At 60.8% G+C, this 57,069-nt stretch carries 50 protein-coding genes and 8 pseudogenes (1 of these 58 only partly in view); 30 read left to right on the forward strand and 28 right to left on the reverse strand.

Annotated features, from left to right (window positions below; genetic code table 11):
- The 4 genes from V6765_RS02070 to V6765_RS02085 form a co-directional block, all read left to right on the forward strand.
- A partial coding sequence (locus V6765_RS02070) for a beta strand repeat-containing protein (RefSeq protein WP_448426035.1) occupies positions 1-3,938 on the forward strand: 3,938 nt, incomplete at its 5' end.
- A gap of 68 nt (positions 3,939-4,006) precedes the next feature.
- Positions 4,007-5,740 (forward strand): ShlB/FhaC/HecB family hemolysin secretion/activation protein, encoded by a 1,734-nt coding sequence (locus tag V6765_RS02075; protein WP_448426036.1) that lies wholly within the window; start codon positions 4,007-4,009, stop codon positions 5,738-5,740.
- Between the two features lie 369 nt (positions 5,741-6,109).
- Complete coding sequence (locus tag V6765_RS02080; protein WP_448426038.1) at positions 6,110-7,906, forward strand: PAS domain S-box protein; 1,797 nt, start codon at positions 6,110-6,112, stop codon at positions 7,904-7,906.
- A gap of 370 nt (positions 7,907-8,276) precedes the next feature.
- Complete coding sequence (locus tag V6765_RS02085) at positions 8,277-11,492, forward strand: EAL domain-containing protein (RefSeq protein WP_448426039.1); 3,216 nt, start codon at positions 8,277-8,279, stop codon at positions 11,490-11,492.
- 132 nt (positions 11,493-11,624) lie between these two features.
- Here the strand turns inward: V6765_RS02085 and V6765_RS02090 are convergent, their stop codons facing one another.
- Genes V6765_RS02090 through V6765_RS02100 form a run of 3 tightly spaced genes read right to left on the reverse strand, consistent with a single transcriptional unit; the run spans position 11,625 to position 14,414 of the window.
- Entirely contained in the window at positions 11,625-13,034 is a 1,410-nt protein-coding gene (locus V6765_RS02090; RefSeq protein WP_448426041.1) for an amidase, read from the reverse strand.
- Entirely contained in the window at positions 13,021-13,212 is a 192-nt protein-coding gene (locus V6765_RS02095) for a hypothetical protein (RefSeq protein WP_448426043.1), read from the reverse strand. Before V6765_RS02095 ends, V6765_RS02090 begins: the two co-directional genes overlap by 14 nt.
- Positions 13,209-14,414, reverse strand: coding sequence for an MFS transporter (locus V6765_RS02100; protein ID WP_448426045.1), 1,206 nt, complete (start codon positions 14,412-14,414; stop codon positions 13,209-13,211). The genes V6765_RS02095 and V6765_RS02100 overlap by 4 nt, the downstream gene beginning before the upstream one ends.
- Before the next feature lie 214 nt (positions 14,415-14,628).
- On the opposite strand from V6765_RS02100, the gene V6765_RS02105 reads away from it, so the two are divergent.
- The gene (locus V6765_RS02105; RefSeq protein WP_448426616.1) at positions 14,629-15,120 is read left to right on the forward strand and encodes a TetR/AcrR family transcriptional regulator; all 492 of its coding nucleotides are present in this window, start codon (positions 14,629-14,631) and stop codon (positions 15,118-15,120) included.
- A 278-nt stretch (positions 15,121-15,398) separates the two neighbouring features.
- Here the strand turns inward: V6765_RS02105 and V6765_RS02110 are convergent, their stop codons facing one another.
- The 5 genes from V6765_RS02110 to V6765_RS02130 all read right to left on the reverse strand — a co-directional run bounded on the left by V6765_RS02110 (position 15,399) and on the right by V6765_RS02130 (position 20,227).
- Positions 15,399-16,595, reverse strand: coding sequence for an MFS transporter (locus V6765_RS02110; RefSeq protein WP_448426046.1), 1,197 nt, complete (start codon positions 16,593-16,595; stop codon positions 15,399-15,401).
- 165 nt (positions 16,596-16,760) lie between these two features.
- Complete coding sequence (locus V6765_RS02115) at positions 16,761-17,519, reverse strand: SDR family oxidoreductase (protein WP_448426048.1); 759 nt, start codon at positions 17,517-17,519, stop codon at positions 16,761-16,763.
- A gap of 152 nt (positions 17,520-17,671) precedes the next feature.
- The gene (locus tag V6765_RS02120; RefSeq protein ID WP_448426049.1) at positions 17,672-18,214 is read right to left on the reverse strand and encodes a carboxymuconolactone decarboxylase family protein; all 543 of its coding nucleotides are present in this window, start codon (positions 18,212-18,214) and stop codon (positions 17,672-17,674) included.
- Between the two features lie 90 nt (positions 18,215-18,304).
- The gene (locus tag V6765_RS02125; RefSeq protein WP_448426051.1) at positions 18,305-19,123 is read right to left on the reverse strand and encodes an alpha/beta fold hydrolase; all 819 of its coding nucleotides are present in this window, start codon (positions 19,121-19,123) and stop codon (positions 18,305-18,307) included.
- Positions 19,124-19,264: 141 nt separating this feature from the next.
- Entirely contained in the window at positions 19,265-20,227 is a 963-nt protein-coding gene (locus V6765_RS02130) for a GlxA family transcriptional regulator (protein ID WP_448426053.1), read from the reverse strand.
- A 99-nt stretch (positions 20,228-20,326) separates the two neighbouring features.
- Here V6765_RS02130 and V6765_RS02135 point away from each other — a divergent pair, with 99 nt between their 5' ends.
- Complete coding sequence (locus V6765_RS02135; RefSeq protein WP_448426055.1) at positions 20,327-21,118, forward strand: SDR family NAD(P)-dependent oxidoreductase; 792 nt, start codon at positions 20,327-20,329, stop codon at positions 21,116-21,118.
- Positions 21,119-21,142: 24 nt separating this feature from the next.
- Here V6765_RS02135 and V6765_RS02140 read toward each other — a convergent pair whose 3' ends face one another.
- Entirely contained in the window at positions 21,143-21,541 is a 399-nt protein-coding gene (locus V6765_RS02140; RefSeq protein ID WP_448426057.1) for a winged helix-turn-helix transcriptional regulator, read from the reverse strand.
- A gap of 124 nt (positions 21,542-21,665) precedes the next feature.
- Here V6765_RS02140 and V6765_RS02145 point away from each other — a divergent pair, with 124 nt between their 5' ends.
- The 6 genes from V6765_RS02145 to V6765_RS02170 all read left to right on the forward strand — a co-directional run bounded on the left by V6765_RS02145 (position 21,666) and on the right by V6765_RS02170 (position 26,035).
- Positions 21,666-22,679: a zinc-binding alcohol dehydrogenase family protein gene (locus V6765_RS02145; protein WP_448426059.1), complete on the forward strand. Its 1,014-nt coding sequence runs from the start codon at positions 21,666-21,668 to the stop codon at positions 22,677-22,679.
- A 14-nt stretch (positions 22,680-22,693) separates the two neighbouring features.
- Positions 22,694-23,002 carry a putative quinol monooxygenase gene (locus tag V6765_RS02150; RefSeq protein WP_448426061.1) on the forward strand — a complete coding sequence of 103 codons (309 nt, stop codon included), beginning with the start codon at positions 22,694-22,696 and terminating at the stop codon, positions 23,000-23,002.
- A 60-nt stretch (positions 23,003-23,062) separates the two neighbouring features.
- Positions 23,063-23,776, forward strand: a complete 714-nt coding sequence (locus tag V6765_RS02155) for an SDR family oxidoreductase (protein ID WP_448426063.1) — start codon at positions 23,063-23,065, stop codon at positions 23,774-23,776.
- A gap of 243 nt (positions 23,777-24,019) precedes the next feature.
- Positions 24,020-24,493, forward strand: a complete 474-nt coding sequence (locus V6765_RS02160; RefSeq protein WP_448426065.1) for a carboxymuconolactone decarboxylase family protein — start codon at positions 24,020-24,022, stop codon at positions 24,491-24,493.
- Positions 24,483-25,334 (forward strand): sigma-70 family RNA polymerase sigma factor, encoded by an 852-nt coding sequence (locus V6765_RS02165; RefSeq protein ID WP_448426066.1) that lies wholly within the window; start codon positions 24,483-24,485, stop codon positions 25,332-25,334. The genes V6765_RS02160 and V6765_RS02165 overlap by 11 nt, the downstream gene beginning before the upstream one ends.
- A 71-nt stretch (positions 25,335-25,405) precedes the next feature.
- Entirely contained in the window at positions 25,406-26,035 is a 630-nt protein-coding gene (locus V6765_RS02170; protein WP_448426068.1) for an FMN-dependent NADH-azoreductase, read from the forward strand.
- Positions 26,036-26,083: 48 nt separating this feature from the next.
- Here the strand turns inward: V6765_RS02170 and V6765_RS02175 are convergent.
- Positions 26,084-26,947, reverse strand: a pseudogene (locus V6765_RS02175) (AraC family transcriptional regulator); the annotation flags it as partial.
- Between the two features lie 85 nt (positions 26,948-27,032).
- Between V6765_RS02175 and V6765_RS02180 the strand changes: the two are divergent.
- On the forward strand, positions 27,033-27,968 hold the full coding sequence (locus tag V6765_RS02180; protein ID WP_448426070.1) for an SDR family NAD(P)-dependent oxidoreductase: 936 nt from the start codon (positions 27,033-27,035) through the stop codon (positions 27,966-27,968).
- Between the two features lie 28 nt (positions 27,969-27,996).
- On the opposite strand, the gene V6765_RS02185 is transcribed toward V6765_RS02180, so the two are convergent.
- Entirely contained in the window at positions 27,997-28,827 is an 831-nt protein-coding gene (locus V6765_RS02185) for an alpha/beta fold hydrolase (RefSeq protein ID WP_448426072.1), read from the reverse strand.
- Between the two features lie 201 nt (positions 28,828-29,028).
- Here V6765_RS02185 and V6765_RS02190 point away from each other — a divergent pair, with 201 nt between their 5' ends.
- On the forward strand, positions 29,029-30,015 hold the full coding sequence (locus V6765_RS02190; protein ID WP_448426074.1) for a GlxA family transcriptional regulator: 987 nt from the start codon (positions 29,029-29,031) through the stop codon (positions 30,013-30,015).
- Between the two features lie 39 nt (positions 30,016-30,054).
- Here the strand turns inward: V6765_RS02190 and V6765_RS02195 are convergent, their stop codons facing one another.
- Complete coding sequence (locus tag V6765_RS02195; RefSeq protein WP_448426075.1) at positions 30,055-30,981, reverse strand: SDR family NAD(P)-dependent oxidoreductase; 927 nt, start codon at positions 30,979-30,981, stop codon at positions 30,055-30,057.
- Between the two features lie 67 nt (positions 30,982-31,048).
- On the opposite strand from V6765_RS02195, the gene V6765_RS02200 reads away from it, so the two are divergent.
- A complete protein-coding gene (locus V6765_RS02200) occupies positions 31,049-31,993 on the forward strand; it encodes a LysR family transcriptional regulator (RefSeq protein WP_448426076.1) in 945 nt (314 codons plus the stop codon).
- Between the two features lie 15 nt (positions 31,994-32,008).
- Here V6765_RS02200 and V6765_RS02205 read toward each other — a convergent pair whose 3' ends face one another.
- Positions 32,009-32,605: a MerR family transcriptional regulator gene (locus V6765_RS02205; protein WP_448426078.1), complete on the reverse strand. Its 597-nt coding sequence runs from the start codon at positions 32,603-32,605 to the stop codon at positions 32,009-32,011.
- A complete protein-coding gene (locus tag V6765_RS02210) occupies positions 32,587-33,345 on the reverse strand; it encodes an SDR family NAD(P)-dependent oxidoreductase (RefSeq protein WP_448426080.1) in 759 nt (252 codons plus the stop codon). The genes V6765_RS02205 and V6765_RS02210 overlap by 19 nt, the downstream gene beginning before the upstream one ends.
- Positions 33,346-33,592: 247 nt before the next feature.
- Between V6765_RS02210 and V6765_RS02215 the strand changes: the two genes are divergently transcribed.
- The gene (locus tag V6765_RS02215; protein WP_448426082.1) at positions 33,593-34,093 is read left to right on the forward strand and encodes a ferritin-like domain-containing protein; all 501 of its coding nucleotides are present in this window, start codon (positions 33,593-33,595) and stop codon (positions 34,091-34,093) included.
- A 539-nt stretch (positions 34,094-34,632) separates the two neighbouring features.
- Here the strand turns inward: V6765_RS02215 and V6765_RS02220 are convergent.
- Positions 34,633-35,847 carry an MFS transporter gene (locus V6765_RS02220; RefSeq protein WP_448426083.1) on the reverse strand — a complete coding sequence of 405 codons (1,215 nt, stop codon included), beginning with the start codon at positions 35,845-35,847 and terminating at the stop codon, positions 34,633-34,635.
- Positions 35,848-35,935: 88 nt separating this feature from the next.
- Between V6765_RS02220 and V6765_RS02225 the strand changes: the two genes are divergently transcribed.
- Positions 35,936-36,685 (forward strand): AraC family transcriptional regulator, encoded by a 750-nt coding sequence (locus tag V6765_RS02225; RefSeq protein ID WP_448426085.1) that lies wholly within the window; start codon positions 35,936-35,938, stop codon positions 36,683-36,685.
- A 138-nt stretch (positions 36,686-36,823) separates the two neighbouring features.
- Here V6765_RS02225 and V6765_RS02230 read toward each other — a convergent pair whose 3' ends face one another.
- The 3 genes from V6765_RS02230 to V6765_RS02240 all read right to left on the reverse strand — a co-directional run bounded on the left by V6765_RS02230 (position 36,824) and on the right by V6765_RS02240 (position 38,374).
- Positions 36,824-37,129, reverse strand: coding sequence for a DUF1344 domain-containing protein (locus tag V6765_RS02230; RefSeq protein ID WP_448426088.1), 306 nt, complete (start codon positions 37,127-37,129; stop codon positions 36,824-36,826).
- A gap of 258 nt (positions 37,130-37,387) precedes the next feature.
- Complete coding sequence (locus tag V6765_RS02235) at positions 37,388-37,804, reverse strand: DUF6220 domain-containing protein (protein ID WP_448426090.1); 417 nt, start codon at positions 37,802-37,804, stop codon at positions 37,388-37,390.
- 3 nt (positions 37,805-37,807) lie between these two features.
- The gene (locus V6765_RS02240) at positions 37,808-38,374 is read right to left on the reverse strand and encodes an NAD(P)H-dependent oxidoreductase (RefSeq protein ID WP_448426092.1); all 567 of its coding nucleotides are present in this window, start codon (positions 38,372-38,374) and stop codon (positions 37,808-37,810) included.
- 88 nt (positions 38,375-38,462) lie between these two features.
- Here V6765_RS02240 and V6765_RS02245 point away from each other — a divergent pair, with 88 nt between their 5' ends.
- From V6765_RS02245 to V6765_RS02260, 4 genes are all read left to right on the forward strand, one after another.
- On the forward strand, positions 38,463-39,353 hold the full coding sequence (locus V6765_RS02245) for a LysR family transcriptional regulator (RefSeq protein ID WP_448426094.1): 891 nt from the start codon (positions 38,463-38,465) through the stop codon (positions 39,351-39,353).
- Positions 39,354-39,451: 98 nt separating this feature from the next.
- Positions 39,452-40,624, forward strand: a complete 1,173-nt coding sequence (locus V6765_RS02250; protein ID WP_448426096.1) for an HlyD family secretion protein — start codon at positions 39,452-39,454, stop codon at positions 40,622-40,624.
- Complete coding sequence (locus tag V6765_RS02255) at positions 40,611-42,149, forward strand: MFS transporter (protein ID WP_448426098.1); 1,539 nt, start codon at positions 40,611-40,613, stop codon at positions 42,147-42,149. The genes V6765_RS02250 and V6765_RS02255 overlap by 14 nt, the downstream gene beginning before the upstream one ends.
- 124 nt (positions 42,150-42,273) lie before the next feature.
- A complete protein-coding gene (locus tag V6765_RS02260) occupies positions 42,274-43,179 on the forward strand; it encodes a helix-turn-helix domain-containing protein (protein WP_448426100.1) in 906 nt (301 codons plus the stop codon).
- A gap of 50 nt (positions 43,180-43,229) precedes the next feature.
- Here V6765_RS02260 and V6765_RS02265 read toward each other — a convergent pair whose 3' ends face one another.
- Both V6765_RS02265 and V6765_RS02270 read right to left on the reverse strand, forming a co-directional pair.
- Positions 43,230-43,292 carry a hypothetical protein gene (locus V6765_RS02265; protein ID WP_448426618.1) on the reverse strand — a complete coding sequence of 21 codons (63 nt, stop codon included), beginning with the start codon at positions 43,290-43,292 and terminating at the stop codon, positions 43,230-43,232.
- 154 nt (positions 43,293-43,446) lie between these two features.
- On the reverse strand, positions 43,447-43,710 hold the full coding sequence (locus tag V6765_RS02270; protein WP_448426102.1) for a hypothetical protein: 264 nt from the start codon (positions 43,708-43,710) through the stop codon (positions 43,447-43,449).
- Between the two features lie 61 nt (positions 43,711-43,771).
- Here V6765_RS02270 and V6765_RS02275 point away from each other — a divergent pair, with 61 nt between their 5' ends.
- Positions 43,772-44,176 carry a hypothetical protein gene (locus V6765_RS02275; RefSeq protein WP_448426104.1) on the forward strand — a complete coding sequence of 135 codons (405 nt, stop codon included), beginning with the start codon at positions 43,772-43,774 and terminating at the stop codon, positions 44,174-44,176.
- A 70-nt stretch (positions 44,177-44,246) separates the two neighbouring features.
- Here the strand turns inward: V6765_RS02275 and V6765_RS02280 are convergent.
- Positions 44,247-44,480 (reverse strand): annotated as a pseudogene (locus tag V6765_RS02280) (integrase core domain-containing protein); the annotation flags it as partial.
- Positions 44,481-44,507: 27 nt separating this feature from the next.
- Between V6765_RS02280 and V6765_RS02285 the strand changes: the two are divergent.
- Positions 44,508-45,520, forward strand: a pseudogene (locus tag V6765_RS02285) (IS110 family transposase).
- Positions 45,521-45,782: 262 nt separating this feature from the next.
- Here V6765_RS02285 and V6765_RS02290 read toward each other — a convergent pair.
- Both V6765_RS02290 and V6765_RS02295 read right to left on the reverse strand, forming a co-directional pair.
- Positions 45,783-46,361: pseudogene (locus tag V6765_RS02290) on the reverse strand (DDE-type integrase/transposase/recombinase); the annotation flags it as partial.
- A pseudogene (locus tag V6765_RS02295) lies at positions 46,362-46,511 on the reverse strand (DUF4158 domain-containing protein); the annotation flags it as partial. It lies immediately after the preceding pseudogene.
- A 189-nt stretch (positions 46,512-46,700) separates the two neighbouring features.
- Here V6765_RS02295 and V6765_RS02300 point away from each other — a divergent pair.
- Positions 46,701-47,534 (forward strand): IS5 family transposase, encoded by an 834-nt coding sequence (locus V6765_RS02300; RefSeq protein ID WP_448426106.1) that lies wholly within the window; start codon positions 46,701-46,703, stop codon positions 47,532-47,534.
- Between the two features lie 117 nt (positions 47,535-47,651).
- Here V6765_RS02300 and V6765_RS02305 read toward each other — a convergent pair whose 3' ends face one another.
- On the reverse strand, positions 47,652-48,698 hold the full coding sequence (locus tag V6765_RS02305; RefSeq protein ID WP_448426108.1) for a LysR family transcriptional regulator: 1,047 nt from the start codon (positions 48,696-48,698) through the stop codon (positions 47,652-47,654).
- 44 nt (positions 48,699-48,742) lie between these two features.
- On the opposite strand from V6765_RS02305, the gene V6765_RS02310 reads away from it, so the two are divergent.
- From V6765_RS02310 to V6765_RS02330, 5 genes are all read left to right on the forward strand, one after another.
- Positions 48,743-49,789 (forward strand): glutamate cyclase domain-containing protein, encoded by a 1,047-nt coding sequence (locus V6765_RS02310; protein WP_448426110.1) that lies wholly within the window; start codon positions 48,743-48,745, stop codon positions 49,787-49,789.
- Positions 49,790-49,850: 61 nt separating this feature from the next.
- On the forward strand, positions 49,851-50,933 hold the full coding sequence (locus V6765_RS02315; protein ID WP_448426112.1) for a TRAP transporter substrate-binding protein: 1,083 nt from the start codon (positions 49,851-49,853) through the stop codon (positions 50,931-50,933).
- A 4-nt stretch (positions 50,934-50,937) separates the two neighbouring features.
- On the forward strand, positions 50,938-51,489 hold the full coding sequence (locus V6765_RS02320) for a TRAP transporter small permease subunit (protein WP_448426114.1): 552 nt from the start codon (positions 50,938-50,940) through the stop codon (positions 51,487-51,489).
- A 1-nt stretch (position 51,490) separates the two neighbouring features.
- Positions 51,491-52,771, forward strand: coding sequence for a TRAP transporter large permease (locus tag V6765_RS02325; protein WP_448426116.1), 1,281 nt, complete (start codon positions 51,491-51,493; stop codon positions 52,769-52,771).
- A gap of 230 nt (positions 52,772-53,001) precedes the next feature.
- Positions 53,002-53,235 carry a hypothetical protein gene (locus tag V6765_RS02330; protein WP_448426118.1) on the forward strand — a complete coding sequence of 78 codons (234 nt, stop codon included), beginning with the start codon at positions 53,002-53,004 and terminating at the stop codon, positions 53,233-53,235.
- 51 nt (positions 53,236-53,286) lie between these two features.
- Here the strand turns inward: V6765_RS02330 and V6765_RS02335 are convergent, their stop codons facing one another.
- On the reverse strand, positions 53,287-54,006 hold the full coding sequence (locus tag V6765_RS02335) for a LuxR C-terminal-related transcriptional regulator (protein WP_448426120.1): 720 nt from the start codon (positions 54,004-54,006) through the stop codon (positions 53,287-53,289).
- Positions 54,007-54,574: 568 nt separating this feature from the next.
- On the opposite strand from V6765_RS02335, the pseudogene V6765_RS02340 reads away from it, so the two are divergent.
- Positions 54,575-55,117, forward strand: a pseudogene (locus V6765_RS02340) (diguanylate cyclase domain-containing protein); the annotation flags it as partial.
- Between the two features lie 26 nt (positions 55,118-55,143).
- On the opposite strand, the pseudogene V6765_RS02345 reads toward V6765_RS02340, so the two are convergent.
- From V6765_RS02345 to V6765_RS02355, 3 genes and pseudogenes are all read right to left on the reverse strand, one after another.
- Positions 55,144-55,599: pseudogene (locus V6765_RS02345) on the reverse strand (ISAs1 family transposase); the annotation flags it as partial.
- Positions 55,600-55,685: 86 nt separating this feature from the next.
- Positions 55,686-55,909, reverse strand: a pseudogene (locus V6765_RS02350) (hypothetical protein); the annotation flags it as partial.
- Positions 55,910-56,084: 175 nt separating this feature from the next.
- Positions 56,085-57,069: the 3' portion of an ion channel gene (locus V6765_RS02355; protein ID WP_448426122.1), read on the reverse strand. It continues 233 nt past the right edge of the window; the window shows 985 of its 1,218 coding nt (coding positions 234-1,218); the start codon falls outside the window, past its right edge; the stop codon is at positions 56,085-56,087.

Consider the following 57,069-nt stretch of genomic DNA (forward strand, 5'->3'; position numbering starts at 1 on the left):
GCAGCGTTTCGGGCGGCGGCGATGTCGGCGGGCTGGTCGGGTTCAATAATGATGGCAAGATCAGCAATGCCTATGCGACCGGCAGCGTTTCGGGCGGCGGCGATGTCGGCGGGCTGGTCGGGTTCAATAATGATGGCACGATCAGCAATGCCTATGCGACCGCTAGCGTTTCGGGCGACAGATATGTAGGTGGACTGGTCGGGTATAATGATAGTGGCACGATCAGCAATGCCTATGCGAGCGGCAGCGTTTCGGGCGACTCATATGTCGGTGGACTGGTCGGGTTCAATGATTCTGACACGATCACAGCATCCTATTTCGATACGGACAAGACGAACCAGTCGAATGGCGTTGGCGGAGGCTCCGCTGCCGGCGTGACCGGCTTGACGACGGCCGAGGCACGCACGCAAGCCGGCTACACAGGCTTCGATTTCGACAACACCTGGTATCAGGCCGGCGATATGCGGCCGATCCTGCGCTCAGAAGCGGCCGCGTCCGTGGATGGGGTGATCACGGTTTCCAACCTGCACCAGTTGGCGCTGATGGGCGCCGATCTTTCCGCAAGCTACCGGCTTTCCGGCGATATTGATGCCAGCGCCACGGACGCCGCAGCCGACGATTACGATGCGAGCGGCATCTGGGGTGCTGGCGGCTTCGTGCCAATCGGCACTTCCGGTTCCGCTTTCAGAGGCACGTTTGATGGCGATGGGCATGTGATCAGTGGACTGACGATCAATCGTCCCGGCACGGATTACGTCGGCCTGTTCGGATATAATGCTTCCCCTTCGACCCTGCGCAATGTCGGCCTTGAAGGCGGGAGCATTTTGGGCAACGACTTTGTCGGCGGGTTGGCCGGGTTCGATGTTGGTCGTACGATCAGCAATGCTTATGCGACCGGCACCGTTTCGGGCGGCAGCTATGTCGGCGGCCTGGTCGGATACTTTCGAGGTATCAAGATCAGCAATACCTATGCGAGCGGCAGGGTCTCAGGCGACAAGTATGTCGGAGGGTTGGTCGGGCTCAACGGCGGCACGATCATCAACACCTATGCGAGCGGCAGCGTCTCGGGCGACACGAATGTCGGAGGGTTGGCCGGGTACAATAGTACCTCGATCTTCAATGCCTATGCGACCGGTAGCGTTTCGGGCAGGAACGGTGTCGGCGGGTTGGTCGGGCACATTAGTAGTGGTATGATCTTCAATGCCTATGCAACTGGCAGCGTTTCGGGCAGGAACGGTGTCGGCGGGCTAGCGGGTAATAATTATGGCACGATCACAGCATCCTATTTCGATACCGACACGACGAATCAGTCGAATGGCGTCGGCAGAGGCGGTGGCGACGTCATCGGGCTGACAACCGAGCAGTTCCAGGATACCGACACTTTCTACACGCTGGCAAAGGTTGCCGAGTGGAATTTCGAGACGGTCTGGGCGCCGCCGAGCGAAGGCTATTATCCGGAGCTCTACGCGCTTTCCGACGTGGTCTTCGTCAAGACCGATGGCCAGACGATCACCTATGGCGATGCGCCGGGCGCGCTCACTTATTCCGGCGTTAACGGTGGTCATAGCGGCGCGGGCGTTTTCGCGCCGACGCTGACGACGAAAGCTACGGCGACATCCAATGTCGGCAGCTACGCCATTACCGGCCAATCGAGCTTTGTCGGCGATGACGGGATTACATACCGCACCGTCTACGGGCCCGGCGCGGTGACGATAAACAAGGCGCCGCTGAGGGTCACTGCCAATAGTGGCTCGATGATCTATGGCGACGATGTTCCTGGCGATATCGGCTACACCGCAACCGGGTGGAAGAACGGTCAGACGGGCGCACTTCTGACGGGTGTCAGCGTCGGCACTAATGCCACCAAGGCCTCGAATGCCGGAAGCGGCTACACCACGACAGCCTCTGGCGGCACGCTGTCGGGCGCCGCGGCCGGCAATTACGCTGTCAGCTATGTCGGTGGCGATTTCGTGGTCAACAAGGCGACACTGACGGTCACGGCTAACAACGGCACGATGGTATACGGCTCAACGCCGCCGACCGATCTCGGCTACACGGTTTCCGGCTGGAAGAACTCCGACATCGGCAGCGTGACCGGCGCAAGCGTCATTACCGATGCGACGTCACGCTCGGGTGTGGGTAGCGGCTACGTCACCACAGCTTCCGGCGGCTTGATCACGAGCACGGCCGCGGGCAATTACGATCTTTCCTATGCGCCCGGCAGCTTCTCGGTTACACCGCGTGCCTTGAAGATCACGGCCAAGGGCGCATCGAAGACCTACGGCGAAGTCGCCAGCCTGACCGCCTATTCCGTCAACGGACTTGTCAACGGCGACACGGTAAGCACGGTCACTTTGACGAGCGCGGGCAGTGCCGCGTCCGCGAGTGCGGCCACTTATGACATCATTGCTTCCAACGCGACCGGATCGGGCCTTTCCAACTATGCGATCGACTATGTCGATGGCGCGCTGACGGTCGCAAAGGCCAAGCTGACGGTGACGGCCGATAATGGCGAGATGAACTACGGTGATACCGTGCCGATGATCGGCTATTCAGTCAGCGGCTGGAAGAACGGACAGAGCGATGCGTTTCTGGTCGGGGTGATCGTCACCACGAATGCGAACCCGACCTCTAATGTCGGTACCTACTATTCAACGATGGCGGCCGGCGGGCAATTGGGCGGCGCGGCCTTCGGCAATTACACTCTCGACCATGTCGATGGTAAGTTCGCTGTGACCCCGCGGGCCCTGACAGTGACGGCATCGGATGCGGTCAAGACCTATGGCGATACAGCCAGCCTGACCGGTTTCACCACCACCGGGCTCGTTAATGGCGACAGCGTCGCCGCCGTTTCCGAAAAGAGCCTGGGCGCGGACGCAGAGGCTGACTCCGGCGTCTACGACATCATTGCCAGCGCCGCGAAGGGCACGGGTCTTTCGAACTACGACATCAATTACGAGAAAGGCACGCTGACGGTCGACAAGGCGGCGCTGACGGTCACGGCCGATAGCGGCTCGATGATCTATGGCGATGCCGTGCCCATGATCGGCTACGCGGTTTCGGGCTGGAAGAACGGCCAGAATGGATCGCTGCTTTCCGGGGTTGTCGTGACGACGGATGCAACATCGTCTTCCGATGTCGGGTCCGGCTATGGCACCAGCGCTTCGGGGGGCGCGCTTTCCGGTGCTGCCGCGGGCAATTACGAGATCAGCTATGTGGCCGGATCGATGGCGATCCAGCGTCGTGCGATCACGGTTGCGGCCAATGCGGGTGCCAAGACCTATGGCGATCTCGGCTTGTTGACCTACACGGTCGGCGGGATGGGTCTTGCCAATGGCGACAGGCTTTCAGGCAGGCTTGAGAGCGACGGCCAGGCCATGCTGGCGAATGCCGGTTCGTATGCCATCACCCAGGGTTCGGTGACAGACGCCTTCAACCGCAATTATGCAATCAGCTATCGTGCAAATACGCTCGCCGTCACGCCGCGGCCGATCACCCTGACTGCCGACGATGCCGTCAAGCAGCTTGGCACGCCGGCAGGCGTCCTGGGCTGGCAGATCACCGCAGGCAATCTCGTCGATGGCGGCGCGTCGCTGAACGGCAGTCCCGCAAGCCGCGGCGCACCGACTTCTGCGACGGTCGGCACATATGCCATTACCGCAGGCAGTCTCACGGACGCGGAAAATCCCAACTATGCCATCACATTTCTGCCGGGCAAGTTGGAGGTGCTGCCGGTTCTGGCGCCATCGGCTCCTGCTGGCGGCGTTCCGCTTCCCGGCCAGCAATTCGATCCGTTCACGGTTGCCGGCGGGTCGCTGCAAGAGACGCTCTTTGCAGACAGCAACAACCCGCCTGGAACGCTGATCGTCACCGAACAAAGCCCCGTTTCCAATGCCGCCTGCGATGCAGGGCCTCAAGTCCTGTTCATATGCCGATAGCCGCCGTGGACCTCACATTTCAACGGCCCTGATCTAGGGCCAAGCCAAGAATGCCGGAGTGACTTCCTATGCGATTTTCCAAGGCCGCCGCTTTGTTGACCGGTACGTGCCTCCTCGGCACGGTCCAGACGGGGGCCGCTTATGCCCAGACCGCCGGTCAGGTGGTCGAGCCGTCCTATGCCCCTCCGGTCATCCGTCAGCAAGGCGGCGCGCTCACGCTGCCGCAAGTCGTCGGCCAAGAAGCGCCGAAAGGTGCGGATCAGCTGTTCGTCACGCCCTCGGGTCTTGATATCGAAGGCGGACTTCCAGCCCTTGCCGGCGAGACAGCGCGCATTGAGGCGGAGTTCACCGACAAGCGCGTCAGCGCCGCCGATCTGTTCAGGGCCGCAAACGAGCTGGAGCTTGCCTATATCCGCGCCGGCTATCCGCTGGTGCGCGTGTCGCTGCCGCCGCAGACGATCGAGGATGGGCAGAAACTGAAACTGGTGGTTAGTTCCGGCTATGTCGAGGGCGTCGACACCTCCGCTCTGCCCGAGACCGTTAAAAGCCGGGTGGATGCCGTGATGGCGCCGCTGGTCGATGCCGAGGACCCGAGCGAGAAGGACATCGAGCGCCGTCTGCTTCTGGCCGGCGACACGCCCGGTTACGACATGAAGTCCACCCTGAAGCGCGGCGATACGCCCGGCGGCACCCTGCTGGAGCTTTCCGGCCGTTACGATCCGGTGACCGGCTTCATCGGCGTTGCCAACGATCTGACTGAGGAGCTCGGCGATTATTCCATCAGCGCCGGCGTCAACTTCAACAATCTGCTCGGTCTCGGCGAGGTCGGCTATCTGCAGATCGGCGGCTGGCCGGGGTTTTCTGAGGGCAATTTCTTCTCCGACGATCCGCGCAACCGACAGATCGTGGCGGGCGTTACGCTGCCAGTGGGCACGGACGGCGTCTGGCTCAATGTAGAGGGCGTCGACAGCCGGACGCGGTCGGATACCGGTCTCGGCTATGACCTGCCCGATCATTACCAGCGGCTTTCGACCAATCTCGGATATGACTGGCTGAGAAGCCGCGCCGCCAATGCGTCGACCACCATCAGTTTCGATATTGTCGACGAGGAGCAGACGTTCCGCTCGCCCGGGCTGACGACACCGTTTACGCTGGACCGGCTGCGGGTGATCCGCCTGACCCAGTCCGGCGATTATTTCTTCACCTCCGGGGCACGGGTTGCGGGTTCGGCGACGCTGTCGCTCGGTCTCGACGGGCTTGGCGCCTACGAGCCGACGGTTTCGCTGCCAATGTCGCGCGATGGCGCGGAGCCGGATTTCCAGAAGCTGAAGGCCGAAGGCAGCTATCTTCAGCCGCTCGGCGATCTCTTCAATCTGTCGCTGACGGCCAAGGCCCAGACGTCGTTCGGACAACCGATGGCCTCTTCCGAACAGATGGGCCTTGGCGGACTCAACTGGGTCTCGGCCTATATGGTGAGCGAGATTGAGGCCGATACCGGCGCGGCCATGCGCGCTGAACTTGCCTATCCGACCACGTTCCAGCCTTTCAAAAGCCATACCGGCTTCGCGGTCTCGGCCGCCCCTTACGTATTCGCCGCCGGCGGCATCGCCAAGCTCGAACAGCCCACGGTGCTGGAAGATGAAATCACCCGCGCTGGCGCCTTCGGCCTCGGCATCCGCTTCGCCGCCGCCGAAATCGACAGCCCCTATGACGGCAGCCTGACGCTCGAATACGCCCACGGCGCCAGCAACGCCGATGGAGAGGCAAACCGCTTCAACCTCAGCTTCGTTAGTCGGTTCTAAGCGGTCATTGTCGACTTGCCCTGCAAACGGCTCTTCCACAAAGTCTATTGTTCTCACGCTGTTCGGGTTGCAGATCATAGTTCTCGGAAGGTGAACGAAACCGAAATTCTCACCCAGTTTAGAGTTGGAAGTCTCGAGCGTCTTGCTAAGTGGACTTCCGCCCTGACTATACTGCCACCGTTATTGGTACCAGCCTGCGAGTGTCTTTGGGGAGAACGAGATCGCAGCCTTTATGAAGATCGGTGGTCAAGCGATTCGGATAGTGTTGCAATTCCTGCACTAATAGGAATAACTATTCGATACTGTCGAAAGGACTTTACGCTTCCGGTCGGCTGCGGCACTCGGCTTTTCAACTTGTCGGAGTAAATCATGCCATCGCTTGAAAGTGGATTGCTTGAAGATGTCGAAACCGCCATATCGGCGCATTTGAGCGCGACCTCGGTCCTGGAACACCTGCCGGTCGGCGCTTATGTGTGCGCTCCAGACGGTCGGATCATTCGCTACAATATGGCGGCGGCGGATTTATGGGGTCGCACGCCAATTCCAGGAGCGGACGAGCGTTTTTGTGGCTCTCATCGCCTGTTCGACCTGAGTGATCGTCACATCCCGCACGCAGATTGTCCGATGGCGGTCGCGCTGGCAACGGGACGAGACTTTCGCAACCAGCCGATCAAGATCGAACGCCCGGATGGCACCCGGATAACCGCGCTGGTGGATATCCAGCCGCTCAGGGACGACAGCGGCGCCGTCGCCGGCGCTGTCAACATATTCCGGCAGTCCGAGCCTCCAGCACAAGTTCCCGAGCCGGAACTTCCCGGTAATGTATCGCTCGTTCAGACGCTGCAGGCTCTGCCAGCGGCGATCTACTTCACCGACGCCAACGGTAAGATCACGTTTTACAACCAAGCGGCGGCCGAAATGTGGGGAGTGCGCCCCGAAATTGGCCGCAGCGAATTCTGCGGTTCATGGAAGCTTTTTCGTCCGGACGGCACGCCATTGCCGCATGATCAGTGCCCCATGGCGGTCGCACTGAGAGAACAAAGGGCGATCAGCGGTGAAGAAGCTGAGGCTGAGCGACCCGACGGCACGCGCGTTCCTTTTCTGGCTTACCCTACGCCGTTGTTTGATGAATCCGACACGCTTGTCGGTGCAGTGAACATGCTTGTCGACATCAGCGGCCGAAAGTCCGCGGAAATGGCCAGCCAGCGCCTGGCTGCAATCGTCGAATCGTCGCACGACGCGATCCTGTCCAAGGATGTGAACGGCATCATCACGAGTTGGAACCGTGGCGCCGAACGGCTTTATGGCTACCGAGAAGACGAGGTGCTCGGACTGTCGGTCACTCTTCTCATCCCGCTCGACAGACAGGATGAGGAACCGCGGATTCTTGCTCGTATCCGAAGCGGCGAACGTATCGAGCATTACGAGACCGTGCGGCAGAAAAAGGACGGTAGCCTGGTCGACGTTTCGCTGTCCGTGTCGCCGATTTTTGATGGCGCCGGCAAGGTCATCGGGGCCTCGAAGATCGCAAGGGATATCTCCGAGCGGCGGCGCGCCGAAGAACAGAAGGACCTGCTCCTGCGCGAAATGGACCACCGTGTGAAGAATCTCTTCGCGCTCGCGAGCGGCTTGGTGAATGTCAGCGCGGGCGGTGCGGCATCCGTAGGCGACCTGGTGTCCGACCTGCAGAGCAAGTTCAGGGCACTCGCACGGGCGCATGCGCTGACGCTTTCGACGACAGGGAACGATTCCGACCGTACCGCGACGCTGCACAATCTTATCGCCGAAATAACCGAGCCCTATCGCGGGGAAGACGGCGTCTCCCGCGTCAGAGTGTATGGGGAGGATTTCCCGCTTGGACGCACAGCCGTGACAAGCATCGCACTTCTGTTGCACGAATTCGCAACCAATGCCATCAAATATGGCGCGTTGGGGAATCCGGATGGCGAGGTGCTGGTCGAGATATCCTCCGTCGGCAACGACGTGCGTATCATATGGCGCGAGGCCGGAGTGAGCCAGCAACGCGAGGGCTCATCCGGCGATGGTTTCGGCAGCCGTCTGGCTCGCGCGACCGTCGCGGCCCTGGACAGTCGTTTTGAGCGGAAATTCAGCGACCTTGGTCTCGAGATTGTGCTCACTATTCCCCGAGCTAAAACCCAGCTATGACCTTCACGCCAGTCAGGGTGAGAAATCTGATGGAGTGCGCGTCCTTCGCACGGCGATGAAGGTCAACCGAGGGGCGCGGCCCATGATCTGAAATTCAAAGCGCGTTAACGCGCGCATCTTGCTCTCGTGTCGTTGCGCATTTCCCCTAAAAAAGCGTCTACCGGTCCGGTCGCGATTGTCGCTTCCTTCCCGGTGAAATTTGCCAAACCACAGGTTCCCCTGCAGTCTGACGAGAAAACGCAATAATGATTCGGATTCCTGCCGGGTTCGCAACATGTTAGGCTCGGCGCAAGGTAGCGATCCGGAGGCTCACACCTGAGTCTTAGATCGGCGTGCGGATCGAAAGGCTACCACACGGGAGGATGGCATCGTGTTCCGGCGCAAGGGTTTCGCTTTTCGTTTTCTGGTCTTCTTCGGGCCCCCGGCTGCAATCGTGGTCGCGGCGCTTCTTCTGGCCATCACGGCCAGCATAGCCAGCAAGATCGAAATCCTTTTCGTCCAGAACAACGAAACGGTGTCGCGCGGCGAAGTGGTTATCGACAACAATATCGAGGCGCCGATCAGGGATCTTTCCTATCTGGCGAACAACGGCGTTTTGAACCGCCTGCTCGAGAATGACAATGAAACCACGAGGAGCGAACTGGAGCTCGACTGGATCGCATTCGCGCGCGAGGAAGGCCGGTATGACCAGATCAGGTGGATCGACGAAACCGGCATGGAGCAGGTCCGAATAGACCATGTGCGGGGCGAAACCGTGGCCCTCGATCGTCAACTGCTGCAGGACAAGGCGGAACGCTACTACTTCCAGAATTCGGAACAACTGGATCGCGGCAGGATCTACGTTTCGCCGCTCGATCTCAACGTCGAGATCGGAATCGTTGAGGCCCCCGAAAAGCCCGTCATCCGTTTTGCCACGCCGGTCTTCGAGGAGGCCGGCGCTCGCCGCGGCGTTATCGTGCTGAACTACCTGGCGCGCCCCCTGTTGACGGAACTCCAGGCCCTGGGAGAGCGAAACCTGTGGCTGGTGAACAAGGACGGCTACTGGCTGACGGGACCGAGCCTGGCCGTCGAATGGGGATTTATGTACGGGCTCCCCGCCATGAGCCTTGGCGCCCAGTATCCCGACATGTGGGCCACAATCCAGCGCGAAGCGGAGGGACAGATCGAGACGGCGGACGGGATATGGACTTTCAAGTCCGTCGATCCGTTCGAACCCTCGGTTGCAAGCGCGGAGCCTGGCGGCGCGGGTCGCTTGGGCCGACTGGAACTGAATGAGGGGCAGCAATGGTATCTTGTCCACTTTCTGCCGAGAGCGGAGTATGCCGACATTGCGCGTGCATCCTGGCGCCGGGGCGGCATGGCCACGGCGCTCGTTCTCGGCCTGCTCGCCATCGTCAGCTGGCGGCTGGCGCGCTCCCACATACGCGAGGAGCAGACCGCTGCCGCCCTGGCGCAGAGAAATGACAGCCTGAGCGAAAAGACCGAAGCGTTGCAGCAAGAGGTGGAGCTGCGAAAGGGGGCGGAGAAGGAACTGCAGTCATCCGTGGAGCTATATCGCGCAATCCTGAGAAATTCCGTCGAGAGCTTCATCCTGCTGGATCGCCAGGGGCGGATCAAGGAGGCAAACGAGGCCTTCTGTTCGTTGATCGGCCGGCGCGCCCAGCAGATCGTCGGCCGCAACATTTCAGAGTTGGGGTTCGACGAGGTCGATGCCGACCTGCGCAGCCTCCTCGCGAAGATCAACTATCGCGGACAGAACAAGGTCGAGGCCGGCCTAAAGATTACCGGCGGCCAGGAGCTTTTCGTGGAGATGAACCTTGTTTATCTCTACCAGACCGACAATGTTTTCGCGTTCATGCGCAACATCACGGACGAAAAAATCCATCTCGGCGAGTTGCAGCGTTCGGCCTATTACGACGTCCTGACAAACATACCCAACCGCATGCTGCTGAACGAGCGCCTCAATGAGGCGATCGAGAAGGCCGCAGTCAGCGGGACGATGATCGCCCTGCTGTTCATCGACCTCGACGGCTTCAAGCAGATCAACGATCAGTTCGGCCATGCAGCGGGCGATCACCTGCTGATCACGATCGCGGAACGGTTTGCCGAATGCGTCCGGCCGCAGGATACCGTGGCGCGCATCGGCGGAGACGAATTCGCAGCCCTTCTCGTGAACATTACAAATGTCGAGGACTGCGCTTCCGCCGCTCAACGCTTCCTCAAGGCTGCAAGCAAACCGGTTGAGACCCCGCAGGGCAGTCATGGCGTTTCGGCAAGCATCGGCATAGCGCTGCTCAGACAGGACGAGTATGCGGATGGCGAAACGCTGCTCAGGCGGGCCGACCACGCCATGTACCAAGCAAAAATCCAGGGAAAGAACCGCTACCATGTCGCCGGCGAGACCGATGGTCAGGTTCCGGAAGGAGACGAGTACGACGCCGGAGCGATCCGGCATGCTCTGGAGCAGGAGCAATTCGAACTCTACTATCAGCCGAAGGTCAACGCCAATACCGGCACGGTCGAAGGCTTCGAGGCGCTGCTGCGCTGGAACCACCCGACCAACGGGCTTCTTCTGCCAGGCGTTTTTCTGCCGCAGATCGAGCAGCATCCGGTGTCCCTTGATCTGGCGAAATGGGTCATCCGGACCGCGATCGGACAACTCGATGAGTGGACCCGAAACGGCAGGACGCTTTCTATATCGATCAATGTATCATTGCCGGTGTTGCTCGACGAGCGTTTCGTATCGAACCTGGAGGCGGCACTTGCGGACAACCCGCATGTCTCGGCCGGGCAGGTCGAGTTGGAACTGCTCGAGACCAGCGACTTTGTTGAAAACCCCGGCGTGGTGGAGACGATTTTCCGAGCGACCAAGCTTGGAGTTGGATTCGCCATCGATGACTTTGGCACCGGCTATTCATCCCTTGCCCAACTGAAGCGATTGTCGATCTCGACGCTGAAGATCGATCGAAGCCTGATCGCCGAGGTGACGGACGATCCCGACATTCTCTCGATCCTGATTGCCATCATGAGCCTGGCCGAGGCCATGCAATGCAAGGTGGTCGCCGAGGGCGTCGAGACGCTGGAGCAGGGGATCGTTCTCAGGCAACTGGGTTGCGAGACTTTCCAGGGGTATTTTGTGGCGCGTCCAATGCCGGGGGATCTCGTCCCCGATTGGGTGACGAACTGGTCGTCGCCTGATGCGTGGCAGGCGCAGGGAGCGATATCGCGAGACATGGTGCAGCTTCTGGTCGCCTGCACCTATCATCGCGCATGGATGCGCCGCCTCAAGGCCGCAGTCCGCGATCGCTCGCTTGAGCCCCCGGAGCTTGATCATAGCTTGTGCCGGTTTGGTGTCTGGCTGCATTCGGATGCCGGCCAGGAGCTCTGCAAGGCGTATCCGGAAGCGCGGCAACTGGAGGAAATTCACCATGAGCTGCATGTGGTCGCGCGGCGATCCCTTTCCGAAAACGGAGTTCGTTCAACCGAGCATGATGACTACATGAGAAGTCTCGACGAAACCGGCCAGCACATGAGAACGGTCGTCGCATCGGTCCTGGGCGCTGCGGGCGCTGGCACAGAAAGGTGAGCTGGCGAGTTTGGTGACCTTCGGGACAGGCCCGAAGGTCACGAGAACGTGGGCGGGTTTCGCCAGTAGGTCGTATTCCCTGTTATCGGTCGTTCTTGAGGAAAACCGCTTCAACCCGCGTTGCTGAACGGCTCAAGCCAGGGATGAAAGACCGGCAATCCGCGCGTTTCCAGCATTCGATCGAGCAAGGCCCGGCAGCCCACCCGTGACCGTCTCGACCACCTGTCCGAATTTCAGCAGCAGGGCCTCCGATCGTGCTGGTCCCATAAATTGAACCCCGAAAGGAAGGCCGGACGCGTGCAGGCCGGCGGGTACCGTCAGCGCAGGCAGGCCGGTGAGGTTGGCGCCGGCATTGAGCCTGACATAGGCTTCGACGACGGGCTCGGCCCTGCCGTCTGGCCATGTGAATGCATGCTGGTCCCGCCGGGCCGCCACTGCCGGAACCGTCGGCACGATCAGTGCGTCGATATGGGTGAACATATCCGACCAGGCGTCCTGCAATCGCGCCTGCGCCTGTTTTGCCAGCAGATAATCCTGCGCGGGCAGCAGGCTGCCGGTTTCGACGAGAAGACGGACATCATCGCCGAACAACGCCGCTCGGGTACGAATATTCTCGCGATGCACGAAGGCCGCTTCGCTGAGCATGATGCCCCATTGGCCGGGCAGGATCGTTTCGGTGAGCGGCACGGCCATCTCCACGACCTCCGCGCCCGCTTCGGCGAGCGACTGATGCAGACCGCGCAGCGCGCGGTCAATTTCCGGATCGACGCGGTCGTGGAAATAGTTCGCGGGCACGCCGAGCCTGAGACCTGAAAGATCGTCTTCCGGCGTGTCGGGCCGGGGCTTGCTCGCCATTGCGCCGGGCGCAAGCGCTTCGAGCAGGAGAGCCGCGTCGGCCACCGTGCGGGTGATGGGACCGACGTGATCGAGCGATGCCGCAAGCGGAAAGACGCCGTCCAGCGAAATCACGCCGCGGGTCGGCTTCAGGCCAACCACGCCGCAAAGGGCGGCCGGTACCCGGATCGAGCCGCCCGTATCCGTTCCGAGCGCGGCCAGCGCCCCGCCATAGGCGACCGCTGCGGCCGACCCGCCGCTCGATCCGCCGGGCGTATGGTCGAGATTCCACGGATTGCCGGTCTGCGGTGTCGTCAGGCCGAAGGCAAATTCGTGCGTGTGGGTCTTGCCCGTGACGACGGCGCCCGTTTCCCGCAAGCGGCGCGTGACCCAGGCATCGTTCTTTGCAACATGACCTTGCTGCACGCGTGAACTGGCACTGGTGGGAAGGCCGGCGACGTCGATCAGATCCTTGAGGGCGATCGGAATGCCGTCGAGGGCGTGGGCGGGTCCGTCGGCCATGATCCGCCGTTCCGTCTGTCTGGCCTGTTCGCGCGCCCGGTCGGCAAGGAGCAGGGAATAGGCGCCGACTGCGTGATCGACCGCCTCGATCCGGTCGAGAACCGAATCGACGAGCTCGACCGGCGACAGCTCCTTCTTCGCGATCAGCGCCGCTGCATCGGATATGGAAAGGTCATGGGGTCTCATCGGAGGCGGTCTCCTTTGCGCCTTCGCAGTCTTCGGGTTGGTTCGTCTCAAGCGTCGCGATGAACCGATGGACGTGGGTGAGCGTTGCCGCCACCATTTCCCGCCTGTCCTCGGGCAAAGGCAGGTCATGGCGGCGCGCGAGTTCGGCCAGCAATTCGGGTGTGTAGGAGGGGATCACGACTTTCTCTCCATGGATGGCTTTGCAAGAAGGGTCAGGACAAAGGAGAGCGCGGCCAGCGCCAGTATGGTGGCGCCGAAGATCGTGGCGGTTTCGGACAGGCCGATTCGCTGTGCCGCAAAGCCGGCTATCAGAGCGGGCACGGCGTTGGCCAGATAGCTTTCCGTGTAGAATGCAGACAGCAGGCCGGCGCGCTGTCGCGGCGTCGCAAGCGCCGCAAGACTGCGCATCGCGCCAAGGAAACCGGCGCCGAACCCCAGGCCCGAAACCACGGCGCCCGCCATCAGAACCGGCGTGCTGGACATGGTCAGGCTGAACAGGATAAGGGCCGGGCCGGCGATCATGGCGGGACTGCCGGCAAGCAGCGCCGTTCTGGCCGGCCGGTTGCGGAACAGCAGAACCGCCGCCGCGCCCGCAAACGTCAGCGCCGCGACCGAAACGCCGCCCAAAACCTGTGTCCGGCCCGGGGCGATCTCCCCGATCAGCGAGGGCATCAACGACAGGAAAAAACCGCCAAGCGCCCAGACGGCGATGTTAATGGGCGCGACCCGCAGAAAGGTCGGCCGGGCTTCGGCCGGCACGTCCAGGCGCGGGCGCGGATGCCAGCGCGCATCGGTGCGTTCGGGAGACGTTTCCGGACTGCGCAGGGTCCTGACCGCCTGGGCGAGGAATAGCGCCACCAATATCCAGTAGACGAACTGCAGGGGCGCTGGCGCGGCCTGTGCCAGAAGGCCGGAACCGAGCGCCCCCACGCCCATGCCGACCATCGGGGAGATGCTGTTGATCGTCGCACCGGCCTTTTGATCGAGGTCGAGAAGCGCGGCGGCAAGGGCGGTGGTCGCAAGTCCAGTGGCAAAGCCCTGGACGGTGCGCGCCGTGATCAGCCAGGTGCTGTCGCGGGCCAGAAGAAACAGGCTCATGGCGGCAAGCTGCAGGGCAAGCGCCAGCAGGATCACCGGACGCCTGCCGAAACGGTTGGACATCGTGCCGAAGAAAAGCAGCCCGATCAGAAGCGCCAGGGCATAAACGGCGAAGATCAGGGTGACGGCGAAGGCGGAGAACTGCCACTGCGCCTGATAGAGCGGGTAAAGCGGGGCAGGCACGCTGGAGGCCGCGAGAAACGCCACCAGGGTCTGGGCGTGCAGAGCCAGTCCCGCGCGTGTGTCGGAGCGTGTCGGCGCTCCTTCGCTGCAGAGAGTCATTGTCGGAATCCTTTTGCTAAAAGCGAATTATTTGCGTTATAATCGAGGGCGGTCACTAATGCAAATATTTTGCTTTAGTGACCCGTGCCGGAACGCCATCGCCTTTCGAGAGACAAAACAAGTGCCTGAGATAAAAAGATATTCTGAATCCGCCGCCGTGGTTCCGAGACCCGGTGGGCGCTCCGCCCGCATACAGGCCGCTGTCTTCAGCGCGGTGGAGGCGTTGAAAAACGAGCAGGATTCGTCAGACCTCACCGTGCCGGCGATCGCGGCGAAGGCAGGCGTCACGCCGTCGACCATCTATCGGCGCTGGGGGTCTCTTACCGAACTGCTTTCGGAAGTGGCGGTGCAGAACATGCGGCCGGATGCCCCGCCGGAAGAGACCGGCGATTGGCGCAATGACCTGGCTCTCTGGCTGCGTCAGTTCGTGGAGGAGATGTCGTCCGAACCCGGTCGCGCCATGCTGCGGGACGTCCTGGGCGGCGAACGTACCGACAACGCCGGCCAGTGCTCCGGCTACACGCGTCAGCAGCTCGAAACGATTCTCGCTCGCGCGAGCGATGGGGTAGAACGGCCGCCGGTGCCCGATGATCTTCTGGACCGGGTGATCGCCCCGATCATGTATCGCATTCTGTTCACCGATCGCCCGCCGGACCATGATTATGCGCAGGGGCTGCTCGACAGGGCGCTGGAAGCCGGTTCATAACAAGGCGATATTCGCCCCCGCCGATTGTGTTTCGTTCCAGACGACCAACTCCTGCTCTGCCACTGAGAAATGGAGGGAGTCGGGGCTCAGGTCATGAGGTGTCGACATAGCGCCGTGCGAGCAAAACGGCCGCGTCGTCGTCGCTGGAGAAATGAATGGGCAAACCGAAGGCTTTACTCAGACCCAAACCATGGCCTTGATCGCACGCGGGGTCGACCCTTGTACATTACGACGGCTTGCCCCGACCGGCTGACCGTACGGGGCACGCCTCATGGGAGTCAGGCCCTGCGGGCGATCGAATATTCGATCACGAGGGCGATGACCTCGGCGACGGCGGCGGCAATGGCGATGCCCCAGACGATCCGCCAGGAGAGGATTTCAGCACCGGCAGCACTGCCGATCGAAAAGCCGAGATACATGGTCGAGGTATTGAGCGCCAGCGAGACCGAAGCCTGCTGCGGTGGCCCGGCAGCAATCAGCCGAGCCATCTGGGCGGGGAAAAAGGACCAGACGCTGAAACCCCACAGCGCGATGGCCGCCAGAACCGGCACCAGGGCGAACTGTGCCGACAGCAGCGCCGAAACTGCCATGACCGCGAAGGCGACAGCCAGTGCCACGAGCGAGCCGACGACGACGTGGTTTGAGCCGAAGCGGTCGTTGAGCGTGCCGCCCACCGTCACGCCGATGGCGGCGGCAATGCCCCACATCGACACGGTGGCGCTGATGCCATTGGCGGAAAGGCCGAGGATATCCGTCAGATAGGGCGCGATATAGGGATAGGCGGTATAGGCGCCGATCGACCAGAACAGCGAGACCGAAAGCAGTCTCAGAATTGCCGGTTTGCGGAAAACGCCGAGCCGCTCGGACAGGCTGGCAACGGCAATATGCATGCCGGCATTGCCGGCAATGCCACTGAGAATGCCGATGATCGCGACACACCCCATGACGGTTACCGCCAGAAACGTGGCACGCCAACCGAAAGCGTGACCGACAATGGCGCCGAGCGGCAGGCCAAGCGCGATGGCGATCGTCATGCCGCCGCTGACAATCGCCAGCGCCCGACCGCGCATTTCGGGTCTGACAATGACCCCGGCCAGCCCGTTGGCGCCCGGAACGTAGAGTCCGGAGGCAATGGCCATCAGAATACGGGCAAGCAGCAGCATGGCGAAGCCGGAGGAAAAGGCGGCAATGAAATTGCCGGCGGTAAAGATGAGCATGGCGACGATCAGGGTTTCCCTGCGTCTGAGCCGCGCCGTCAGTACGGTGGAGATCGGCGAACTCAGGGCCATGACCAGCGTGAATACCACGATCAGAAGCGCGGTGGCCGGCACGCTCTTGCCAAAATCGGCGGCAATGCGCGGTAGCAGCGGCGCGATCATGAACCCTTCGGTCCCGATCGCGAACGTGCCGAGTGCTAGGAAATAGGCCGGAATGAGCGACGAGGCCGTCTCGGCGGGTTTGGTTTTCTGCAGCATGAGGAGATCCTTCATCGCGCGCGGCGCACGGAGGCGCACATGGTGCACGGGCGGGGCTGGCTTATATTCCAGGCCCGCAACCTTCAGTCAGAAATGCGCACTGCACGGGTTAGACGGTCCTGAGCGCCACGCGCCCGGACGGGCGCACGGCGCTCGGCACGATCATCAGACGGGAATGGGATTGGCGATCATTTCGGCGTTGAAGCCGTTGACCATGGCGTGCTCGCCAATGCCCGGATTGTCACGGATGGCGCGGATTTCCTCGACGAAGATCTCCTCGTCATCGCTGGCCAGTCCGGCCATCGTCTTTTCGATGAACACTTCGAGCGGCATGGCGCGCGGATCGCCGCTCTTCTTGATCAGGTCGGTATCCACCCATGGCGGCGCGATTTCCTGAACACCGACATTGGTGTCGCGCAGCATGAACCGCTGCGACATCGCGTAGGAGTGCAGCGCTGCCTTTGATGCCGAATAGACGGCGGTGACGGCGAGCGGCACATAGGCCAGAACCGAAGTGTTGTGGATGATGGTGGCGCGCGGCTGGCGCTTCAGGTGCTCGATCAGCGCCGAAGTCAGGCGGATCGGGCCGAGAAGATTGGTGTCGATGATCCGGCGCGAAACGGTGTCGTCGATTTTGACCGCAGGGTCGTCAAACGGCATGATCCCGGCATTATTGATCAGAACATTGAGACGCGGATAGGCGGCGACAAGCTCGGCAGCCGTGTCATGAATATCGGCCGGATCCGTGATGTCGAGCGTGATACCATCCATGCCGGGATTGGCGGCGGTCACCTCGTCAATCAGCGCCTTTCTGCGTCCGGCGATAATGACCTTGTTGCCGAGGGCGTGGAAGGCTTCGGCCAGCGCCCGGCCAATGCCCGATGTGCCGCCGGTGATGAAGATGGTGTTGTCGTTGATGTTCATGGTGGTTCTCCTTTTTTTAAGGTCAGCCCGTCCCGTGTCGCGACCGGACCAGCCGGAAGGACATCGAGGCATCGTGGTTGTGAAATGGGGCAGGGGTGGACGGAGCCTCAGGCTCCGTCCTTCATCGCGTCGTGCGAAGCTCAATGCGAGGCTCAGGCAGCCACGCGCTCGACCTTCGGAAAATCGAGCGTCGTGCCCACGATGTTGTTGACGCTGTTTGTCAGGATGCTGACAGCGACATGCGCAATGGTCTCGAGAATCTCCGCGTCGGAGACGCCGTAGGCGCGTGCGGCTTCAAGCGCCGGCGTGGCATCCTGCCCATGGGTGGCGTTGATAGCGAGCGCAAGCTCGAGAACCGCCTGCGCGTGGCTGTCGGATGAGCGTCCGGCCTGTGCTGCGGCGCGGTCTTCGGCGCTGACGCCAGCGGCACGGGCGGCGCCCGTATGGGCGGCGAGACAGTAATCGCAGCCATTTGCGGCGGCCACTGCGATGGCGATCAGCTCGCGCGTTGCGGCGGGCAGAACACCCTTTCTGAGAAAGGCGCCGGAGCCGGTGTAGACATCCAGTGCGGCAGGGGCATTGGCCAAAACCCTGTAAAGGTTGGGTACCTTGCCCATAGAAGCCTTGGCCGTGGCAAAGATCTCGGCCACGTGCGGTGTGATATGCTCGTCGGCAAGAGGTTCGATTGCAGACATGTCATTCTCCTTGTCATAGGGCGGTTCGCGATCTTCCCGGAACGGAAGAAGAGCGCCGCCGTCGGGTTAAAGGTTCGGCAAAAGGGCGTTCTAGCCTTGTAGGAAGCGCTCGATTTCAGCGGCGAAGTCGTCGATTTCCTGAAACAGGAAGGCATGGCCGGCATCGGGATAGAGCACCAGCTTGGCGTTGGGCGCCGTCTGGGACAGCACATAGGAGCGATAGGCGGGGATCATCACGTCATGCGCGCCATTGGCCACCAGAACCGGCAGCTTCAGCTCACGCGCCCGATGCAGGATGCCGGGCCAGACCGAAATTGCCTTCACCTGTCGGACAAAGGCTTCGGCCGTGACCTTCGGACCGCGCTCCGTCTGACCGAAGACACGGGCAAGCGATGCCCGGCCGGCAGAAATGGCGCAGTCCGTCTCGGGATAGAACAGGAAGAGGAAGTCATCTCCGCTGTTTTCCGGCCGGGTCATCACGGATGCCACGCGCGGATGCGGTTGCGGCCCGTCGGCGATCGGCCCCGGGCTGGAGCCGGCGACGATCAGCCGGCGGACCATGTGCGGAAAATCAAGCGCAAACTGCTGGGCGACGGCGCCGCCGAGCGACCAGCCCAGAAGGTCGATCTGCGCGAGGTTGATCGTGGCGAGAAAATCAGCCGCCACCGCCGCCATGCCGGCCACCGTTTCCGGGACATGGCCACCGGAACGGCCAATACCGGCGCTGTCGAAGCGGATAACCCGCCGATCCGCCGAAAGTGCGGTTATGAAGGCCGGGTCCCAGTCGTCCATCGTGCCGCGAAAGCGCTGGAGCAGCACCAGTGGCGGGGCGCTTTCGGGGCCACTGGCCTGCCAGGCGATCCGGCCGTGGCGCGTTTCGGCATGGCGTATCATCGGGATTGTCGTCATCTGTCCGTCTCCTGAGGGCCGCCCCGTGGGGATGGCTGCGATGACAGAGAGATAAGCGCAAAGGCCGCTGTCTCAAAAGACATATAAACGGCATTTCAGGACATTGCGCCGTCATGCCGGTTTGGGGACGGCTGGCCGGTCTCAGGCGGCGGCTCCGGTGCCAGCCTCACCCTCCACCATCTTCAGGCTGCGTCTGAGGGCCTGCGGCGGCTGGCCGAAGAAGCGGAGAAAGGCGCGACGCATGCGGTCGCGATCGGCGAAGCCGGTATCACGGGCGACAGTGTCGAGGGGATGGCGGCCATCCTCCAGCATGATTTTTGCGGCTTCAAGACGCAGCCGCTCGACCGCCTTGGCCGGAGACTGACCGGTTTCCTCGCGGAAGATGCGGCTGAATTGGCGCGGGCTGAGTGAGGCTGCGTCTGCCAGTTCCTCGACCGTCAGCGGGTTCTTCAGGTTTTCGCGGGCATAGACCAGGGCGCGACGTACCCGGTCGGAGCGAGGTTCGAGATCAAGCAGGGCGGAAAACTGCGACTGCCCGCCCGGACGGCGGTGATAGACCACCAGATTGCGCGCCACCATGCGCGACAATCCGGCGCCGTGGTCGTCCTCGATCAGCGCCAGCGTCAGGTCGATGGCCGCGCTCATGCCGGCCGACGTCCAGATATTGCCGTCATTGACGAAGATCCGGTCTTCATCCACGTGAACCTTCGGGAAACGCTCCTGAAGGGTGCGGGCGTGGTACCAGTGCGTGGTTGCAAGCCGGCCATCGAGCAGGCCTGCTTCGGCAAGCACGAAAGCGCCGGTGCAAAGCCCGGCGACACGGCGCGACTGCGCCGCCGCACCGATCAGATAATCTTCCAATCCCCTGGAAATGGCGCGCGGTACCAATTCCCCCACGACCAGCAGCGTGTCGGGAAATTCGCCAAGCGGTTCGGTTTCGATCCCGATGCCGAGTGAGGCGCGAACCGTGCCGCCTTTTTCGGACATGACGGTCAGACGATAGCCATCTTCGCCCAGCGTCTGGTTCGCAAATTCGAAGGCGGAAAGTGCCGCCATTCCCATGACCTGGAATCCGTCTTCCAGAATGAAACCGACATGCTGCATCGTTTGATTACTCGTGTCCTGAAATGCCGTTTATATGACATTTGAGATACTGCCGTCAATTGCTAGCCTCTCACCATCATCCATTCGAAGGAGAGACCCATGACCATAGCTCTTATCGACGGCGCATCCTCCGGCATCGGCGCCATCTATGCCGATCGTCTTGCCGCCCGCGGCGAAGACCTCATTCTCGTTGCCCGCAACGCGGCCCGCCTTGAAGCAATCGCGGACAAGCTGAAGGTCCGTTACGGCGTCAGGGTCAGCACAATGGCCGCCGATCTGGCCAGCGCCGACGGTCTTTCTGCGGTCGAGGCAGTTCTGAAGTCCGATGAATCCATCACCACCCTGGTCAACAATGCCGGTTTTGGCAGTGCCGCCCCGCTGGTTTCGGCCGATGTTGATGAGATGCAGAACATGGTGGCGATTAACGTCGTCGCGCCGATGCGCCTTGCCTATGCGGCCGTGCCGGTCTTCCGCGCCCGTGGCACGGGAACGATCATCAACATTTCCTCGATCGTTGCGATCGGACCGGAAGTCCTCAACGGCGTCTATGGTGGCACCAAGGCCTTTGTACTGGCCTTCAGCCATTCGCTGCGCAAGGAGCTGGAAGGGACCGGTGTGCGGGTACAGGTCGTGCTGCCCGGCGCCACGGGGACGGAATTCTGGGATATCGCCGGCCTTCCGGCCCGCAACCTGCCGGAAGAATGGGTCATGACCGCCGATGATCTGGTCGATGCCGCGCTGATGGGCCTGGACTGCGGCGAATACGCCACCATTCCCTCGCTGCAGGAGGCGGGAGAATGGGAGGCATGGGAGGAGGCTCACGCTGCCATGCTCCCGCACCTCTCTAGCGCGGTGGTGGCAGAGCGCTATCGCCGGCAGGTCGAGGCCTGATCGCGGCGCTGGGACATCATGGCCTCAGGCGGGCTCGCGCAGCTTCCCGCTCGCGCGTTCACGCGGGTCATGTCCCTTCGGCTTGCCGAATAGGCCGATATTGGCATCACCCCATCCCTTCAGAGAAAGCAGGATGGGCTCCATGCTGCGGCCCAGCTCGGACAGCGAATATTCCACCTTCGGCGGCACCTGCGCATAGACGGTGCGCACGATCAGCCCGTCTTCCTCCAGCTCGCGCAACTGGTTGGTCAGCATGCGCGGCGTGACATTGACGATATGCCGGCGGATCTCGTTGAAGCGCAGCGTGCCGGACAGAAGGTGAAACAGGATCACCGATTTCCATTTGCCGTCGATCAGGCCGATCGCGGCCTCGACCGAACAGCCGGGGCTGCAGTCAAAACGGGGGTGGCGGGCCTTGGCCATGTCTTGCTCCTTAACAGTATCAAAAACGATACTATGTGCGTTCGTTGTGCGTATTGGCTCGATAGGAAGTTAGTAGCATTTTGGAAGCACCGCAAGTTTTTCGTCAACAGCAAGGAGACAGGCCATGAAAGCCATTGGATACAAAAAGCCCGGTGCGATCGATCGTAACGATGCACTCATTGACATTGAACTGCCCCGCCCGAAAGCGACCGGGCGCGATCTTCTGGTCGAGGTTGCGGCCATTTCGGTGAACCCGGTCGATACCAAGATCCGCGCTGGCGCCACGCCGCCGGAAGGCGAATACAAGGTGCTCGGCTGGGATGCCGTCGGCCGTGTGGTCGAAACCGGTCCAGATGTGAAGAGTTTCAGCGTCGGCGACGCCGTCTATTATGCCGGGTCGCTGATCCGCCCCGGCGCCAACAGCCAGTTCCATCTGGTTGACGAGCGCATTGTCGGACACAAGCCGAAAAGCCTGACCAGTGCCGAGGCCGCCGCCCTGCCGCTGACGGCGATCACCGCCTATGAAATGCTGTTCGACCGGCTCGATGTCGCTCGTCCCGTGCCGGGTGCCGCCAACGCGATCCTGATCGTCGGCGGCGCCGGCGGCGTCGGTTCGATCGCGATCCAGCTCGCGCGCGCGCTGACCGGCCTCACCGTCATCGCCACCGCCTCGCGACCGGAAACCGTATCCTGGGTCAAGGAACTCGGCGCCCACCATGTCGTCGATCACTCAAAGCCGATCGCCGAACAGGTCGCAGCACTGGGCATCGGCGCGCCCGCCTTTGTCTTTTCGACCACCGAAACCCACCGTCACTTGAAGGAGATCGTCGAGGCGATCGCGCCGCAGGGCCGCTTCGGTCTGATCGACGATCCCGACGGGCTCGATGTCATGGCGTTCAAGCGCAAGGCCGTTTCCACGCACTGGGAATTCATGTTCACCCGCTCGATGTTCGAAACCGCCGATATGGACGCCCAGCAGAAGCTGCTCGATCATGTTGCCGAACTGATCGACAGCGGCCGGATCCGAACCACGGTCACCGACATCCTGTCGCCGATCAGCGCCGCCAATCTGAAGAAGGCCCATGCGATCATCGAAAGCGGCAAGGCCCGCGGCAAGATCGTGCTGCAGGACTTTTGAGCGGGAGCACGATGATGACCACAGGTTCAAAGACCGAAGTGCATGTCGTGGCAGTGCTGAAGGCCAGGCCGGGCAAGAGCGCGGCACTGCTGGAGGCGCTTGAGGCGATCATTCCGGCGGTCCGCAGGGAAGATGGCTGCATCCGCTATGAGCTGACCGTTGACCGCGCAGATGCGGATCGCGCCGTCATGCTGGAAGTCTGGCGCGATGAAGCCGCGCTCGGCCGGCATGAGACCGCCGCCCCGTTTGTCTCGCTCGCCGCCCGCTTCGATGAGCTGCTGGCAGAGCCGGTCGCCCTGCTGAAGCTTCAGCACCGCATGTGAAACGGTACCGGCCATGTCTGACAGGGCATGGCCGGTCGTCCACACCCGAAAGGACAGATCATGACATCTCTTGAAAAAGCCCGCGTACTCGTCATCGGTGGCAGTTCCGGCATCGGTCTTGCCACGGCCCGCGCTGCGGCAGCTGCCGGCGCCGAAGTCGTCATCGCCTCGCGCTCGGCCGAAAAGCTCGAAGCGGCAAAACAGGATATCGGCGTCAATGTTACGACAGCCGTGCTCGACATCACCGATGCCGAGGCGCTTGAAGCCTGGTTCGGCGCCACCGCCCCGTTCGACCATATCGTGGTTTCTGCCGCGCAGACGCCGACCGGTCCGGTGCGCAAACTCGCACTGGACGACGCCCGCAAGGCCGTCGACAGCAAGTTCTGGGGCGCCTATCAGGTCGCCCGCGCCGCCCGCTTCACAGAGCGGGGAACGCTGACGCTGGTCTCCGGTTTCCTTAGTGAGCGGCCGTCGGCAAGCTCGGTCCTACAGGGCGCCATCAATGCGGCGCTGGAGGCGCTGGCCCGTGGTCTGGCGCTGGAACTGTCGCCGGTGCGTGTCAACACCGTCTCGCCGGGGCTCATCGATACGCCGCTGTGGAACGGTCTCGGCGATGACGGCCGCGCCGCCATGTTTGACAGGGTTTCGAAGTCGCTTCCGGCAAAGACGGTCGGCAAGCCGGAACATATTGCCAATGCGGTTCTGTTCCTGATGGCGACGCCCTTCGCCACGGGATCGAATGTCCGTGTTGACGGCGGCGGTGCAATCGGCTGACGCCCCGGTTCCGTCCGCCTGGAGCATCGGGCGAAAAAGTGGTTACCGGTTTTTCGACAACCCGATGCGTCAAAACAAGGAATCCGGATTATCGGGCGATGCGGATTAGACGCCCGATATTCTGGGGCGGGACCGCGCGCCGAGCCGCATCTTTCGCAGAAATTTCTAGATTCTTCCGGCCTTGGTGTCACATCCTGCTGGACTATTTCGTCAACGCGGTGTCAGATAACAATGGAGTTTGCCATGACATCCCGTATGACCGACCATATGAAACGCGCCAAGGGCGGTTTCGAGCCGCTGTTTGCAGCCGAAGCCGCTATTCAGGGCAGCACGCTGGAGCCGCTTCTCATCCACCTCGTCAAGCTGCGGGCAAGCCAGATCAATGGCTGCGCCTTCTGCATCCAGATGCATGTCGCCGAGGCCCTGACGGACGGCGAGACGCCGCTTCGCCTGCACATGCTGCCGGCCTGGCGCGAAAGCCCGCTTTATTCCGAACGCGAGCGTGCGGCGCTTGGCTGGACCGAAGCGCTGACGAAGCTTCCCGAAACCGGTGCGCCGGATGCGGACTGGGCGAAGGTCGAGGCGGCCTTTGATGTTGACGAGCGGGCCTGGCTGACGCTGTCGATCGGCGCCATCAACCTGTGGAACCGGGTTCAGGCCGGGCTGAGGGTGCCGCATGGCACCAGGCTTCCAGAGGCGCGGGCCAATGCAGCCTGAGGCCGCCGAAATCTTTGAAGCGCAGCGGCCCCGGCTGCTGCGCCTCGCTTACCGTATGCTCGGCAGCAATGCCGAGGCCGAGGACATGGTGCAGGAAGCCTTCCTGCGCTGGCACAGGGCAGAAGGCATCGACAATCCCGCCGCCTGGCTCACCCGCACGGTGTCGCGGCTTTGCCTGGACCAGATGAAATCGGCCCGGTCCCGGCGCGAGACCTATCCCGGCACATGGTTGCCGGAACCGCTGATCGAGGCTGAAGACGATGCTCTTCGTCCCGACAATCTCACGCTCTCGCTGATGATGGCGCTGGAACGGCTGTCGCCCCTGGAGCGGGCGGCCTTCCTGCTGCACGATGTCTTCGGGCAGCCGCTGGACGAGGTGGCGGCGACCATCGATCGCTCTCCTGCCGCGACCCGCCAGCTTGCAAGCCGGGCGCGTGCCCATGTCCAGGTCGATCGGCCGCGCTACGAGATCCCGCGTGACGCCGGCGCCGAGCTGGCGCGCGCCTTCTTCGAAGCCTGCAAGTCGGGCGACGCCTCCGCGCTCGGAGCGATGCTCGCCGAGAGCGCGACGCTGCATTCCGATGGCGGCGGCAAGGTTCTGGCCTATCCCAATGTCATCAGGGGCGCCGACAATCTCATCCGGCTGCTGCTCGGCCTGCAGCGCAAGTTCGGCGACCAGATGAGTTTTATAGAGGCAGCCATGATCGACGGCCTGCCGGGGTTCGTCAGCCGCCTTGACGGCAACCTGCAGACGACGGCGATCGAGATCACCGACGGGCGCATCACCGCCCTCTACATCACCCGCAATCCCGATAAGCTGTCCGGTGTCGTGACGCACTAACAAACACAAAACAATGCGTGAGACCGGTGCCCTTTTCGGGCGAACGATGCCGCATGTCTGGAGATATCCTCATGAAATCCGTCCTTCTTCTGAATGCCAGCCCCTTCGGCGAAAATGCCCGCGGCTATCAGCTCGCCCTGCAGGCGATTTCAAACCTGCAGGCGGCCCATCCCGGCATCGATGTCATCGAGCGGGATCTTGCGCCCGCGGACTTCGGCCGTGTCACACCGGATTACGCCCGGGCGATCATCAGCCGGGTCGCGCATGACAGTCCGGCATTTTTCCAGTCCGAACGGTTGATCCGCGAGCTTGAAGAGACCGATGCACTGATCATCTCGACGCCGATGCACAACTATACGGTTCCCGCCGTTCTGAAACTTTGGATCGACCTTGTGCTGCGAGCGGGGCGGAGCTTCGGCTTTCGCGACGGCCGCAAGGTCGGGCTGCTGGACGATCGCCCGACGGTGGTGATTGTCGCTTCGGGCGGACAGGTCACGGGCAAGGCGACCCAGCGGGATTATCTGACGCGATATCTAACCGATGTCCTGGCAACGATCGGCATCACAAATCTGCGGTTCATTCATGTCCAGGGCCTTGCCGAGGACAGCAACGCCGCGCTCTCCCTGTCGCAAGGGCAGCGCGCGCTCGATGCCGATCCGCGTTTCGGCCGGGGAATTAAATCCGATGTCAGCGTTGGCTGATATCTCCTGTGTTACAGACGCCGGCGGACGTGCGGCGCGACGCGGGCTTGTGCCCATGACGCGTCGGAATGCCGCGCCGAATGCGCTCTCCGAAGCATAGCCCAGGTCCTCGGCGACCTTGGCCACCGTCATGCCGGGCCGCGTGAGCGCCTGGCGCGCCAGCGTCATGCGCCAGTGCAGGACGTAATCCATCGGCGCCTGCCCGACCGCCGTCCGGAACCGCGCCGAAAACTGCGACCGCGACAGATGTGTAAGGCCGGCAAGCGTTTCGATCCGCCAGGGATGAGCCGGATTGGTATGGATCGCATGGAGCGCCGGGCTGATGCGGGGATCATCCAGGGCCGCAAGCCAGCCGCGCGGTCTTTCTTCCGGAAGAGCCCGGATCAGTTCGACGAAGATCATCTGCATTGCCGCGCCGGCGATCGCCGAAGCGCCCGCGCGCTCATCGGCCTGCTCTTCCTCAAGCCTGTCCATCAGCCAGCCGATGCGGCTGCTTTCAGGTTTATCGGCAGCCAGGATCACCAGCGGCGGCAGCGCATCCGCGATCAGGCCCGTCACCGGCCCGAGTTCCATCCGTCCGCCGGTTGCGCGGAACGGAGAACCTTCTCCCCCGTCAATGCTGGCATAGGCACGGCCGCCCGTTCCGGCAAAGACCTCGGCGGCAGGGCGCGGGTCGGCAAGGTCCGTGCCGATCACGAACGGCCGGTCCGGCGCCACCAGAAAGCAATCTCCCGCGGACAATTGCCGGCGCATGCTCCCGACCGCCAGCACGCATTCGCCTTCGCGGATCACATTGCATTTTAACGCCTGCGTCGCCGGAACCGCGACCGACCAGCGGCCGCTGGCCACAAGCCCGGTCGACAGCGTCGCCTCGGCTCCGGCAAGGCGGAGAATTTGGGAAAGCGGGTCCATCGGATGATCTCAATATTATTCAGGTGAATAGACTATAGATTGTCTTGTTTACGCGCGCTAGTGACTCCCCAAAAGGAGACGCTACATGCAAACACCACTCAACACGCCCTGGGGCCCCGCGACAACGGCGGACGATGTCGCCGGCACGATCGATCTCACCGGCAAGACCGCCGTCATCACCGGAGGAGCCTCCGGGCTCGGGCTGGAAACCGTGCGGGTTCTTGCCGCGCGCGGCGCCCGCGTCATCGTGCCGGCCCGCAATGTGGCCACCGCACGAAATGCACTTGGCGACCTGGCCGATATCCGGGAAATGGACCTGATGGACCCGCCCTCGATCAGCGCCTTTGCTGAGCAGTTGCGCGCCGAGGGCATCCGTCTCGATCTGCTGATCCTCAGCGCCGGCGTCATGGCCACGCCGCTGTTTCGCGATGCCGATGGTCATGAGGGACAGTTTGCCACCAATCACCTCGGGCACTTCCGCCTGACGACGGCGCTGTGGCCACTCATTAACCCCGGTGCCCGCGTCGTGGTGCTGTCGTCGCGCGGTCACCAGATACCGGGTTTCGACCTTGCTGATCTCGACTTCATACAACGGCCCTATGACAAGTGGCTCGCCTATGGCCAGGCGAAAACCGCCAATGCGTTGTTTGCCGTGGCACTTGATCGTCGCGGTGCGCCGGATGTGCGGGCCTATGCCGTTCATCCCGGATCGGTTCTGGGGCCGCTGGCGCGGCATCTGAGCGAGGAAGAGCTGGCGCCGTTTGATGCGGTGAACCCCGATGGCAGCCCGCGCATCGATCCCGCGCGCGACATGAAGTCGCCGCAGCAGGGTGCCGCGACGACGGTATGGTGTGCCACTGCGCCCGAACTTGCGGGCATTGGCGGCGTCTATTGCGAGGATTGCGATATCGCGTCGGTCGAGACAGAGCGCAATGCCGGCGTTCGTCCGTTTGCGATCGATCCCGAAATGGCAGAGGCGCTCTGGAAGGCGAGCGTCGAAATGACGGGCTGCGACATCTGACGCAGCCCGCCGTTCATTTCTGGCGCGCTCAAGCCTTTGCGAAGGCGAGGAGCTCGGGGTTTATGATGTCCGGGTTGGTCGCGAACAGACCGTGCGGCAGGCCCGGATAGGTCTTCAGCGTGCCGTTTTGCAGCAGATCGATGGACTTCAGCGCCGAATCGGCAATCGGAACGACCTGGTCGTCTTCGCCATGCAGCATCAGAACCGGTACGGTGATCGCCTTCAGGTTCTCGGTGAAATCGGTCTCTGAGAAGGCGGCGATGCAATCATACTGCGCCTTGGCGCCACCGGCCATGCCCTGCCGCCACCAGTTGTCGATCAGCCCCTGGCTGATTTGGGCACCCTCGCGGTTGAAGCCATAGAAGGGGCCGGTCGGGATGTCGATGTAGAACTGGGCGCGGTTTGCGGCAAGTGCTGCGCGGAAGCCGTCGAACACCTCGATCGGAAGACCTTCGGGGTTCTTTTCAGAGCGCACCATGACCGGGGGAACGGCCGCCATCAGCACGGCCTTGGCAACGCGGCCCTTCTCGGCGCGGGCAACATAGCGGGCCACTTCGCCGCCACCGGTCGAGTGGCCGATATGGATGGCGTTCTTCAGGTCGAGGGCGCTCGCAAGTTCGGCGACATCGGCGGCGTAGGTGTCCATGTCGTTGCCGGTGTCCGTCTGGTCCGAACGACCGTGGCCGCGCCGGTCATGGGCAATGACGCGGTAGCCATTGGCGAGGAAGAATAGCATCTGGTTGTCCCAGTCGTCGCCCGAAAGCGGCCAGCCGTGGTGGAAGACAACCGGCTGGGCGTCCTTCGGACCCCAGTCCTTGTAGAAGATGTTGGTGCCGTCTCTGGTGGTAATCGTAGCCATGGTAAATTCTCCTTGTGTTTGTGCAAAGGTGAGGCGGGGCAGAGCCGAAAGGGCGGCGACAGTTGCCGCCGTCTTCAGCATCGCGCGCCGGGTCATTTCGGTGTGCATCGCTTGTCCTCTTGATTTCGACATGGACAAGATAGGTCGTCGGGTGCATAAGCGGACGTGGCGAAACGGACACTTGTCGCGGCAAAACGGACAATGGCGCAGAAAGCGGAACAGGTCGCTGAAATCGGGCTGCTGATCTATCCCGGCTGCCAGCTTGCGGCGATCTACGGTCTGACCGATCTCTTCCGCGTGGCGGCCGAATGGACCGGCGAGAACGCGCGCTATATTCGCGTATCGCATTGGGAGGCGACGGCGGACGATGTCAGCTGCATCTTTGACAGCCATCCCGGATCGCCGCATCGCCTGAGCCATGCGATCGCGCCGCCGAGCATCGTCATGCCGGAGCGCATGGCGCCAGCCCCGGCGGCTGCCGCGTGGCTAAGAAACCAGCACGATCAAGGCACCGTGCTCTGCTCCGTCTGCGCCGGCGCCTTCGTGCTGGCCGAAACCGGGCTGATGGACGGGCGGCGCGCGACGACGCACTGGGCCTTTGCCGAACAGCTTGCGAAGCGCTTCCCCTCCGTACGGCTGGCCGAGGAACATATGGTGCTGGACGAGGGGGATATCGTGACGGCGGGCGGCATCCTCGCCTGGGCCGATTTGGGGCTGACGCTGGTTGAGCGGCTGCTCGGGCCGGCAACGATGCTCTCGACGGCCCGTTTCCTGCTCATCGATCCGCCGCGCAGCAGCCAGCGCCCCTTTGCCCAGTTCGTTCCCCGCTTCGATCATGGCGATGACGCCATCCGCAAGGCGCAGCATTTCATCCATGCCCATGCGCATGAGCCGATCAGCATGGCCGATCTGCACGAGGTTGCCGGCATGACCGAACGCACACTGCTACGCCGCTTCAAGGCTGCGACCCACCACCGCCCGAACGAATATCTGCAGCTGGTGCACATCGCCAAGGCGCGCGAACTGCTGGAGCGCACGCTGCTTCCGGTCGACCGGATTGCCTGGGATGTCGGCTATTCGGATCCGGCGGCGTTCAGGAAGACGTTCCAGAAACTGGTCGGCATCCGCCCGGCGGAGTACCGCGCGCGTTTCGGGACGGCTTCGGTTCCGCACGTTGAGGCAGGTTGACGACGTTTGCGGGCGGCATGCCGCCGCTCGATTCCTTGCCTATCGTGCTTCCGCGAGCATGGCTTCGGCCATGGCCCAGAGCCGGTCGGCATTCTGAGGATCGACCGCATAAGGGGCAACGGCGCCTGCTGTCTGGTCGCTGCGCTCAGTGACGACTTCTGCTTCGTTGCAATTGTCGAAATACCGGCCCGAGATGCCTTCAAGGAGTGGCGATGCGGCCAGAAGAACCGAGTTCGCTGCGCCTTGCTCCGGCGTCTTGCGAAAAGGTTCGGGGGTTTTGAGCCCGCCGGTGTGGCGCTGCAGATTGGTGGCGATCGCGCCGGGGTTCAGGGCATTCGACGCAATCCCGTCTTCCGCCCATTTCCGCGCTATGCCGACCGAAAGCAGGATACAGGCGGTCTTGGACTGACCGTAGGCGACGATCGGATGATAGGGCGTAAAGCGGAAGTCCATATCGTCCCACAGCACGGGGCTCCAGAGAGCGCCGCTTGAGGCGACGGACACGACACGGGCCTTGCCCACCGCCCTCAGCCATGGGTGCAGGCCGAGCGCCAGCGCGAAATGGCCAAGGTAGTTGGTCGCAAATTGCATCTCGCGACCTTCGCCGGTGCGCTGAAGCGCGGGAAGCGCCATGATCCCGGCGTTGTTGATCAACGCATCGACTGGTCTGTTCCATGCCGTCACGAAACGACGGACGGAAGACAGATCGGCCACGTCGAGAGGCTCGACCTTGATCGCCGCGTTGCCGGTCGCCTTTCGCAAATCTGCCGCGGCAGCTTCGGCCGCATCCGGCCGGCGCGCTGCGATGGTCACGGCAGCGCCGGCTGCCGCCAGGGTGCGCACCGTCTCAATGCCGATGCCGCTCGCGCCGCCGGTGACGATCATCGTCTTGCCTTCAAGATTGATGCCCTGAAGGACGTCCGCAGCCGTGGTGGAAAAATCGAAACCCGTCTTAAGCCTGCTCATGAGATTTTCCTTTCCTGTTTGCGTACAGGAGGTAGCAAGCCTTCGCTGTTTGATTTAGTCGGTGAACATGGAACGCAATGATGAGCTATTTCGGACAGTCGCCAATCTGCCGCCATCGGAACTGGCTGCATTCATGGCTGTGGCGGAACATGGCGGTTTTCGTTCGGCCGCGCGCGCCAGCGGCACCAGCGCATCGGCGCTGAGCCACGCGGTCGCCGGACTCGAGGCGCGTCTCAAGGCACAGCTGTTCATTCGCACGACGCGGCGCGTCGCGTTAACGGAGGCAGGCGAACGCTTCGCCGAAGCGCTGCGTCCCGCGCTCAGGCAGTTGAGCCGGGCGGTTGAGGCTCTGGATGGCTTGAGCGATCAGCCGCGCGGCACGATCCGCATCAATGCTTCTGCGCGGGCGGCGGAGCTCGTGCTGGAGCCGCTCATCCTGGAGTTCCTGCGGCGCTACCCCGACATGACGGTCGACGTCCGCTCGGACGACAATTTGCTGGATCTTGGCAGCGGCGCCTTTGATTGCGGACTAAGGCTGATCGAGATGGTGCCGGAGGATATGGTGGCAATTCCGGTCGGCGGCGAACAACAACACGTCGTCGTCGCAGCGCCTTCCTATCTGCACGATGTCTCCGCACCCTCGACGCCGGCTGACCTGAAGGCGCATGACTGCATCCAGTGGCGGTTGGCGGGAGCGGCGCGTTATCGCTGGGAGTTCGAACGCCATGGCGAGCGGCTCAACATCGAAACGCGAGGGCGACTCATTCTGGACGATGCCCGGCTGATTGAAATTGCGGCCCGCGCCGGCGCGGGTATCGGCTATGTCGCCAAAGCGGCGATTGAGGAGGATCTCGCGGATGGAATGCTGGTCCAACTGCTCCGCGAATGGACGCCGTCCTATCCGGGCCTGGCTCTTTACTACCCGAAAAACCGACACATGAGCGCCGGAATGCGTGCCTTGATCGTATTCGTTCGGGAATTGAACAGGCGGAATGGTGGGCCCGAACACTAAGCTCGGAAATGCCTGTCAGAGCGTTTCGCGGTGCTCACGAGACAACGCAGTCTTTGCGGCTTTCTCAGGTGCGACGGTGCCATCGACCCGCTCGCCGGCCTCAAGCGCCTCCTGAAAAGATGTAAGGCGTTCGAGAACGGCCGCGCGTTTTACGTCGAGCTCCGCTTTCAGCCGATCGATATGTTCAAGCTTGGTCAGAAGCTGGGTGACGCCGCCCGCGCACGGTCCCGCACCTTCGTCCGACAGGCAGGCCGCCATCGCCCGGACCTCACGCGCCGAAAAGCCAGTCGCGATGAAATCCCGGATCCGGCCGGCGCGCCGCAGATCGGCTTCACTGTAGTCGCGATAGCCATTTTCCAGCCGTCGGGCCGCAATCAGGCCCGAACGTTCGTAGTGGCGCAGCATACGCTCCGTAATGCCGAGCCGTTCGGCTGCTTCCTTGATCTGCATGTCGGGACCTTTCGGCAAGTCTTCGTTGACGATCATTTCAGATGACGCGATCATCTTTTCAAGGCCCGAAACACAGGAAGGCAGCAACCTCCGAGCAGGGATGCCGGGACCGTCCTGCCCGGAGTTAACGACCGATAGACGCTTCAGCCCCTCTGCGACCATCCGCCATCAATTGTGATGACCTGACCGGTCAGCCATTCGTTGGCGGAACTGCCGAGCCGCAATATCCACGGCACAAGATCGGTTGTCGCCCCGCGACGGCCGAGCGGGATTTCAGAGGCTTCGGCCGCTTCGATCGTGCTCGCCATCTCAGGGGAAAGCCCCATCATGCCGGTCAGCGCACCGGTTTTCACCGGTCCGGGCGCGATGGCATTCACGCGGATGCCATCGCCAGCGAGCTCGACGGCCCAGGCTCGCGTCAGATGTTCGAGCGCGGCCTTGGTGGCCGCATAATGCGCCAGGCCCGGTGCGGCATTCTGCGAGACGGCCGTCCCGATGTTGACGACCGCGCCTTTCGTTTCCCGAAGCGCCGGCAAAGCCTCCTTCAGGAGAAGCGATGGCCCGGTGATGTTCACCGCACAAATCTCAGCAATCGCTTCGCCGTCATAGGCGCCGATCGGAAGCGGCCTGCCGGCGCCGGCATTGTTGACGACCAGATCGAGCCGGCCCCAGCGGGTAAGCGCGGCCTCGAGAATGCGCCGGCTGCCCGTTGGGTCGGCGGCATCGGCGCGCACGGTCGCGACCGCTGCGCATTTCGCGGCCACACCGGCCAGTTTCGCCTCATTGCGACCGGTTATGACCACATTGGCACCCTGTGCCGCTAGAGCCAATGCCGTGGCTTCCCCGATGCCCGAACTCCCGCCCGTCACGATGGCAACCTTGCCCTCCCAGTCTTCATTCATCTTGACTTTCCTTTCCAATGAACGTGCGCGTTCCTGCGCTTCGCGACGTTCCTAGCGGGTTGACGCTAGTGTCAGGGTCAAGGGCAATCCTGAAGGCTGGTATGCAAGGGCAAGTAAACACTCGAACCACGGACGGGACACCAAAGGGCGGATTGAGCGGGCAAGAGGATACTGTCAGGGCATATCGATCGGAGGAACTTTCCATGGTGCTACCCGTTGGAGGCTAACCAGAACAGAGGGTTCCGACATGGCCACGAACTCGCTCAAAGACATCTACCTCGACCAGCTGCAGGACATCTGGAGCGCGAACACGCAGTGTCTGCCCGTCGTGACCGAACTCGGCCGCGCCGCAAAGGACGAGGATTTGTCCGAGGCGCTTATCGATGGCGGCAACGGCATTGCCGACGGTATCGCCCAGATAGAAAAGCTGTGCAATGATCACGGCATCAAGCCAAACGCGGAGCATTGCAAGGGTATGGAAGGCCTCGTGAAGGAAGCGCGCAAGCATGGCCTGTCCGATGAGATCACGGACGCTGACGTGCGCGACGCCGCCATCATCCCACAATACCAGCGTATGGTACATTACGCACTTGCGGGCTACGGCACGCTGGCCGCCTTCGCCAACCGCCTCGGTCTGGACGGTGACGCGGCGATTTTGAAGAATTGTCTCGACCAGACCTATGACGGCGACCGCCGCATGACAGAGATCGCCACGAAGGGCGGGGTCAACAAGGACGCCGCGTCCTGAATTTTGTTCGCAACTTGAAAGTGGGCCGAACGAAAGACCGTGCGGCCCCTTTCATGGTATGGATATTCGTAAAGTCGGCTACCGGGTGATGTCATCGACTTCTGGTTCGGGGTCATCTGCATGGCGGCGAGGTCTGGGCGGATGCTACCTATGGTTCTCCACGACGGCTTCTTTGAGGCTGTGCCGGTGAATGTTTCGTTCCCGGAACTCCAAAAGATCGAGAGGTCCGCCGTACGCGATGTAGGTTAATGCTCGCTTTCTCGACTCGTGTTTTGGAAACCTGCCTGTCAGGTTTGGCAGCCCCACTTCTTGCCAAAACGAGAAAGTCGATGCCGCTCAGCTGTTAAACGAGGGGGTTGTCGGTTCATATCCCATCAAGACCTTTGATGCTGACCCTGGCAGCAGGATTCGCCACGTCAATATCCGGGCGGCGATTCCAAAGCCTGGTTTGCGCTTCCTATTCGGTCATGAGACTTGTCTTGGCGAACGCGGAAAGGCCGACATTAATTGGGGAACGCTTGTTCCTGCGGTCAGGAAAACTACTGACGTGACCCAGCGTCGAGCTGGATATTGTGGAGGAAAACCGTCAGGACACCGGCCAGCGGTAACCAGGACGACCAGATAAAGATAGCGTGGACGCTGGTGGCATCCGCCAGCCAACCGAACACGGCTGATGCGAGGCCGCCGACGCCGAAAGCCGTGCCGTAGAACAGGCCGGAGATCATGCCTATACGTACCGGCACCAGACTTTGGGCGTGAACAATGATCGCGGGAAAGGCCGAGGCAATGACCGCAGCCGCCATGATTGCGGCGGCTATCGCCCCAACCTGCCCCAGATAGGGAAAGGCGAGAGCGAAGGGCGCTGCCCCCCAAAACGAAAAGGCTATGACGCGCGCCGTTCCGAGCCGATCGCTGAAGGCGCCACCTATAAAGCCTCCCCCCGCAACCGCCGCATGAAAGCCAAACAGGACGATAAGTCCCTTCGAAGCTGGAAAGCCGAGAGTCGCCTCCAGATAGAAAACCAGGAAGCTACTGAAGCAGGCGATATAAATGTATTTCGCGCAGACGAGAGCAAAGAGAAGCGCGAGTTGACCTGCCGGATGCGCGACGGATGATGTTTGCTGACCGGCAGGGACGCGGAAAGGTCGCGTCGCTGCATGAGTTAACTGATCCGGCTCGGCTGCGGTGATCCGCACGGCCAGAAATACGCCGATCAAGGCAACGAGCAGGAACCATGTGATCGAGCCCTGACCATAGGGGAGTACGATCGCCGCTGTCAGCAATGGTCCCGCCATGGTGCCGAGACTGCCACCGAGCTGGAAGAGTGATTGGCCCAGGCCAACTTTTTCGCGTGCCCATTTGCGCGCAAGCCGAGCCGCTTCGGGATGAAAGACCGCAGACCCGAGGCCGAGGAACAGGCTGGAAATCAGGAGATGGGTGTAACTCCCGGCCAACCCGAGCATGAGGATGCCAACGCCGCTCAGCGCCATTCCGAAAGCCAGGCTCCATCGCTGCGCACGACGATCCGTCAGTGCGCCGACAATCGGTTGAAGCACCGAAGCTGTGACCTGATAAGTCAGGCTGAGCATGCCGATCTGCAGAAAGTCGAGGGAAAGCTCCGTGCGCAATAGCGGATAGCTTGCGATCAGAAAGGCCTGCATCAGATCGTTCAGAAAGTGAGAGGTGGCGATACCGGAAAGCCGGAGCAGGCCTTCATCATGCTCCCGCACCGAAACCGTGGTTTGGCTGGACATTGGAAACTCCCGTTGGTTCCCAGTGTTCTTGCCTGCGCCCGTTCGGCAATGATATCTATCATGAGCCAAAAAACATCGCGAGTGAGCCATGACCTTAGACATTACTGGACCAGAGGACATTATCGCCCTCGGACGGCGATACGCCGATGGCAGCCATCTGGAAGAGCATCGTCATGAACGCTCGCAACTCCTCTACGGACTGACTGGAACCGCGATCGTGACGACGCAGTCTGGCCTGTGGATGATGCCGCCCGATGCTGCGCTCTGGATCCCGGCTGAGACATCACACGAAGTCACGATGGCTGGCGAAGTGAATATGCGCAGTCTCTACCTGAAGCCCGCGCTCTTGCCTCAGATGCCACGACATTGCGTTGTTCTTGAAGTGGGAACGCTTCTCAGGGCCTTACTTGATGCGCTTGCGGAGACGAACGGGACTGGGGACAACAGGCGAAGACTGATGTCTGAATTGGTATTGCTAGAAATCGCAAGCCAGCCGATCGTTCCGCTGACGCTTCCATTGCCGGCTGTGGGCGCGTTGAGGGACCACTGCCTGGCATTCAACGCTGCGCCGAATGTCCATGCAAAACTAGACGACTGGTGTGCAGCCCTGAATATGAGCAGGCGCAATTTCACCCGGATATTTCGTGCAGGCACCGGCCTGAGCTTCGTGGAATGGCGCAGCAGGGCCTGTGTGCTGGCAGCCATTTCCCGACTGTCCTCAGGTGATCAGGTCACCCGCATTGCATTCGACCTCGGCTATGACAGTTCCGCCTCATTCGCTGCAATGTTTCGCCGTGCAACAGGCAGTGTCCCATCCCGCTACAGGCAAAAGCAATAAGGAGCCGAATCTGCGTGGGCAGTCCCAATCACATGAACTGATCAGGATAGCGAAAGCCGAGGAACCATAGTTCGATGCAGAGAAAGCAATCGCTGTTCCGTGGCGGGGAGCAGTTTACTCCCCCGCCACGCAAGGTTTTCAGTATGGAGCGTGCTTGATTCCGGTCGCCTTGAGTAGCCAGATTGTTTCGTCGCTGCCGCGGCCATCAATGCTGGATGGGTTCTGAGTCTCCCAATCGACAGAAACCTGGTCGCCTGGCCTCAGGTTCGAAATGTCCACATGGGCAGGCAACTTGTAGGCATCGCCGTCGCGCAGGCGGATGATGTTATTCTGTGGATTTACGCTTTCAATCACTCCGGCACTCGTAAACGCACTGGCTGGGAGAAACGATCCAACAGTTGCCAGTGCAGACAGGGCGAGAGTTGGGAGGATGGTGTTCTTCATTTTCAGTATTCCTTACCTTCTTTATCAGACGGCCGAGTTTTTCATTGCGACTGCATCGGTGCTCCCGCAAACCGGCCAATAAATACCCGGGAGCCGCCAGTTCGATCATGGCGGCCCTCCTGTTGAATTCCCTTCATGTGAAGGATGCACCGCGCGGCAGGACTATCTTGCAGGTCCCTGCATGCATGGCCTTTTCGGGCTTCGTTGCAGAGATACGAGCGCGGAGATTGGGGCTGTCGTTCGATCGAGCGAAATGACCTACTTCGGCGCTGTGTGTTTGCTCCTGGTCAGACGGCGCTCAACCTTGACGAGGAGAACCAGACTGGCCATCAACAGCAGCGCTCCGTTGAAAGGATGGAATGCAAGAGGCAACGGCTCGGCCCCGGCCGCCAGTGCGAACTGGACGATATAGAGTATGAAAACCAGTCCAGCCCACCAGTTGAAACCACGCAGGCGCGGGACAGCAAACACACCGGCACACAAGATGACTATCGGTACAAACACGGTGCCTCCGATCGCCTTGTGTATCTGCCAATCCCATGCACCGATGAACAGCGCTGCGCCCGCGCTCAGAAACTGGCTGACAATGCCCAACGGAAGCAGTCGTGCAGAGAGCACGAACCAGAGCGGCGTGCCGAGATGAAGTTCGGTCAATGTATCATGCACCTTGGTCATCGCTCAGCTTCTCTTTGAACCGGAACTGGCGATCCAATTCGTAAGGGCGCCGGCATAGTGTTGACCTGCGGTTTCGATCTCGGCGGCGGAGAGCTTGTCGGCACGGTATATGACGAACGGGTCCGCCCAGATCAGTCCGCATCGGTTCGCTGTAGCACGCAGTGGTGTGAACATGTCGGCGATTGCGAACATGTTGCTTCCGCCGGGTCGGTACGCTTCAGCTGTGTTGCCGGCGGTTGCCGCCACCAGCAGAGGCGTACCCTCAAGGCGACGTCCTTCCGTCTCGTAGGCGATGTAGAACATGCGAGTGAGTACGGCATCCTGCCAGGCTTTCAGAAGAGGCGGCGTCGAGTACCATTGCACCGGGAATTGCAGTACGATCCGATCCGCTTCGAGTAGTCGAACCGCCTCACGTTCACCGTCACGGTGGATGTCGATCCCTTCGGGATAGATGTCCTGCATGTTGAGCAATTCGACCCCTGGCAGCGTTTGCGCCTGCCGGGCAAGCGCAGCGTTTGCTTTGGAGTGTTCAAGATCGGGATGGAACAGAAGTACAAGGGTTTTAGTCATCATCAACTCCAACTTTGTGTTGAAGAGAGGATGATCGAAGCTATAAAATTCTTCCAATCGATATATTGTCTATCGTATTATCTGTCTCATGAATTTAAGATCAATCGACCTAAACCTACTTGTGATCCTGGATGCGCTGCTGGATGAAGGCCATGTGGGCCGGGCCGCCGGCCGGGTGGGGCTTTCACAACCTGCCGCTTCGGCAGCCCTGCAGAGATGCCGCCAATTGTTCGGCGATGAACTGTTGGAGCGCGGACGCGGTACGATGCGCCGGACAGCAAGGGCGGACTCTCTCCGCGCGCCGCTCAAATCCCTGCTTGCGGGCATCGGAGAACTCGTTGATCCGTCAGAGCCTCTGCTTGCGGAGGTTCGGCAAACCCTGCGCATTTCCATGGCGGATTATCCGGCCCTTTTCGTGTTGCCGCCACTGCAGCGTGCCTTGCAGACCTCAGCTCCGGGCATTGATCTGGTAATCCTGCCTTGGCACGGAACGGACGCATCACGAGCCGCCCTTGCGGACGGCACTACAGACCTCGCTGTTTCCGTTCTCCCGGGCGAGGACAATGATATTCATCGCGATACTCTTCTGGATGAACACTATGTCGTGGCTCTCCGCCGGGAGCATCCGGCGGTGGATGGGCTCGATCTCGACAGGTGGCTTGAGTATCCGCACATTCTCGTGTCGGGCAAAGGTGAAGGCCGGAGCCAATTGGACATGGAACTTGCTCGAATTGGGCGGGCGCGAAGGGTCGGTCTGGTAGTTCCATCATTCGGAATGGTGCCTGAACTTCTGCGTGGCTCCGATATGATCGCCATGCTGCCTTCGCGTGTTGCCGCGCTTGCCGATGATCTCACCATTTTGCCAACACCGATCGCTGTGCCAGGCTTCACTTTGCACCTTGCGTGGCACCGACGGCGAGCAAGGGATACGGGTTTGCAGCATGTTGTGGACTTGGTAAAAGAGCTGCTCTCCAGCTAATTTGGCCGGGTTGAACGGTTTTCTGTCCTTCAGACCTGCGCAAAGAATCTGCAGCTGCCGAAATATCCTTCTCAACAGAAATCTGAGTTGAGAAGTCCATGTCGAGTCCTGCAGATGCGTCCACCGCATCACCTTCAGAATCCAATAAACATCCGTTAGCGCCGCGCCGGTGGCATCTTAAGCTTGCTCCATGGCTGGCGTGTGCAGTCGCAGTAGGAGCAGTCCTCTATACCGTTTCGAACTGGAACGAGTGGACGAGCCGTCGGGCAACGCAATCGACGCAAAACGCTTTTGTCAAATCCGAGCCTGCGGTACTGAGCGCGCGTGTCGGTGGTTACATCACAGGCCTCCCTGTCGCGGACTATCAGACCGTCAAGGCCGGAGAGATTATTGCTGAAATCGAAAGCGACGACTATGCGATCGGCGTGCGTGCAGCGAAGGCATCGCTGGCAGAAGCGCAAGCCTTGCTCGACAATCTCGGTAACGAAGAATCCGAGCAGCGGGCAACGATTGAGAAGGCCGGGGCGTCGCTTCGTGCTTCGGATGCCCGTCTTCGGCAATCCCAGCAGAACTTTGACCGCTTAAGCCAACTCGTGACGAAAGGCGCCGTGCCTCGAAAATCTTTCGATGATGCAAAGGCGGAACTGGCATCGGCAAAAGCTTCCCGCGAAGCCGCGGCGGCGGCCCTGACCTTCGCGCGGAGACAACTGGATACGCTGGCAGGTCAACGCGCCCGCCGCATTGCGGACCGCGACGCGGCTGCTGCCAAGCTTGACTCGGCAAAGCTCGAACTAAGCTACACGAAGATCGTGGCCCCCTTTGAGGGCACGCTCGGCCGACGCAGCGTTCAGATTGGCAGCCTTGTGACGTCGGGGACGCAGATCGTAACGATCGTGCCACTTGCCCGACCCTATGTGATCGCAAACTATAAGGAAACGCAGCTCAGGAATGTCCGGTCAGGACAGCCGGTCGAGGTCGCGATTGATGCCTTCCCTGGTCAATCCTTTCAAGGGCGTGTCGAACAGATTGCCCCGATGAGCGGCAACGAATCCTCACTTCTTCCGACGGACAACGCGACGGGCAACTTCACCAAGGTCGTCCAGCGTATCCCGGTGCGAGTTGAACTCCGGCCGGGACAAGCGGACCTCGGTCTTCTCAGGCCAGGAATGTCCGCTGAGGTGAGGATCGATACGCTTGGCGCGAAGGTGACCGCTTACAGCCGTGAAAAACTCCCCGTTTCAAAGGAGAGTTATGCCTATGCGGCTCAATGACGTCATGCGGCTCCCCAACCACTTGCGGGGCGCCCGAGCACCGAATCCTGCCTTAACGGTAGCAGTGGTCTTCCTGGGGGCCTTCTTCACGACACTGCAGGGGCGGCTTTTTTCCATGTCGCTTGCTGATCTCAGAGGCGCATTCGGCCTCGAAATCGTTGAAGGTGTCTGGCTGAGCACAACAATGAACGCTGCGCAGCTTCTGATTATGCCCGTCACTGTCTGGCTGTCTCTGATTTTCGGCCCAGCTCGCGTCATCATTGTGCCGAGCCTGACGATTGCGCTGACGGCTCTGGCGATACCCTTCGTCCGGAGCTATGACGTGCTGGTCTTTCTGCATGTCATCATGGGCTTGTGTCTGGGAACCTATCTCCCGCTGACGATTTCCCTGGCGCTGCGCAGCCTGAAGCCTCACTGGTGGCTGCCGGCAATGGCGATCTACAGTCTGCGCGCTTCGTTTGGAACCGAAGTCGGTGTCGGTCTATCCGGAGTTTACGTCGATATAATCGATTGGCGGTGGGTCTACTGGACCGCGACGCTCTTGGGGCCGCTCATCGCGTTCACGGCGTGGAAGGCGCTTCCCCTAACGCCGATAGACCGCGACAAATTGCGTCAGAGCGATTGGGGAGGCATGGCTATGTTCTGCTTGAGCCTGGCCATGCTCTTCGGAGGATGCTCTCTTGGCGAGACTCTGGGATGGTTCGACTCCGGCGTCGTAACGGCTTGCCTGTCTGTAGGCGCTCTGCTGCTGGTGATATCCCTTGTCACTATAGCATTGAAGAAAGATGCTTTCGTCGATTTTGGTGCCCTCGGAAGCCACAATGTCCGCACAGCACTCTTGATTGCTTGCCTTTACGGGGTTCTGATGTCGCCAACATCAGTTCTGATCCCGAATTTTCTCGCGTCTGTCGGTAAGCTAAAGCCGCTCCAGACCGGATCGGCTTCGGCAATCGTCTTCGGCACATACCTGGCGATGACACCGATCGCCGTGTGGCTCGCACGCCGCGTGGATGCACGTCTGCTACTGATCGCAGGTCTGGGCATCATTGTTTTCACGGCGGCCTACTGCGGTGCCAGCATCAACAACGAATGGCGCTCAACTCAATATACCCTTCCGCTCATTCTCTTCGGCACGGGAGAGTGCCTGACGCTGATGGGAATTATCCCGATCATCGTCGTCAACATGAATCCGGCCCATGCGGTGGCCATAGGATTCTTTGCTCCTCTTGCGCGCATCTTCGCGCCGGGCGTGGCAGTTAGTGTAATCGCTCTCGTGTTGCGGCTTTCGTCGGATGCCCACAGCGTTATGTTGAAGGCGGGGGTGCAGGCCGGGCAGCCGATCGTTGTTCAACGTGCCGCCAACGGCGTGTCAGATATTGCCTTACTCGTTGCTCGCGAGGCGGCTGTGCTTTCGTATGTGGACGGATTCTATTTGGTTTTTTGGGTAGGAATTGTCGCTCTGGCCTTAGCCGCCACACTGAAACAGGCGCCGGTAAATCCTCTGACACCCCCGAGAGCCACCTGATGGGAGTGGCCGTTTCTCTGCACATCATGGCCAGCCCACAGCAGTCAAGCCAGCGATAACGTGCTATTTTGGGCGAAACTGAGAAGTAAAGCGTTAGCCAGGCCATGACGTCGAGGTGTCATTCATGAGCATTCCGGTTCCTCCTCCTCACGACTATCCAGATACGATCGCGCGCCCGGTTGTCGCCCTCAAAGTCGAACTCGCCTTTGTTGGTGAAATGGAACCGCACAAGCACCGCAAGGACCAACTGCTCTACGTCATCGATGGGCTTATCACGGTCGAGGCCGAACACGGTGTCTGGACCGTTCCGCCGCAATGCGCCATATGGATTCCGGGGGGAGTCACGCATTTTGCCCGGGCGACCAGCCAGGTGTCGATCGGCAACCTGTATGTCGAGCCTGATAATAGCCGCAGCTTACGGGCCGATTGCGGCATCCTTTTCGTACAATCTTTATTGCGCGAGCTTATCCTCCGCTTTGTCAACGAACCACACAGCTATCCGGAGAGCGATATCCGGGAGTCCCGATTGGCGGCCGTTCTTATGGACGAGCTAGAGAGAGCGCCGGTGGAGCCATTGCGCCTGCCCATGCCTGCTGACCGGAGATTGAAACGGCTCGTCGACACCCTGATCGATGATCCCTCACTCCGGCTGAGCTTGGAGGAGTGGGGCGCGCGCGTGGGAGCGAGCAATCGCACTTTGACCAGGTTATTTCAGCGAGAGACAGGCATGTCATTCGGTCGCTGGCGGCAGCAACTGCATGTGGGCCTCGCGCTCCAAAGACTTGCTGATGGGGAATCCGTGACGAATATTGCAATCGACCTAGGATATGAGAGTCCGAGCGCGTTCATCGCGATGTTCCGGCGAATGCTTGGTACGACACCCGCCCGCTATATCTCTCAGGCGGCAACAGACACCGGCGGCGTCAGCAAAGACGACGTCATCCACATCTGCGGTGACCGATGCCCGCACAATAAAGGCCGGATCACGGGTAATGTGGTTCCGCTCTCTCGTACCCTCGGCACTCAGTGAAACTAAAGTCCAGAGCAGGCTTGTCAGTGTCTCGTGCATGCGAATGGTTATCACCGTGGAAGAATGAAGCAGGCGATCGCGGCATCCCCGAAAATGCTGCGCCATTCTGTCACCGAGCGGTTGGATGTGATCAGGATCGAGCCCTTTTTCGTAGCGCCGGGACACCGGATGGACGGCGGTGGACTCGGAGACCAGATGACCCAGTTGATCGACGATCAGTAGGGACGCGAGAGCCGACAGGAGAGGGTCGATAGGTGTCCTGCAAGTTTAGTAGGCAACGCCAGCGGCGGTGACCACGGCCACTGATCTGAAAAGATCGCCAAAAACACCCAATGCCGCGCCTTTGATGACGGCACGCTTGTTGTCGCCACGCATAAGAACTCTGAACACGATGTCATTGGTCAGCAGGCCAGTTTGACCGTTTAGCGCGATTTTGTGTCCTGATTCCGGGCGCAGAGGAGCTTCAGCAAGTCCCATGATGGCACTGAATGAGAAAGTTGCGTTACGATATGCGGCGGCTTTCAGTGACACCTGACGGAACGCCCGCTGCAAGTGTCGTGAGCTGCTCGCCAGCCTTTGTGGAGCAGATGAAATGCAAGTCGACAAATCCCGATATCCATTCGTTTTCCTTCGTGAGACTGCATTGCCTAGAACGGAAAATCCGGAACTCGAACTGGGGGCCATTCTCGCCAAGGGGAGTCCTTTTATTTTGATTTCGGATATTCCCCCACACGATGAAAGCAATGAATCCCCGGAAGTCAAAAAGGCTCGGGCGTTGTTCTTCAAACGCCACAAAGCACTCTTCCTTCGCAATTGCGCCGGAGCGATCGTGATTGAGGGTGCGAAGGCTACGCCGATGCCTCTCCGCATGGCTGCCCAAGCGTTCGGAAAGGCTTTCGGCGTACCGGTTCATTTTGCTCCGGATGAGAATGCAGCGGTGGAGCTTGGAGAAAAGCTGTTTATGGACACGACGTCGGCGGAGACCCCCGAAGAATAAAACTCAGACTATCAGTTCGAAATCTTGGTGCTTGAGCTTGGCATTGACCTGCTCCCCGTTTTGTCCGCGTCTATAAGTTAGCGCTGTCGACGTTGTGGTCCATTACGGACCGGGTTGCAAATTCGTTTGGGGTAAGCCCGTCGAGGCTCGTGTGCGGTCGATGTAGATTGTCGTCGATCCTCCAATCCGCAATGGGCTCGCGAGCGTGGCGGTAGCTGCGGAATAGATGCTCGTTCAGGCACTCGTCCCGCAGCCTGCCGTTGATGGGGAAGACGGCCCCGCTCCGAGAAGGGCCCGTATAGTGGTCCCAGATTGCAAAAGGAGCTTTCCGATGAAACCAACCACCGTTGGCCTTGATCTGGCCAAAAACGTTTTCATGTCCATGTCGCTGACGCATCCGGACATACGATCGATAGTAAGAGGCTGACACGCCGCGAGTTGCTGCCGTTCTTTGAGGCGTTATCGCCTTACCTGGTCGGCATCGAAGCTTGTGCAACTGCCCATAACTGGGCGCGCCAACTGCAGGAGATCGGACATGACGTTCGTCTCATTCCGCCCGGCTACATCAAACCTTATGTGCGGCGCGGGGCAAAGAATGACGCGTCTGATGCTGCTGCCATCTGTGAAGCCGTGACCCGCCCGAACATGCGTTTTGTCGCGATCAAATCACGCGAAGATCAAGCCTTTCTGATGCTTCATCGCGCCAGAGGGCTTTTGGTCCGGCAACGTACCATGGCGGCTTGTGCGTTCCGGGCGCATTTGGCCGAGTATGGCGTTATCGTCGCGCAGGGCAGACATCGGGTCGATGCCCTTGTCGCGAAGCTGGACGAGATAAGAGGGGATCTGCCGGAGCATGCGTGCTTCGCTTTGGACATGCTCATTGGTCAACTTGATGCACTGAACCACCAGATTGACAGCATTGATGCCCGGTTGGGAGAGATCCACAAGAGCAACACGATCTGCCGCTTACTGGCAACCATACCGGGGATAGGGCCAATCACAGCAACTGCTTTCGCTGCCACAACTCCGGACCCATCCGCCTTTCGATCAGGCCGCGAGTTTGCCGCCTGGCTTGGCCTGACGCCGCGACAGAACTCTTCGGGCGGCAAGAACAGGTTAGGTGGCATCACTAAGCAAGGTGATCGATATCTCCGGCACCTGCTTGTTCTGGGCGCGCGAACGGTGGTGCGGTATCCAAAGGCGCGTTCCCGCGTTGATGGCCCATGGATCGAAGCATTGCTCGAGCGGCGCAGACCTATGGTCGTTGCTGTCGCCGTTGCAAACAAATTGGCGCGAACCATCTGGGCAATGCTGACGACTGGAGAGGTGTTCAGGACCGCATAGCCGCAAGGACACATTCACCCAGACATAACGAGATGGCAAAAGTGCAATGACAGCGTGATGGCAAATCGGCAGAGCTGAGGATCGAGAAAGCCCGGAGAGCTTTAAGCGCGCCATAGCGCGTCCCGTTGATGAGGCCTCGATCCGCGGACACCATCAGGGCCAGCAGTCATGTAAGGGCTGCATGAACAGGCCGAATACATGAACGCACCCGCCGATGAATATCACGATTAAAGCACTTGCGCCCGCGGGGCCGTCTATACATGAAGCTTTCCACGAAGCCGTTCTGCATTGGCTTGCCGGGCGCGATGTAATGCAATTCGACGTCGCGATCCTGCTGCCATTTGAGCATGGCGTTCGAGGTCAGTTCCGTGCCGTTGTCGCTGACCACCATCAGTGGGTAGCCGCGACGCTCAGCGATGACATCCAGTTCACGGGCCACGCGCCCACCCGAGATCGCGTTGTCGACGACGGCCGCCAGGCATTCCCGGCTGAAGTCATCGATGACGCACAGGATGCGGAAGCGGCGTCCGTCGATCAGCGTGTCCGATACGAAGTCGAGGCTCCAGCGCTGATTGGGATCCTGCGGGATCGTCATCGGTGCTCGCGTGCCCAGGGCTCGCTTGCGGCCACCGCGTTTGCGCACAGTGAGCCGTTCCTCGCGGTAAAGGCGGTAGAGTTTCTTCCAGTTCACCTCGACACCTTTGCGTTTCAGCAGGATGTGCAGGCGCCGGTAACCGAAGCGCCGACGTTGTGACGCCAGCTCCTTCCGCCGCTTTCGCAGCTTTACATCGTCCGGTCGCGTCGATCGATAGCGATAGACCCGCGGGTCGATACCCACCAAACCAAGGCGATTGTGCGGACGTCGGCGGACCTCAATCTCAAGTCTATCCGAGGGCAAGAGAGTAAAGTGCCTGATCAGGCTGTCCTTTTCTGTGGGTATGTCGAAAAGCGAGCGCCGATCTCGCGGCTTCAGAAGCATGCATTTGGCCATATGAAACTCCCACCAAAGAGCCGTTGGCCTGTATTCCTGCATGCAATCCTTGTCGGAACACGTCCACAGCCAAATTGCTGATGACGTCAGACCAACAGCGAGCCATCTAAGAGGCTGCCTCGAAAAGAGATGGGTGATTTCAACAGGTTATGATTCCTTCGGACTTGCAAAGATTCGATGGAGAACACAATGGTCTGGACCGAAATCACCCGTCGGCAATATGCGCGGCGAACTGGACGCTACGCAAGCGATATGTCGGATCGGGAATGGGCTCTGGTTGAGCCTTTTCTACCAATGCCGCGCCGTCTTGGACGCCCGCGGACCACGGATTTGCGTGAGATCGTCAACGCTCTGCTTTACATCGCCACGACTGGCTGCCAATGGCGGATGCTGCCGAAGGACTTTCCCCCTTGTTCGACCGTCCAGCGATATTTTTACGAGTGGAGGGCACAGGGGATTTGGGGGCGCATCAACCATCATCTGGTGATGGAGGCGCGTGAACTGGAGGGCAAGGAGGCAAGCCCGACAGCGGGTGTGATCGACAGCCAAAGCGTGAAGACCACAGAAAGCTGCGGTATCCGGGGCTATGACGTGGGCAAGAAGATCAAGGGCCGCAAGCGCCACGTCATTGTCGACACGCTCGGCCTGATGGACGGCCTCATGGTGCACAGCGCTGATATCCAGGATCGTGACGGCGCTCCCGATCTCCTGAAATCCATCCGCCACAGATGGCCATGGTTACTGCATGTCTTTGCCGATGGTGGCTATGCGGGCGACAAGCTGAAGCGGCGGCTGAAAAAGATCGGGCGCTGGACGGTTGAAATCATCAAGCGCAGCGACAAGGTCAAAGGCTTCAAAGTTCTGCCACGCCGATGGGTGGTCGAGCGCACCTTCGCATGGCTCGGAAGATGCCGAAGATTGGCCAAGGACGTCGAAAAATCCATTGCATCAGCCGAGGCGTGGATCATGATCGCCCACATTCGCCTTATCACCAGGCGTCTGGCAAGGTATTGCTATTATTGAGGATTTTTCGAGTCAGACTTTAAGGTGTTCTCTATTCGTTCTAGCTTAACGCAGGATTTTGAAATGCTTTTGTTCCGACCCCTAAACATCGCCCCATCAAACTCTGGGATCAAACGCCTAATTGCGGAACAGATTTTCGACGTCTGAGATCTGATCTTTGACGACTTCAAAGAATACTTGTGAAAACAGCTCCGCTCCCTGTGTCTTGGCAATCGGCGGAAAGATAGCGGAGAAGCGAAACTCGATCTCCGGCGCGAACGGCTTCACAGCGATCTTTTCCAGGTCGATCGCCATGACGGAGAAGATATCGGCGACAGAAATGCCGAGCCCGGCGGAGACATAGCTTGGAACAGTGTTGGAATAGAGCGTCTGCACCGTCCTGCCGGATCGAATGCCCGCAGCCTCCATCGCGGCTTCGATCTGCATCCGAAGCAGGCTGCTCACGCCAAGCGAAATGAACGGCTGCCCGGCGAGGTCCTCGACGGTGACAATGTCCTTTGCCGCCAGTTCATGCTCTCTCGGCAGCAGGCAGATCGCTGATGAGACGGGCATCTCCAGATGGTCGATATCCGTGCGCTCCGGCGGCACGCGACACAGGCCCACCGAAAATTCGTCGCGCTGCAGGGCGTCCAGGATATGCACCGAATTATCGGAATGGATGAAGAAATCGGTTTCGGGTTGCCGGCCGCGAAACCGCCTTATGGCCTCGGGCAAGGCACCGGACGAAAGCGTCGACATCGCGGCAATCCGCAGCCGACCATCCTGCTGTTCGCGCATTTGCCGGGCGTTGTCGCGAATACGCTCCATGGCATCGAAGTATTTTTCGACTTCGCGAAACAGCGCGACGGCTTCGGCGGTCGGTCGAACGCTCGACCATTTGCGGGCGAACAGGATAAGACCGAGTTCCGCCTCCAGGTCGCGCACCAGGCGGGTCACAGCCGGCTGGCTGATATGCAGGATGCGGCCGGCCGCCGTCATGCTGCCGCTGATCATCACGGCGCGAAATGCCAGCATTTGGCGGTGATTGAGGGATCGCAACCTCGTCTCCTTGAACCGGAAATGGCCCCGATGCAGGCAAACATGAATGAACGTTTTCCGCAATGGCATAACATTTCCTGATGCCGTATTCCAAAATTCGATTCGCCACACCGCGCGGCGCTTCACTACGATCAGCGTAAAGTACTGCTGAACAATAAGAAGGAAGCACTGTGCCGGATATCATTGGTGAATATGTCGACCGCCTGGTGACTGTTGAAATGCGCAACCGCGGCATGAACCACAATATCATCGCCCCTATCTACAACGAGGCGCGGCGCGAAGGCGGCGGTCGTCCGATCACCGCGCGCGCTGCCGAGGCACTTGTTGAACATGTCGGCGAAGGCGATGTCGTGCTGATCGTGACCGGCGCGGGTTACATGCCCGAAGTGCCCCATGGCGAAAGCGACGGCCCGCCCGGCGCCGTTTCGCTTGCCCGCGCGCTTTACTGGGGGCTGAAGGCCGTGCCGGTCTATGTTTCGGAAGTCTGCCATGCCCCGCCGATCAAGGCCTCGTCCGAGGCGGCGGGCCTGATGATCCGCGACTATGATCTGGCCAAGGATCGTCGAATGGGCGCGGCACAGGTGACGGCGCCGGAAGATCAGGCCGAGATCGACGGCTGGGCGAGCGAGCTTCTTGCAAAGATGCAGCCCAAGGCAATCATCGCGATCGAGCGACTGGGTCCGAACGAAAGCGGCATCGTGCATTATTCGACGGGCGTGGCGCCCAAGAACTGCGTCAACATCGCGCCGCTTTTCGATCAGGCAGCCGCACAGAATGTGCTGAGTATCGGCATCGGCGACAATGGCAACGAAATCGGTTTTGGACGCATCCATTCCTTCATGCAGGACTTTCATCCTTATGGCCGCGAAACCCAGACCGACAAGCCGGGCGGCGCGATCACGGTGACGGCGACGGATATCTTCCTGCCCGCCTCGATCTCGAACTGGGGCGCCTACGGCGTCGCGGCGATGCTGGGTTTCCTGCTGAAGGACAAGGAACTGGTTCAAGACCCCAAGACCGAAGAACGCGTGATCCGCGCCTGCCTCGATGCCGGCGGCTGGGAAATGCGCTACTGCACCTCGCGTTTCATCGTCGACGGCGCGGAAGGCGAAAGCTCGATGGCCATCGTTCAACTATTGCGCGACATGGTGAGACTCAACATTGCTCCTCCCGACCGTGGGCTGTCCCACGGCAAGATGAAAGAAGCGGCGCGATAAGCCGCCAGATCCGGCCTTGCTTCAGCAAGGCCGCCCTCAGACCAACAGAGAGAGAACCCACATGCATACATCCCACAAGTTTGTCGCCACCGCAGCCTTTTTTGGGCTGCTGCCTCTTGCAGGCTTTGCGCAGGATCTGCCGGAGACGAACCTCTCCGTCATCGGATCGCCCGTCAACTCGCCGAACTGGACCAATGTCCTGCAGCCGTTCTGGAATGAAACCATTCCCGCCGACAGCAACGGTCAGGTCACTGCCGACGCCGTCAGCATGACCGACCTGGGAGTCAAGGGCCCCGAGTTGATGCGGCTTGCCGCCTCTGGCGTTGCCGATATCATTGCCGGCAGCACGACGCTGATTTCCGGCGAGCTGGCCGAAAACGACTCGATCGACCTTGCCGGGCTGGCACAGGATATCGATACGCTGCAGCAGATCATCGAAGTTTACCGGCCCGTGCTTGAGGAACGCTATCGCGAACGCCTCGACGTGGTGCCGCTCGGCTTCTGGCCGACGGGCGCGCAGGTGCTGTGGTGCGCCACTCCGGTCACGGGCCTGGACGAACTGACCGGCAAGAAGGTCCGCGTGTTTTCGACCACGACGTCGTCGCTGACGGCCGCGCTCGGCGCCACACCCGTTACCATGGCATTCAACGAAGTCGTTCCCGCCTTGCAGCGCGGCGTGATCGATTGCGCCTTTACCGGCTCCAATTCCGGCAACAACGCCAAGTGGACCGATGTCGCGACCCACCTTGTCGACCTCACGGTCGGCTGGGGCGTCAACTTCATCGTCGCCAATTCCGCGACCTGGGACGGACTTGACCCCGCCGTGCAGGAATTCTTGCGCACGGAGATCCGCGAGAAACTCGAGCCTGCCGGCTGGGAGATGGCCCGTGTCGCGACCCAGCAGGGCATCTGGTGTTCGGTCGGCGATGACCGCTGCGAGCCCGAGGCGACCGCGCCGCGCAACCTGACCAAGTCCGATCTAACGCTGGTCGAACTCACCGATGCCGAAAACGAACGTCTTCGCGCGATTGTCGCTGAAAATGTGATGCCCGAATTCACGCAGGCTTGCGGCGCCGATTGTGTTCAGCGCTGGAACGAAACGGTCGGCAAGGTCGTCGACATCGAACTCGATCCGGCGAGGTAAGAGATTGGAAAACACTCTGATCTCTCGCAAACTGGCACGTCTCGCCCGGTTCGCGGCCATCGGCAGCGGCTTGCTGCTGCTGGGGTCCGCTGGGCTGATGACGGCCGAAATCCTGGCGCGGAGGCTGTTTCACCACAGCCTCGTCGGCGTCGACGAACTGGCTGGCTACGCCTTTGCTATTGCCATGGCCTGGGGTTTTGCGCAGGCGCTGTTCATGCGCGCCCATATCCGCGTCGACCTGGTCTATCTGCGCTTGCCGGCCAGGGTGCAGCGCTTGCTGGACGTGCTGGCGCTTGCAGCCTTTGCCGGAATCATCGGCATTGTCGTTTTTCATGCCTGGGGCACGCTGGCGGAATCGCTACGCCTTGGCGCGCGCGCCAGCACCCCGCTCGCCACGCCGCTATGGATCCCGCAGGCGCTATGGCTGGCGGGGCTGATCTTCTTTCTGATCTGTCTGATCGCGCTGCTGTTTGATCTCGTGCGCGCCGTGGTGCGGAAAGAGAAGGCGCTTGCGGCCGAACTGGGCGCGTCGGAATCGGCGCTGCGGAGACTGTGACATGGGCATAGCGCTAATTCTTCTGTTCCTGCTCATCGCCCTCGGCTTGCCGATTGCCGCGGTTCTTGGCTGGCTGGCGGTGCTGCTGGACTGGCTGCTGACGCCGCTGCCGCTGCAGCGCGCCTTCGGGGAGATCGCATGGTCGCACAGCATCGAATTCACCCTGATCGCGATTCCCATGTTCATCATGATGGGCGAGATATTGCTGCGCTCCGGGATCGCCGACCGGATGTATAACGGCGTTTCGGCGTGGCTCGGTTGGCTGCCGGGCGGGCTGATGCATGCCAATATCGGCGCCAGCGCGCTGTTTGCCGCGACATCGGGATCGAGCGTCGCCACGGCCGCGACCATCGGCACCACAGCGATGCCGCAGGTCGACCGCCATGGCTACAGCGAGCGGCTCTTCCTGGGCAGCCTGGCGGCCGGCGGCACGCTGGGTATTCTGATCCCGCCCTCGATCAACATGATCATCTACGGCTTTCTGACGGATACCTCCGTGCCGCGGCTGTTCATGGCGGGTCTGGTCCCCGGCATCGTGCTGGCGTTGATCTTTTCGCTGACCATTCTGGTTTTGTGCGTCGTCAAGCCGTCGCTCGATGGCGACCGCGCGCCTACCACGGCCAGGGCCTTGCTGCACAGCCTGTCCGACCTCGCCCCGCCGCTCGGGCTCTTTGCCGTGGTGATCGGGTCGATCTATGCGGGCTGGGCGACGCCGACCGAGGCCGCCTCGATCGGCGTGATTGCCTCGTTGGTGCTGACGGCGCTTTCCCGAAGGTTGAGCTGGTCGATGATGGTCGAGGTGTTCATCGGCACGGTTCGCACCTCGTCGATGATGATCCTGATCACGCTGCTGGCCTTCCTGCTGAACTTCGTCATCGGTGCGACCGGCATGGCGGGCACGGTGAATGATCTTGTTCGCGGGTTGAACTGGAGCCCGCTGGCCACGATGCTGCTCATCCTCGCGGTCTATCTGGTGCTCGGCATGTTCATGGATACGCTGGCGATGATCGTGCTGACCATCCCGATCGTCACGCCGATCGTCGTTGGCCTTGGCTATGACCCGATCTGGTTCGGGGTGATGATGGTGCTGGTCGCCGAGACCTCGGTGCTGACGCCGCCCATCGGCATGCTGTGCTATGTCGTGCATGGCGTCCGGGGAAGGGGTGATTTGACCGACGTCTTCATCGGGGTCACTCCCTTCATCATTGCGCTGATGGCGATGATTGCCCTGATGCTGGCCGCGCCCCAACTTGCCCTGTGGTTGCCCAATCTGTTGTTTTAGCACGGTTTCGGTTGTGTCGTTCGCAGGGGCCGGCTGCGAACGGCCAACAAAAGGTCATTGATCGAACATCGGCTTTCTGGAACTCTCGGCCAGGATCTGACAGTCAGCAGACGGCCGCGTCCCGGGCATTCCGGAGTTCAACTTGTTGCCCAAACTAGAAAACCAATGCCGCTACAGCTGCCAAACAACGGGTCGTCGGTTCATATCCCATCAAGACCTTTGGGCTGAACATGCTGTTCGACCTTGCCGACAGGCTGCGCTCGCGCGGCTGGAAGGTGCCGGCCTATACGCTTCCCGCCAATAGCGAGGATCAGGCGGTGCAGCGCATCCTGGTGCGCAACGGCGTCAGCATCGATCTCTGCTCGCTGCTGATCCGCGATATCAAGGCGTCGGTGGACTATTTCAAATCCCATCCGATCACCAGATCGGTCTCAAAGGAGGAGGCTGCGGGCTTCCATCACTGACGCGGCAATGCGCCCGTCGCGCCCTTGAGGGGCGCGGCGGTGTCGATCCCGTCAATCGCTGAACCCCATCGCGGCATAGAATGCCGCGGCCTGGGCCCGCGAGGTGACGTCCAGCTTGGTGAGAATCTCGCTCACATGGTAGGCGATGGCGCGTTCGGTGCGCCCGACGATGCTCGATATTTCGCCGTTGGTCTTGCCCTTGGCCATCCAGCTCAGGATTTCCATCTGAAGGTCCGACAGCAATTCGAAACGGCGGAGATCGTATTCGGTGAACTGGCCTTCCTTGAACGCGGCCAGGCGCGCCACCGCCACGCTCGACAGGATCGTGACCTCCGGTATCACGTCAGGCGATTGCGGCGTCGGGTCGATGGACAGAAGCGTAATCGCACTGGCCTTTCCATTGAGCGCCGGCAGCGACAGCGTCAGGCCGCCCATGATGCCCTGGAAGCGGACATAATCATAGTATTCCTCCTGTCCGGGCATATCCCAGTTCTTCTGGTGCCACAGAAGCGGCGTATCGTTGAATTCCAGATGCGCCATCAGCGGATCGCGCCCGGCCCACCTGTCGTTGACATAGGTGTCCAGCTCTTGCGTCGTGAAGGTACTCAGCGTCGGCTTCTCCATGAACTCGGAGACGGTCGATCTGTTGATGCTGATGTTGTAGCCGACGAAACCCAGCCTGTTCACGCTCTGGGTGAAGGCGCTCTTGACCTCCGGAAGGCTCTGGGCGAAAGCGATTCTGGTGACGTCTCTGGATAGCGATTTCAGCATGACGTCTCCCACAAATCGTTTGCATTAGATCATCCTAATGTTGTGAATTGTTGACTGTCAATTCTGACAGTTAAGGCATTGCCATCGGTCCGTTCTCCTTGACGTCGAATTCGTTTGGCGCGGGTGATGATAGGGCATGCGGTTGGCCAAGCAGTGAAATCGACGCGCTTATGCCGTGTAACTACCACGCCTGAACGGCCTCGGTTTGCCACTTACGTTCGAGCCGTATCTGCCTTGGGTTGCAACGCAATGGGATGCCGGACTGCGAATCGGAGCTGAGCCATGGCGACAACTTCGATTGGTTGGCTTCGACGGCAGCCTGTGAGAACGGCGATATGGAGTTTGTTGGTGAAGTGGGCAGACATAAGTCGTGCACAAAGCCGAAAGCTTATCAGAAAGAGTACCTGACTGGGCGAGTCGAACCAAACGTCAGCATTGGTTGAAGCTTGCTCTGCAGGCTGGCCGTATGGTGGCATGGGAACAGGACCTCAGAACAGGTTATGTCACGCGCTCGGAAAAACCCGAAGATCTCATCGGCGTGCGATCCGGCCCGTTGGCCGAAGTGCTGATGAGGATACACCCGGATGACCGGCATATTCGGGATAATCTCGGACGAATTGACGCGCCTGCGGAGGTGGAGTTTCGGTGCATAACGCCGGAAGGCGATGAAATCTGGTTGGCAACGCGGGTCCAGAAGGTCTCCAGATATCGCCTTGTCGGCATCAGTTTCGACATTACCGAACACAAGAACGACAAAGCCCGGATATACCAGCTCGCTCACAGCGACACGTTGACCGGACTGCCCAATCGCCTCTCGTTCGGCGAACACCTCGACAAGTTGATCGAAAAGGCCGCGAGGAACGAGGTAAGCGTGAGCGTCTGCATTATCGATTTCGACTTCTTCAAGGACATCAATGACACGTTCGGTCATGACGCCGGAGACGCTTTCTTGCAGGAAATCGCGGAACGATTGAGGAAACTGGCGGGCAGAAAAATCACGCCGGCACGACTGAGCGGTGATGAATTCGCCGTGGCGGCATACGGATGTGATCAGATCAGCGGTCTGGAACTTGCCAAAAAGATTTCACGGATGACCAGCAGACAGATCAACCATGACGGACATACCCTAGGGGTCAAGTCCTGCGTAGGATTGACTTCACTGCGGCCCGGCGCGAGCTGCTGGCCGATGACCATGCGCTGGTCGGCGGCCCAGATGTTGACCAGATGCAGGGGCGAGGCCTTGTCGCCGCGTTTGTAGGCCCCGCGCACGGCCTTGCCGTCGATGGCGATGACGCCGCTGATGGATTTTGCGAAAGCCTGCGCGAAGCGTGCAAAGACCGTTTCGAAAGCCTCGGGGTCGATATGTCTGAAAACATTCGAGAAAACGTCGTGACTGGGAGTGCCGTAAGGCAGAGGCACGATCTCCTTCAAAAGCTTGTGCTTGGAGACGCCAAAGTCGGCCATGTCCTGACAGGTTTCGGCCCCGCACAGCACCGAGGCCAAGGCAATGAATAAAACGCTGTTCAGCGAATAGCGGACATTGGCCGCCCGAGGGTCCGGAACCGACCCGAAAAGAGACGCAAATCCGTCCATCCAACCCTCCACAACAGAAAGACTGAAGATGAATCGATTTGCGTCAAATATTCAATAGCTTAAAAGCCATACGCGATTCCCCTGCATACGCCGGGGAAGATCAGCAGACCGAATGTCAGCTGGCTGAGCGGGACGCCACGGCCTTTGACACTGCCGGCAGGGGAGGCGCGTCGACGACACCGGATAGCAAGTCGGGATCCTCAAAAGATCCCGCAGCCGTATTGCTAATTTTCTCCGCCAGGGAATGCTTCCGGGGAGAAGGCGATCCGTCTCCATAGGTAACCCCTGGAAAGCGAATGGCATATTGTTCCAATCTTTCGAGATGATCCTGTCGCGCGGAGAAGCCGCTCGGCCGCGATTTTTCCGATGGAAGACCGAGTCTGGTTTCGCGGTCCGGTCCCGCCTCTCATTCCGCCGCAACGGCTAGCCGCACCAGAGCACCGTTGGTCAAAGCCAATTGGCCGCCGCCGTGCGGTCGCTTTCGATCAGCCAAGCCGCAGCAATTGATCCAGTAGGCGATCGGTCTTGATTTCCTCGCCGCTCAGCGCCATCGCGACCAGTTCTGCCCCGATGACGGGCAGTGCGAGTACCGCGTCCGGCTTCACCCGTCGCATCCGATCCATATTGTGCGCATCATTGACTGCCAGCAAGGTTCGGACCTCCGGATTGACATCCTTGGCTGCAAGCGAGACGAACGCATTGTCCGAATCGCTGTCTTGCAGCGCCAACACGGCTCGCGCTTGGCTCACCCCGGCACTTTCGAGCACCTCGCTGTTGGTCGCATCACCGACGATCAGATCATCGGGCGGCTCGATACCGGACTGTGGGGCCGTGGCCCATATCGCGGTTACCTGTGTTCCGCGCTTTTCCAGTGATTTAACCACGTTGCGGGCCAGTGCATTCTGGCCGGCGACGATAATATGATCGGTGCGTTTCATGTGCTTTTTCCTGGGTTGCAACAGGCTCATCATGCGTCTGTTGATCACCGGGCCGGCGATCGTCGTCAGTGAGGTGGCAAAAACCACCAGTCCGAGAACGATCAGTGACATGGTGAAAAGCCGCGCGTCGTCGGTGTGCGGGGTAATGTCGCCGTAACCGACCGTAGACATGGTGACGACGGTAAAATACAGCGCCGCGCCGAAATTGCCGATTGCTGGCGAGAATCCCTTGCCGAGAACGTAGCTGCCAAGCACGCCGTACCCCATGGTGAGGAGGATGCCCACGAGCGCGAACAGCGTTCCGATGGTAAGGCTAGCCCGGTGAAAACTCTGCCGCGTCAGCAAAAGCGAGATCAGCAGGAACACGCTATAAGCGACCAATGCGGTGTTGGGATCCGAATGCAAGAGAAGCTGCATGACGAGCGATGCCGCCGTCATCAGAAGCGTCAGCACCCAGGCCAGTCGCGATCGCCAGAGCAGCCCGATCGACAACAGCGTCAATAGCCCGCCGACCAATTCCTGCGAGACGCCG

The organism is Martelella sp. FOR1707 (genome assembly GCF_053484265.1).

Excerpts from the sequence above, each read along its gene's own strand:
- V6765_RS02075 (WP_448426036.1), top strand. The coding sequence starts at position 4,007 with ATGCGATTTTCCAAGGCCGCCGCTTTGTTGACCGGTACGTGCCTCCTC.
- V6765_RS02080 (WP_448426038.1), top strand. The coding sequence starts at position 6,110 with ATGCCATCGCTTGAAAGTGGATTGCTTGAAGATGTCGAAACCGCCATA.
- V6765_RS02090 (WP_448426041.1), bottom strand. The coding sequence starts at position 13,034 with ATGAGACCCCATGACCTTTCCATATCCGATGCAGCGGCGCTGATCGCG.
- V6765_RS02100 (WP_448426045.1), bottom strand. The coding sequence starts at position 14,414 with ATGACTCTCTGCAGCGAAGGAGCGCCGACACGCTCCGACACACGCGCG.
- V6765_RS02110 (WP_448426046.1), bottom strand. The coding sequence starts at position 16,595 with ATGCTGCAGAAAACCAAACCCGCCGAGACGGCCTCGTCGCTCATTCCG.
- V6765_RS02115 (WP_448426048.1), bottom strand. The coding sequence starts at position 17,519 with ATGAACATCAACGACAACACCATCTTCATCACCGGCGGCACATCGGGC.
- V6765_RS02120 (WP_448426049.1), bottom strand. The coding sequence starts at position 18,214 with ATGTCTGCAATCGAACCTCTTGCCGACGAGCATATCACACCGCACGTG.
- V6765_RS02125 (WP_448426051.1), bottom strand. The coding sequence starts at position 19,123 with ATGACGACAATCCCGATGATACGCCATGCCGAAACGCGCCACGGCCGG.
- V6765_RS02130 (WP_448426053.1), bottom strand. The coding sequence starts at position 20,227 with ATGCAGCATGTCGGTTTCATTCTGGAAGACGGATTCCAGGTCATGGGA.
- V6765_RS02135 (WP_448426055.1), top strand. The coding sequence starts at position 20,327 with ATGACCATAGCTCTTATCGACGGCGCATCCTCCGGCATCGGCGCCATC.
- V6765_RS02140 (WP_448426057.1), bottom strand. The coding sequence starts at position 21,541 with ATGGCCAAGGCCCGCCACCCCCGTTTTGACTGCAGCCCCGGCTGTTCG.
- V6765_RS02145 (WP_448426059.1), top strand. The coding sequence starts at position 21,666 with ATGAAAGCCATTGGATACAAAAAGCCCGGTGCGATCGATCGTAACGAT.
- V6765_RS02150 (WP_448426061.1), top strand. The coding sequence starts at position 22,694 with ATGACCACAGGTTCAAAGACCGAAGTGCATGTCGTGGCAGTGCTGAAG.
- V6765_RS02155 (WP_448426063.1), top strand. The coding sequence starts at position 23,063 with ATGACATCTCTTGAAAAAGCCCGCGTACTCGTCATCGGTGGCAGTTCC.
- V6765_RS02160 (WP_448426065.1), top strand. The coding sequence starts at position 24,020 with ATGACATCCCGTATGACCGACCATATGAAACGCGCCAAGGGCGGTTTC.
- V6765_RS02165 (WP_448426066.1), top strand. The coding sequence starts at position 24,483 with ATGCAGCCTGAGGCCGCCGAAATCTTTGAAGCGCAGCGGCCCCGGCTG.
- V6765_RS02170 (WP_448426068.1), top strand. The coding sequence starts at position 25,406 with ATGAAATCCGTCCTTCTTCTGAATGCCAGCCCCTTCGGCGAAAATGCC.
- V6765_RS02180 (WP_448426070.1), top strand. The coding sequence starts at position 27,033 with ATGCAAACACCACTCAACACGCCCTGGGGCCCCGCGACAACGGCGGAC.
- V6765_RS02185 (WP_448426072.1), bottom strand. The coding sequence starts at position 28,827 with ATGGCTACGATTACCACCAGAGACGGCACCAACATCTTCTACAAGGAC.
- V6765_RS02190 (WP_448426074.1), top strand. The coding sequence starts at position 29,029 with ATGGCGCAGAAAGCGGAACAGGTCGCTGAAATCGGGCTGCTGATCTAT.
- V6765_RS02195 (WP_448426075.1), bottom strand. The coding sequence starts at position 30,981 with ATGAGCAGGCTTAAGACGGGTTTCGATTTTTCCACCACGGCTGCGGAC.
- V6765_RS02200 (WP_448426076.1), top strand. The coding sequence starts at position 31,049 with ATGGAACGCAATGATGAGCTATTTCGGACAGTCGCCAATCTGCCGCCA.
- V6765_RS02205 (WP_448426078.1), bottom strand. The coding sequence starts at position 32,605 with ATGGTCGCAGAGGGGCTGAAGCGTCTATCGGTCGTTAACTCCGGGCAG.
- V6765_RS02210 (WP_448426080.1), bottom strand. The coding sequence starts at position 33,345 with ATGAATGAAGACTGGGAGGGCAAGGTTGCCATCGTGACGGGCGGGAGT.
- V6765_RS02215 (WP_448426082.1), top strand. The coding sequence starts at position 33,593 with ATGGCCACGAACTCGCTCAAAGACATCTACCTCGACCAGCTGCAGGAC.
- V6765_RS02220 (WP_448426083.1), bottom strand. The coding sequence starts at position 35,847 with ATGTCCAGCCAAACCACGGTTTCGGTGCGGGAGCATGATGAAGGCCTG.
- V6765_RS02225 (WP_448426085.1), top strand. The coding sequence starts at position 35,936 with ATGACCTTAGACATTACTGGACCAGAGGACATTATCGCCCTCGGACGG.
- V6765_RS02230 (WP_448426088.1), bottom strand. The coding sequence starts at position 37,129 with ATGAAGAACACCATCCTCCCAACTCTCGCCCTGTCTGCACTGGCAACT.
- V6765_RS02235 (WP_448426090.1), bottom strand. The coding sequence starts at position 37,804 with ATGACCAAGGTGCATGATACATTGACCGAACTTCATCTCGGCACGCCG.
- V6765_RS02240 (WP_448426092.1), bottom strand. The coding sequence starts at position 38,374 with ATGACTAAAACCCTTGTACTTCTGTTCCATCCCGATCTTGAACACTCC.
- V6765_RS02245 (WP_448426094.1), top strand. The coding sequence starts at position 38,463 with ATGAATTTAAGATCAATCGACCTAAACCTACTTGTGATCCTGGATGCG.
- V6765_RS02250 (WP_448426096.1), top strand. The coding sequence starts at position 39,452 with ATGTCGAGTCCTGCAGATGCGTCCACCGCATCACCTTCAGAATCCAAT.
- V6765_RS02255 (WP_448426098.1), top strand. The coding sequence starts at position 40,611 with ATGCGGCTCAATGACGTCATGCGGCTCCCCAACCACTTGCGGGGCGCC.
- V6765_RS02260 (WP_448426100.1), top strand. The coding sequence starts at position 42,274 with ATGAGCATTCCGGTTCCTCCTCCTCACGACTATCCAGATACGATCGCG.
- V6765_RS02275 (WP_448426104.1), top strand. The coding sequence starts at position 43,772 with ATGCAAGTCGACAAATCCCGATATCCATTCGTTTTCCTTCGTGAGACT.
- V6765_RS02300 (WP_448426106.1), top strand. The coding sequence starts at position 46,701 with ATGGTCTGGACCGAAATCACCCGTCGGCAATATGCGCGGCGAACTGGA.
- V6765_RS02315 (WP_448426112.1), top strand. The coding sequence starts at position 49,851 with ATGCATACATCCCACAAGTTTGTCGCCACCGCAGCCTTTTTTGGGCTG.
- V6765_RS02325 (WP_448426116.1), top strand. The coding sequence starts at position 51,491 with ATGGGCATAGCGCTAATTCTTCTGTTCCTGCTCATCGCCCTCGGCTTG.
- V6765_RS02330 (WP_448426118.1), top strand. The coding sequence starts at position 53,002 with ATGCTGTTCGACCTTGCCGACAGGCTGCGCTCGCGCGGCTGGAAGGTG.
- V6765_RS02335 (WP_448426120.1), bottom strand. The coding sequence starts at position 54,006 with ATGCTGAAATCGCTATCCAGAGACGTCACCAGAATCGCTTTCGCCCAG.